We start from the raw sequence: 53,952 nt of genomic DNA, 5'->3' as shown, positions 1-53,952 counted from the left end.
ACTCCCTCGACCGGCTCGCCGTTTTGTCCGGCTCGCCCGGCTGAACCCATCCATAGGTCCACAATGGACCGTGACCGTTTCGTTTTCCGTCGCATGGAACAGGAACGGCACACCGCGAGGCGGATCGGATACTCTGCGCCCAGGAGTTGATGGTCCCATGCTGGTGCGGAAGGAAATTCTGCCGGGGCCTCGCCGAAACAGCACGGAACGGAACCGGCTCGCGATCGACTGCGTCGTCGACAGCCTGCTGCGATGTCTTCCTCTGGCCGAGCAATCCCGGCTGGGCATCGTCGTGCCGAGCCGGGGCCGCACGTGCGACCGGGAGGCCCTTCTGATGGAGATCTCGTTGCGTACCAGGCGTTCCCCGCACGCGGCGGGGTGCCTGGTCCGCGCGGTCTACTCGGCACTCGGGCAAACCTCGCCGGAACTCGCGTCCCGGGTGCGCGCGGGGGTGAGCCCGGACGTGCTGCTCCTGCTGGGCGGGACGCGGCAGCCGTGCACGTGGTCGAGGGAAACGCCGCCACGCCGCGACGGCGGGTGACCGGGTGGCGTCCGGCGAGGGGTTTTCCGTTTAAGACCAAGCGAACTGCCGGATTCCGGCTGCGCGGCCTACTCGGCACTCAGGCAAACCTCGCCTCCTGGGTGCCCGCTGGTCCTGAACGCGCCAGCCGCGCACACGGTCACGGGAAACGCCGCGACAGCGGGCGACCAGACGGCGCCCGGAGAGCATTCCCGTTCAAGCCCAAGCGAACTGCCGGATCCCGTCGGCATTGATCAGCCGTCCGAAGGCCAGTTCTGGGAAGTGCGCGGGGGCGAAAACGTCGCCGGACGCTTCGAGCTCGGCCGCGAGCCGCTGCCGCATCGCGGTCGCCGCGGGCCGGTCCACATCGAACATGCCCTCCCATTCCGGGTCAGTCAGCTCGCCCACCGTGTGCAGGACGTCGCCGAGCAGCAGGGCGCGTTCGCCGCCGTCGCTGACCACGAAGACCGTCGAGCCGGGAGTGTGGCCGGGCGCGGGGCGCGCGATCAGCCCGGGCGCCAGTTCGGTTTCCTCGTCGAAGGTTTCGATCTGGCCGGTGATCGGCGTGAACGTCTGCTGCACAGCGGGATCCGCGGTGCCGCCGGTCGCGAAGTGCGCCCAGTCGGCAGCGTGCATGCGGAATGTGGCCCGAGGGAAGACAGCTTCGTCGCGCACGGTCGACCAGCCGACGTGGTCGACGTGCAGATGGGTGAAGACCACGTCGGTGACGTCCTCGGGCGCGACCCCGGCGCGGCGCAGGTTGTCGAGCAGGCCGCCGGTGGCGAAGCCGTCGTGCTCGAAGCCCGGCCCGGTCCCGGCGTCGACCAGCACCGTCCGGTCGCCCAGCCGCATGAGGAAGGATCCGACGTCCATCCGGATCCGGCCGTCGGCGTCGAGGGGCTGATGGCGGCATTCCCATCGCGCGCCCCGGGCGTGGACCACCGTGCCGGCCAGCGGCAGCCGGGCGATGCCGTCGAGGATCGGGACGATGTCGATGGCGCCGATTTTCATGACAGCTCCTCGTTTTCCGGCCGTTCACGTCCGACAGTACCGGCGAAACGATCTTGCCCGGCACTGTCCAGCATGTGGGAGTTGCCGTTCCGGCAAGATCGCTCGCGCTCCCGGCCCGGCTCCGGCGACCCTGGACGCACACCGACCCGAGGAGCCGACCGATGACCACCGACGCGACCCTGTTCTGGGACGAAGTCCACGCCGCCCGGCCGCCCGCGGACCCGCGGCCGAACACCCGGCTCGTGGAAACCGTCTCCGCCTTCCCGCCCGGCGACGCACTCGACCTGGGCTGCGGCAACGGCGGCGACGCACGCTGGCTCGCCGCTCGCGGCTGGAACGTGACCGCCACCGACATCTCGGCCGTCGCGGTCAACCGTCTTGCCGGAACGCGGATCACCGCCGTCCGGCACGACCTGCGAGTCAGCTTCCCGCCCGGCGACTTCGACCTCGTGACGGCGCACTACCTGCAGACCCCCTTCGAACTCGACCGGGCCACCGTCCTGCGCACCGCCGCGCACGCCCTGCGCCCGGGCGGGCGGCTGCTGATCGTGGACCACGGTTCGAGCGCGCCGTGGTCGTGGAACCAGGACCCGGACGCGCGTTTCCCCGGCCCGGCGGAAATCGCCGCGGACCTCGCCCTCGACCCGGCCGGGTGGACCGTCGAACGCGCCGACTCCCCCACCCGCATCGCGACCGGACCGGACGGCCAGACCGCCGAGGTCGTCGACCACGTCCTGCTCATCCGCCGCGCCGCCTGAACCCGCAGGGAGAACACTGTGCCTCGCCGTCGCGACACCCCGCCGCCCCGAACCGGAAGCAGCGAAACCGAAGTCCTGCGCGGATTTCTCGACTATCTCCGCACCTCGGTCGCCGCCAAGGTCGACGGCGCGCCGGAACCCGAAGCCCACGCCGCCGCGGTGCCGTCCGGGACGAATCTGCTCGGTCTGCTGAACCATCTGACTTTCGTGGAGCGGTCACTGTTTCTCGGTGAGACAGTGACGAACTGGCCGTCGACCTTCCGCACCAAGGACAGTGTCGCGAATGTCGTCACTCGCTACCGGGAAACAGTGCAGCGCGCCAACGAACTTCTCGACGGCTGCCCGGATCTCGCCGCCCCGATGCCAGGCCGCGACGGCCCGACCGTCCGCTGGGCACTGACGCACATGATCGAGGAAACCGGACGACACGCCGGTCACGCCGACATCCTCCGCGAACTGATCGACGGCTCCACCGGCCGCTGACCCGCCCCCACTCCCCGCCGCCCCCTACCTCAAGCCCTACCTCCCCAACTTGCTCACCACGCGGGATCGCGCCGGCGTTTGGGGGCTGCCCGGCGTGACAGGCCGAAGGCCCCCTCACGCCGGGCAGCCCCCAAACGCCGGCCTAAAAGCGATCCCGCCGCGGCGGCGAAGCCGACGCCAAAAACACAGCTGGTGAGCTACCCAGCCAACTACACCACGGCAAAGGCGGCGACGCTCCCATACAAGACTTCATGAACCAGGCCACCGCACATTTCGCCTCCCTGCAGAAACCGCTCAGACTCGCAGTCTACGATTTCCTCCGCACCAGCACCGATCCCCGACACCTCGACGGCGTCCGACGGCTGTGGCAAGCCAGCGCCCGCAGCGGCGACTTCTACCTCCGCGACTACACCGGCCGCTACTGCCTCGGCTGCGAACAGTTCTACGCCGACGACGAACGCTGTCTGGAACACGAAACCCCACCAGAGGTAGTCACCGAGCAGAACTGGTTCTTCCGGCTTTCCCGCTACTCCGGCGAAATCCTGGAGCTACTGGAGTCCGGCCGGATCCGGATCGAACCAGCCGCCCGACGCCGTGAGGTGCTGGGATTCGTGCGCGCCGGACTGTCCGACATCAGCGTCTCCCGACCCGCCTCCCGCTCGGACGGCTGGGGCATCCCAGTACCCGGCTCTCCCGACCAGGTGATCTACGTCTGGTGGGACGCACTCGCCAACTACCTCACCGCCGACCCGGCGCGCTGGACCGGCGCAACCGAGCGAGTGCACGTGATCGGCAAAGGCATCCTGCGCTTCCACGCCGTCTACTGGCCAGCCCTGCTGCTCTCGGCGGGCGAACGGCTGCCGGACACCATCTTCGTGCACGACTATCTGGCCGTGGACGGCGCGAAGATCTCCAAGAGCGCGGGCAACACCGTCCGTCCGACAGACCTGATCGACCGGTACGGCGCGGATGCCGTCCGCTGGTGGCTGCTGCGCGAAGTCGCCCCGCTCGGCGACACCGACTTCACCGAAGCCCGGCTGATCGCCCGCGCCGACCAGGAACTCGCCAACGGACTCGGTAATCTCGTGCACCGCGTGCTCAGCCTCGCCCGGCGCACCGGCCGGATCACCTCCGCCAGTCCACTAAGGACAGTGCACCCGCTCGCCGACCGGATCGACGCGGCACTCGCGGATTTCGACTTCCGCGCGGCCACGGGCGCTGTGGTCGAGGTGATCGCCGACGCGAACCGATACGTCGAACAGACCCGGCCGTGGACGTTGGACGGCACCGACCTGGACGAGGTGCTCGGGACTGTCGTAAGCACTTGCCGAGAGCTGGCAACCGAACTCAGCCCGTTCCTCCCGGACGGAGCCGCCCGCCTGCACGCGCAACTCACCAGCGGAGCACCGGCCCGCCTCTATCCCCGGCTAGCGCAATAACCGAGGCACCAACCGCACGTAACACACCATGCCCACCACCTCCGCCAACGTCTGCGCCACCACCGCGACCGGCGCGACCGCGAACTCGTCCGGCAGCGCCAGCGCCAGCGGGAGCACCACCAGCGAGTTCCGCGTAGCCCCGGTGAAAACGATCGCCCGTCCGGCCGGAACGTCCAACCGGAACAGCCGCGCGACGCCGAGGCCCGCGAACGCCATCACCACCAGGAAAACCACGTAGAACGGCACCACTGACGCGACCGGGCCGAGTCCGCCGTGGAGCTTCGGGGTTTGCGACGCGACGACCGTCACCAGCGTCGCGGCCATCAGCGGCACCATGGCGGTCCCGGCCGCGTCGGCGAACCGGCGGCCAGCCTCGTGCCGGGCCGCCCAGGCTTGGGTGAGCCAGGCCAGCGCCAGCGGGAGGACGATCAGCACGAGAAACGCCTTCAGGAAAGGCCCGGCCCGCACGACTTGCGCCAGGTCCGCGCCCAGGAAGAGGAACAAGAACCCGGGCAGCAGGATCATCTGCGCGAGCAGCAGCAACGGCGTCGCGGCGAGCAGGCGGCGACTGCTGCCTCCGGCCAGGCCGCTGAAGACGATCACGTAGTCGACGCACGGGGCCAGCAGCACGAGCAGCATGCCCAGCCGCAGCGCCTGTCCGGCCGGGAAGAACGCGAACATCGCCGCGACCACCAGCGGCACGACGACGAAGTTCACCGCCAGCGCAGCGCCGAGGAACCGGCCGTCGCGCAGGGAGCGGCCCAGTTCGGCGGCGGGCACCTGCAGGAACGTGACGTACAGCAGTGCCGCCAGCACCGGGTTGATCGCCGGTTCCAGGCCGGGTCCGGCCGCCGGGGCCAGCCAGCCGAGCAGGGCGCCGACGGCGAGCGCGCCGAGGTAGATGACGACCTGGTGCCGTTCCATCCGCGACACCAGGCCGGATGATTGCGACAACGGGCGCGCTCCTTCACGAATGCCAGGTACCGGACCAGCCTAGCGATCGACCCGGCAGCCCGCGGAAAGCCATCGTCTTGACGAAATACTTACGTCCGCGAGTCCCGTTTTAATACACTCCTGACGCAAGAGAAGAACCCATTTCTTAACGCATTTCGGAATGGGGTTGATCTCGCCGTACAGCGCGTGCGAGCCGGGTCGCGCGTGCATGCTGAGCCCGTGACAGACACGGAAGAACCCCAGCGCCGCCTGGAACCGGGCGCGTTCGGGTACGCGGTGAAGCGGCTGTTTCTCGGCAAACCGCTCATCAACGCGCAATTAACGCACGAACGCCTTTCCAACACGACCGCATTGGGCGTGCTTTCCCCGGACGCGATCTCGTCGTCGGCGTATGGCACCGAGCAGATCCTGGTCGAACTGCTCCCCTACGCCGGGCTCGCCGCGTTCAGCCTGGTGCTGCCGATCACCGGCGTGATCCTGGTCATCCTGGTGCTGGTCGCCGCGTCGTACCGGCAGGTCGTGATGGCCTACACGCGTGCGGGCGGGTCGTACGTGGTCGCGCGGGAGAACTTCGGGCCGCGCGTCGCGCAGGTCGCCGCGGCGGCGTTGCTGATCGACTACATCGTGACCGTCGCCGTGCAGACCTCGGCGGGGACGGTCGCCGTGGTGTCCGCGATACCGGCGCTAGGGCCGTACAGCCTGGAAATCACCATCGCGATCGTCGTCCTGCTCTGTTACGCCAACCTGCGCGGCCTGCGCGAAGCGGGCCGTCCGTTCGCGATCCCGACCTATCTGTTCTCCGCGCTGATGCTCGTGATGATCGTGGTCGGCCTGGTCAAGGCGATGACGGTCGGGCTCCCGGCCTACGACGCCGCCCACCTGCCCGGCGCGGTCCCGGTCCAGCACGGGGACGGCCTCATCGCCGGCGCGACGGTTCTGGTGCTGCTGCGTGCTTTCGCCAACGGCGGTTCGTCGCTGACCGGCGTGGAAGCCATCTCCAACACGGTGTCCGCCTTCCGCAGTCCGCGCGGCCCCAACGCCCGCAAAGTCCTGGTCACGATGGCCGTCATCCTCGGCGTCCTGGTCGGCGGCGTGTCACTGCTCGCCTTCTTCACCCACGCGACGCCGTACGCGAGCGGCTACCCGTCGGTGGTCTCTCAGGAAGCCCGCGCGGTGTTCGGCGACGGCTGGTTCGGGCAGGCGATGTTCGTCGCGATCCAGACCGCGACCGCGCTCATCCTCTACACCGGTGCCAACACCAGCTTCAACGGCTTCCCGTTCCTCGCCAGTTTCGTTGCCAGCGACCGTTTCCTGCCCCGCCAGCTGACAACGCGCGGCCACCGGCTGGTGTTCTCCAACGGCATCCTCGTGCTGACCGTGCTCGCCGTCGCGCTGCTGTTCTTCTCCGGCGGCACGGTGACCGCGCTGGTGCCGTTCTACGCGATCGGCGTGTTCACCGGCTTCGCCATGGCCGGGTACGGCATGACCAAACACCATCTGCGCCTGCGCGAGCAGGGCTGGCGGTTCAAGCTCTCGGTCAACCTCGCCGCCGGGATTCTGTCCACTGTGGTCGTCGGCATCTTCGCCATCGCCAAGTTCACCGAGGGCGCTTGGCTGGTCGTCGTGGTGTTCCCGATCCTCGTGTTCGTCCTCATCAGACTCAACCGCGAGTACCGCGCCGAAGCCGCCGTGCTCGAACGCATCACCGCCAACCGCGCCAACCCGACGCGATACGCGCGCCACCAGGTTTTCGTGCTGGTCAACACGATCGACCTGGCCGTCCTCGAAGCACTGCGCTACGGCAAGAGCCTCCGGCCGGACAAGATCACCGCCGTGCACTTCGTGATCGACGCGCAAGCCGCCGAACGCCTGCGCGCCCGATGGGAAGAGCTCGGCATGAAGACCGGTCTGCGCTTGATCGACGTCCCCGACCGGCGAATCGCCCGCGCCGCTTACACGTTGGTACAGAAGGCGATCACCGAAGCGGAACGAACCAGCGTCACCGTGCTCCTGCCTCGCCGAAGCTACGCGCCATTGCTCGGACGGCTGCTGCACGACCGCACCGCCGACCGGATCGCCCGCATCGTCAGCCGCATCCCGCAGGCCGCCGCGACGATCGTGCCGTACGACGTGCAGACCCGGATCCGCACGCTCATGCCGCACCTGCCCGAGGAACGCGCCACCGCGGCCGTCGAACGGCTGCTCACCCGCATCGGCACCGCACAGAAGGAAGAACTGACCCCCAGCGCCATCGCCGAGTTGCGCCCGGGCACCGACGTCAGCATCGACGGCAGGCTTCAGGAACTGACAGTGTCCGAAGAGGACACTCGCGGACCGGTTCTCACCGCACAGCTCACCGACGACACCGCCACTGTCGCATTGGAATTCAGCCAAGCCCACCCCGACCTCGAACCCGGCCAGGTGCTGCGCGTGACCGGCCGAGTCGCCGAGGGAGCGCCGCTGGTCATCCGCGACCCGGTCTGCCACATCCTCGAAGCAGCCGGAGAAGAGGAGGAAGACCGGTCCCGCGCCGAGTGATCAGCCGGACAGTCCGCTGAGGATCGCATCGATCCCGAACCCGAACGCCTCGTCCGAGTCCCCGCTGTGCGCCGGATCCTCCTCGACGATCCCGGCCCGCACCAGCTCGGCGTGGTTCTGCTCCTCCGACACAAAGCCGAGTACATAATGGACAACCGTTCGCGCCGCCCACTCCGCCCGCCGCTCGTCGAACCTCCCGGTGAACAGCCGACGCAGCGCATGCGTGGGCACCAGCAGATCCGGCCGGTACGCCTGCACGAACGACACCACCTCCGCCCCGTCGCGGACTTGCAGCAGCGCTGAGCGGAAGCCTTCAGCCGCGTCGCGCGGGTCCTTCGCCACCCCTGGCAGGCTCTTCAGGATCCGCGCGGCGACGACGGCGAGCAGCTCCTGCTTGTTGGCGACGTGGTAGTACAGCGCGCCCGGCTGGACCCCCAGGTCGAGGGCCACCCGCCGCATCGACAAGCTGCTCAGCCCCGCCTCTCGCAGCAGCTCGTACGCCCGGTCGACGATCTGGTCTCGCGTCACCTTCACCCCTCTCATTCTGCCTGCCGCTTGCTTCCGGCCGAGCGGCCGCCTAGGATTTGATAGGTGTTCAAAACCTTCGACGACCTGGCCGACCGGCAGCTGGCCGGCGGCGTACTCGACCGAACTGACGCCCGCGCGGTGCTGGAATGCCCGGACGAGGACGTGCTCGGCCTGGTCGCGGCGGCCGGGCGGCTGCGGCGCGCGCACTTCGGCAACCGGGTCAAGGTCAACTACCTCGTCAACCTGAAATCGGGCCTGTGCCCCGAGGACTGCGGGTACTGCTCGCAGCGGCTCGGGTCGTCCGCGCAGATCCTCAAGTACTCGTGGCTGTCCGCCGAGGAAACGGCGCGCCAGGCGAGCGCGGGCGTCCAGGGCGGCGCGTCGCGGGTCTGCCTGGTCGCGAGCGGGCGCGGGCCGAGCGACCGCGACGTCGACCGCGTCGCGCAGGCCGTCGAGGCGGTGAAGTCCGCGCATTCCGACGTCGAGGTGTGCGCGTGCCTCGGGCTGCTCAAGGACGGCCAGGCCGAGAAGCTGCGCGAAGCCGGCGTCGACGCCTATAACCACAACCTCAACACCAGCGAGTCGCGGTACTCCGAGATCTGCACGACGCACGGCTACGACGACCGCGTCGACACGGTCGAAAAGGCCAAGTCCGCCGGGCTTTCCGCGTGCTCCGGCCTGATCGTCGGCATGGGCGAGACCGACGACGAGCTCATCGACGCGATCTTCGCGCTGCGCGACATCGACAGCGATTCGATCCCGGTCAACTTCCTGATGCCGTTCGAGGGCACGCCGCTCGCCGGGACCTGGGAGCTGAGCCCGCTGCGCGCGCTGCGCATCCTCGCGCTGGCGCGATTCGCTTGCCCGGCAAAGGAAGTCCGGATGGCCGGCGGCCGCGAGATGCACCTGCGGTCGCTGCAGCCGATCGCGCTGCACGTGGTGAACTCGCTGTTCCTCGGCGACTACCTCACCAGCGAGGGCCAGGCCGCGAAGGCCGACCTGGAGATGATCGCCGACGCCGGGTTCGAGGTCCTCGGCGCGGGCGAACAGCAGCAAGCCGAGCACTCCTCCCCGTCCCTGCGGGAACGCGGCGCGGGCACCGCCGCCGCACCCAACGCGTGACCGCCGTGGTGTCGATGCACGACTGGCTGACCTCCGCCGAGCGGGACCGGCACGTCGCCGGCCTCGTCCGGCGGACCGATGATCGACGGCATCCCCGAGCGTCCACATTGGACCTCGCGTCGAACGATTATCTGAGCCTCAGCACCGATCCGCGATTGCGCGCAGCCGCCGTCCGAGCCGTCGAAAAGTACGGTGCGGGCGCGGGCGCGTCGCGAGTCGTCACCGGCACCACGCCGTGTCACACGGAACTGGAACGCGAACTGGCCGACCTCACCAGGCAACCGGCCGCGCTCGGGTTTTCCAGCGGCTACACGGCGAACATCGGCGTCATCACCGCACTCGGCTCGCCGGACACGCTGCTGATCACCGACGCCCACATCCACGCGTCGCTGATCGACGGCGCGCGGCTGTCCCGCTCCCCCGTCGCGATCTGCCCGCACGGCGACCTGGAGGCGCTCGCGCGACTGCTGCGCGACCGGTCGCAGGAACGGGCGATCGTGGTGGTCGAGTCGATCTATTCCGTGCTCGGCGATGCGACGGATCTTGTTCGCACCGCGGCATTGTGCGCTGAATACGACGCGTTCCTGGTGGTGGACGAAGCGCACGGCATCGGCGTCGCAGGCGACGGCCGGGGTGCGGTGCACGCGGCCGGTCTCGCGGGCGCGCCACACGTCGCGGTGACCGCCACTTTGTCGAAGGCCTTGGGCGCACAGGGCGGCGCGGTGCTGGGATCGCCGTTGCTGCGCGAACATCTGGTCAACACCGCGCGGACATTCATCTTCGACACCGGCCTCGCCCCCGCCGCCGCGGCGAGTGCGGCGGAAGCGTGCCGGATCATCGCGGCCGAGCCTTCGCGCGTCGAGGACCTGCACCGCGCTGCCGTCGCGATCGCCGACGCCGCCGGGGTTTCGCGGGCGCCCGGGGCGGTGCAGTCGATTCCCGCCGACTCGCCGGAGCAGGCTGTGGCCGCCGCGAACCTGCTGTACGAACGGGACATCGTCGTCGGCTGCTTCCGCCCGCCCAGCGTCCCGGACGGCGTCTCCCGGCTCCGGCTGGTCGCACGCGCCGGGGTTGACCTGGACCGCGCTCGGGAGGCTGCCCGGCTGGCTGCCCAGTGGTCGCGCGCCGCGAGCATCGTCTGACCGGCGCACCCGCGCTCAGGGGAACGGATCTAGGACGAATCTAGGACAGCGGCTCTTAGCGTCGATCTCCCACGACGGCTTGAAACGAGCCGTCGCACACACGTCAGGGGAGACACATGAATCTTGCCCGGAAACTGGCAACCGGAGCCATCCTCGCCACCGTCGGCGTCCTCGCTGCGACAACCCCGGCCGACGCCAAGGTCGTGAACTCCTCGTGCAACCTCTCAAGCGTCGTCCGGGTCTATTACGGCGACCAGGACGACAGCCACTCCTACTGCTACGTCTGGGACGGTGACAGGAGCTCCGCTGAAGGCTGGATGAACCTTCCCGGAGTTTATAAAATTCACTCGGACAGCTATGAAGGGTACGTGCGGGACAACCAAGGAAACCCACACAAGTTCCACCCCGGCGCGACCAGCGACCACTTTGGCGTGGTGTGGGCGACCGGGATCTTTTTCAGCAACAACTGAGGTGAACAGGCCACGGCGTCCGCGACCGCGATGCTGAGTATCTGAGGCCCAGTGAGAGGACGTCACAAAGGCGCGCGTCCGGCGGATCGCAGTCCGCCGGACGCGCGCCTTTCGCACACGCCCTAGTCGCGCGCCCCAGGATTCGCCGGAACCGCGCCGTTCACCACGACACCCAGTGGTCGCGCGCCGCGAGCCTCCTCCGGTGCCTTCCGGAACACCGCATCAAGCGCCAGCGCACCCGGCCCCGTGAACACCAGCAACAGGAACGCCCAGCAGAACATCGCCGCCGACTCGCCGTGGTTCTGCAGCGGCAGCAACCCGTCCGGCTGGTGGACGACGAAGTACGCGTACGCCATCGAGCCCGACGCGAGCAACGCCGCGATCCGAGTGCCCACGCCGAAGGCCACCAAAAGGCCGCCCACAAGCTGGATCACCGCCGCGTACCAGGACGGCCATACGCCCACCGCGACCGTTCCGCCCTTCGGGCCGCCGCCGAAAATCCCGAACAGCGCCGCCGCGCCGTGGGCCGCGAAGAGCAGGCCTACGACGATGCGGAACAGGCCGAGCACGAACGGGACGACCCGGTCGAGCACACGCTCTGGCATGGGTCCTCCTCGGAGAGTGACTAAGGTAAGGCTTGCCATACCGTACGTGCCGGGGTTCCTCCCGTCCAGACGCTGTGACGCTCGCTAAATCGGGCTGAACCGTTCCGGCGCCGGCCGCGTGTCGAGGTAAGGGCACCACCCACGCACGGTTGGAGGCTGGGATGAAGGTCAAAATTCGGGCAACCCCAAGAACTTTCGGACTGGTGGCCGCACTGGCCGCGGCGGGCTTGTTCGCCGCGGCGTGCGGCGGCAACAACGGCACCAGCGGCAACAGCGGCGCCAACGGGAGCACGGCCGCACCGCCGACGCATTTGACCGACAGCAACAGCGACACGATCTACTTGTTCGCCGCGGACCACGACGGCCAGTCCGTCTGCACCGCCAGCTGCGCGAGCTACTGGCCCCCGGTCAAGGCGGGCACCCAGCTCACCGGACCCGCCCAGGGCGGCCTCGGCTCGATCACCCGGCAGGACGGGTCCAAGCAGGAAACGCTCGACGGGCATCCGCTGTACCGCTACCTCGGCGACCACTCCCCGGGCCAGACCAACGGCCAGGGCCTGAACCTCAGCGGCGGGCTGTGGTGGATGGTCTCGCCGGGCGGCGTCGCGATCACCGGCACGGCAGCGCCCAGCACCGCGCCATCGGGCACCGGCGGGTACAGCGGGGGCGGCTACACCGGCGGCGGGTACGGCTGAGCAGCGAGGTAACGCCTTTCCGGGTAGGCGCAGTCTCAATGGGGTACCTCTGATCAGGGCGCCTTGACCGCGCTCCCGAATAAGACCAAACTTCGCTAGTGATATAAGTACTCCCGTCGTCCCCGCATCGAAGGAGTTCGTCAGTGACCTCGTCGTTCGTCATCATCGGAGCCGGGCTGGCCGGAGCCAAAGCCGCGGAAGCGTTGCGCGACAAGGGTTTCGACGGGAAAATCACCATCGTCGGCGACGAGCGGCACCTCCCCTACGAGCGTCCGCCGCTGTCGAAGGACTACCTCGCGGGCAACACCGACGCCGAAAGCTTCCAGGTGCACGACGCCGCGTGGTACGCCGAAAAGAACGTCGAGCTGCGCCAGGGCGTCAAGGCGACCGCGATCGCGCGGGACGAGAAGCAGGTGAGGCTCGACGACGGCACCAGCCTCGGCTACGACAAGCTCCTGCTGGCCACCGGCGCGAGCCCGCGCGTGCTGCCGGACACCGCGGGGATCCACTACCTGCGCCGGATCGAGGACTCCGACCGGCTCCGCGAGCTGTTCGGCACCGCGGCCAAGCTGGTGGTCGTCGGCGGCGGCTGGATCGGCCTCGAAGCGACCGCCGCCGCGCGTCAGGCCGGGGTGGAGGTCACCGTCGTCGAGGCACTCGAGCTGCCGCTGATCACCGCGCTCGGCCGACAGGTCGCGCCGGTGTTCGCCGACCTGCACCGCGCGCACGGCGTCGACCTGCGGCTCGGCGTCCAGGTCGAGCACATCTCCAACGGCGGCCAGGGCAAGCGGATCCGCCTGGGCGACGGCAGCGTCCTCGAGGCGGACGCCGTGCTCGCCGGGATCGGCGCGAAGCCGAACGTCGAATTGGCCGAGGCGGCCGGCCTCCGCGTCGACAACGGCGTGGTGACCGACGCCAGCCTGCGCACGAGCGACCCGGACATCTTCGCCGCGGGCGACGTCGCGAACGCCTATCACCCGTTCCTGGGCAAGCACCTGCGCGTCGAGCACTGGGCGAACGCGCTCAACCAGCCCGCCGTGGCCGCGGGCGGGATGCTCGGCCAGGAAGAGTCCTACGACGAGCTGCCGTACTTCTTCACCGACCAGTACGACCTCGGCATGGAATACCTCGGCACCATCGAGGGCCACGACCGCGTCGTCTTCCGCGGCGACGTGGCCGGGCGCGAGTTCATCGCCTTCTGGCTCAAGGAAAACCGCGTGCTGGCCGGGATGAACGTCAACGTCTGGGACGTCACGGACCCGATCAAGGCGCTCATCCGGTCCGGCAAGGCGGTGGACCCGGAGCGGCTGGCCGACCCCGGGGTTCCGCTGGAGGACCTCGCCTGATTTCGGTGCCCGCGGGCCGCTCCGTCTCCGGGGCGGCCCGCTAGGCTTTTCGCCGTGGGGACTGAAATCCTTTCCGACGGCTGGGACTCTTCGTACTACGTCTTCCGAACCTCGGCGTTCGACGCGATGTTCCTCGTCGGCGGCGGGGAGGACCCCGACGAGGTGGACAACGTCGACGTCGAGGTCCGCTATCCCGACGGCTCCCGGTGGAGCGCGACGATGTTCACCCTCGACGAGGTCGACCGGATCATGCGCCGCTGGGAAAGCACCGGCGAGTGCGCCGGTGGCAGCTACTTCGGCTGTGTCGATCAGGTGATCGTCCGCGAACCCGGCGTGCGCAAGATGACCGCCGTGCTGATCGCGATGCACGACTACGGCGAACTCACGTCCCATCTGATGCGCTTGGACGACTAGTCCCGGGGCAGCAACCCCTCCAACGCCAGCTCCACAAACCGCCGCCAGTCCCCGCTCCCCGTGCGGACCACCGACGACAGGCAGCCGACCAGCAGGTACACGTCGCCGACCGTGCAATCCGCGCGGAGCACCCCCGCCGCCTGGTCCGCCGCGATCGCTTGCGCCACCACGGTTTCCAGCTCGACCAAGGCATCGCCGCGCGGTTCGCTCCCCGCCGACCCGCGCGCCGTCTCGATGGCGGACGACAGCGCCCGGTCCCCGGACAGCACCTCGCCGACGTGCCGCAGATAGCGGTTGACCCCGGATTTCCCGTCGCGGCACCGCTTCCGCGCGTACTCCGCGATCTCGGCGAACCGCTGCTCCGCCAACGCTTCCACGAGCGCCCGCCGGTCCGGGAAATTCCGGTACACCGTCCCGACGCCCACTCCGGCGACCCGCGCGATCTCCGGCAGCTGGACCTCGTCGTGCTCGGCGAGCAGCGTGCGGGCCGCCTCCAGCACGCGTGCCCGGTTGCGTTCCGCGTCCGCCCTCGGCTTGCGCTCCGTTGACAACCTACGCCCTCCTCTGGTTAATCTGGAAACGGACTCCGCTTCCACTACGTTCGAGAGGATACCCCATGACGAAGGACCGCTTCCTGCTGCTGCAGCCCGGCGAGGCGCGCCCGGGCCGGGTGCCGCTGCCGCCCGCGTTCGCGGTGAAGGCGATGACGGGCGACACCGAAACCCGGTTCTCCCTGATGGAGGTGACGCTGGCCCGCGACATCCCGCGCCACGTCCACCACGAGGCCGACGAATGCATTTACGTCTTGGAAGGCGAACTGGGCATCGACTTCGCCGACGAGACGCATGTCGCGACGAAGGGCATGTTCGTGCTGCTGCCGCACGGGGTCCCGCACGCGCTGCGGGCGGTGTCGGACCCCGCGCCGCGACTGCTGCAGATCTCCTCGCCCGGCGGGTGGGAGCACTATCTGGAGGATCTGTTCGAGGCCGGGCCCGCGGTGCTGACGGACGGCGCGGTGGACCCGGTGAAGATCAATCCGGTCGCGGCCCGGTACTCGATCACCTACGAGGAGAGCTGATTCCCCGTCGGTGCTGCAGCACCGGCCAGACCGCCGCCGGATGACAGTGCTCCGGGCACGCGAGCAAGTACAGTGCGTTGCCGAGAAACAGCACGTAGGCGTAGGAATAGGAGCTGTCCGGCTGTTCAGGCTGGCCGGGGCGGCTCTCGAACCCGACGTCCTCCGGCAGGCCGCACAAGAACAGCATCTCGGCGCCGCACGCGCAGCGGTGGCTTTCCGGATCCTGCTGCCAGCGCGGCAGCCCGCCGACCTTGAACTCGCCCCGGCCGACGCTCAGCTCGGTGTGCGTTTCGCCGGGGAGGTCGGTCCGCCACACGGTCTCCGTCTCGGGCTCCGGATGGAGCACCAGCCCGCGGCCGAGAAGATGCGGTTCCTCCGCGTCGGCCGGACCGGTCGCGTCCCGGTGCAGCATGATCCGCCAGAACGCCCCGGGGTGACCCCAAATCCGCGGTTCTTCCCAGTAGCGCTCCGGAAACTGCTGCGAGTCTTCCCGCAGACAGGCAGCGTCGTTGTGCACCGGGCACTGGAACACGAGCAGGTGGTCGCCGCCGAACCGCGGGATGTCCGGCGGGACGTCCAACTGGAAGAAGAGCACCATGCGCCGCAGTAGCACTCCGGCCAGCCCTCGCCCGCGGGCAGGATCGGCCTGTCGCCGAAGGTATTCCGGGAACCGGGTCCGGCCGGAGCGCGCGGGGCTTCCACCAGATACATCGGAACGTCAGAGCGGCGAATCTCGGACGACGGCTCGAAGACAGTCATCGAACCAGCCTAGGGCGGCGCGAGATTCCCGTCTGGCTTTCCGCGCTAAAACGGGCACCGGTCCGAAAACCGGTGCCCGCCCAACCGCTCACACCGTCCGCAACCGCCGCCACTCCCACGCGGCCAGCCCGGCGAACAACACCGTCGCCACGCAAGCGACAGCCGTCACGAACCACTCGGCTTCCCCGCCACCGCCGTCCGGAGAAGCGCCGGTCGTGCGCTCGATCCAGTCCGGAACCGTCAACGTCAGCACCAGCGCGACGGCGCTGAGCGCGGCAAGCCCGGCCTCGGCCGCGATGCGGAGCTTTTGTGCAGTGTTCATGAGAGCCTCCCTCAGTACTTCGCCGCGTTGAGGCGCGTCCGCCAGGTGTTGCCCGCGCCGGCGTATTCGCCGTAGCTCCACACGGTCCGGGAATCCGACGGGTCCCGGCCGATGCCGAAGTAGTCGCCCCATCTGCCGCCGGTGTAGGCGCTCTGCCCGGCGATCACCGAAGCACTGCCCTGCAACGTGCCCGGCGGGTCGGTGGCGAGGCGGCCGGTCTGGCGGAAGTGGCCGTACTCGTCGGCGGCGGACCGGCCGAACGCCACGTGGGCGTTGCGGGAGATGTCGGTCTGGATCGCCGGGAAGAAGTAGTGCCTGCCGGGTGCGCCGAACGCGCCCTGTTGCGCGATCGAGTGGCTGGGCACGTCGATTTCGTACCACTGCACCACGGACCGCGCCTCGGAGTCGCCCGGCCAGCTGTACGCGGAGGTGTGCGTGGTCCACAACCGCTGGGTCCGGCCCGCCGCTTGGAAGACCCCGTTGAGCAGCCGAGTGTCGTTCGTGGCGATTCTCGTTGTCCCGCCGTCCTTTTGCACCGCGCCGGGCGGCAGGTTGTAGCTGCGGCAGGTGACGGCGGCCGAGGAGAGCGACGGCGCGCCGCCGGACCACAGGCCGAGCGGGTTCGACAGCGTCCAGAGGGTCAGGCTCGACCCCGACGGGAACAGCGAGTTCACCAGGTAGGCGCGTGGATTCCCGCCCACGCCTTGGAAATGGCAGCACGGCTGCACCGAGAACGCGGCACTGCGGTCCGGGTTCTTCAGGCCCCAGAAGTCCCACCAGCGGATGGTGTGGCCCCCGCCCGCACCGCCGCCGTACAGCTCCGCCTTGTTGAAGATCCGCAGTTTCGCGTAGGCGAACCCGCCGCCGAAGGCGAATTGGTTGGTGGACACGTAAATCGCCTGGGAGTCGAAGCCCAGCATCGGGAAGTCCGACCAGTTGGCGGTGGCCGTGGAGCCGTTCGAGGTCGCGTCGGTGCTCCAGATCCAGTATCCGCCCGCCGGGTCGCCGGTCTGCGAGACGCCGAGCATGATCCAGGAGCCCTGCGGGTTCGCGCGCCGGGCGGCGATGCAGACGACCCACCGGCCGCTGTAGTGGTCGTACGCGAGTTTCGGGTCGAAAAGCTGTGCGCCGGCAGGCAGAACCGGGTTGAACATCGCGGTGAAGTTCGCCCAGCGGAACTGTTGCAGGCCGGTCTTGTCGTAGCCGACCAGGTCGACGTTGACCGCTGCCATCACCTGCTTCGGGCCGACCGCGACTGTGCAGTCCGGCGGGCGGAAGGCGGTTTGCGAAATCCCCTCGAAGCTCGCCGACGCCGCCGGGGCCAGCCCCTCGACGATCTCGTCCTCCGGCGGATTTTCCTCCGACAGCTCGACCGCCGCTTCCTCGTCGAGCTGCACGCCGAGCGCGTCCTCCGGTGCCAGCGCTTCCGGACTGTGCTCCCGCGCCCCGGTCTTCAGCTGGTCGTATTCCTCGACCGGCACCGGAAACCGCTGCGCGAACAACGGAGACCGGTCCGGCGACGGCGGTTCGGCGAGCAGTTCGCCGACCGTCAGGTCCGCCATCTCCCGCGACGCGCCGCCGGCCGTTTCGCCGGCTTGGCCCTCGAGCACCTGTGCTTCAGGCATCACGGTGATCACCCTCTTCCTCCGCGGCCTCGTCGCCGGCCCGTGCCGGGGCGTCGGCCTCCTCCTCCCGATCGCGGTGCCGCCGCGCGGCCGCCTTCAGCCGCTCCATCTCGGCGGCCGGAACCGGCATCCCGATCGGAATCTCGTACCCCGATTCCGGTCCGGCGGGCGCGTTTTCGCCCGCCGGACCGCTTTCCGCTCCCTCGCCGCGTCCCGCACCGGACCGTTCGCTCATCGCTCACCCCCGGGAAATCCGCCGGAAAGATCGATTCCGGCGGCGTCCACGAAAAAGGTCGCACAACGACCGGGAACAGATACCGGCGCGCCGCAACCTTCAACCGAACGGCGCAGCGGAAATCGATTGCACCATTTTTTCCCCGATTCCCCGGGAAGGCGCATAAAAACCGACCGGAAACGGTTTCGAAGAACCTTTCCAAGAGCCGGGAGCTTGCGGCCCACCCCTGCCCCGTACGCCCGAATGCTGGCGGATCAAGCTGTTTTAGGCCGTTCACCCGCGCTTGACCGGGTTGCGCCGCATTCGCTGATCATCTCGCGCGAAAGCCGCTTCGCAACCCCGGATTTACGTCCACCTTGTGCATTTTGTCGCCCGACAAGTTGAGCGCCCGGTTAATTCTTCACTCATTCCTTCGAAGGTAGGTACCGCGATAACCCGGTCTCGGCGGACGCTGGCGCGACCGTGCCCGAGGAGGAGATTTCCATGTCCCGACTTGCCCGTTTCGCCGCGCCTGCCGTCATTCTGGCCGGTTCGCTCGCTTTGGTCGCGCCGGCCGCGCACGCCGACGTCCAGCACTCGCTCGCCGCGAAGTGCTCGCAGTCCTATCTCCCGCTCCCCGACCCGGCCTGCACGCCCGGCGCGACCAACCCGGACGTCACCCAGGACACCATCGACGACACGATCTGCGTCTCCGGCTGGACGGCCACCATCCGCCCGCCGACGAGCTACACCAACAAGCTCAAGAAGCAGGGCATCATCGACTACGGCTACTCCGACACCTCGCTCAGCTCCTACGAGGAGGACCACTTCCTGCCGCTCGAACTGGGCGGCGCGCCGAAGGACCCGAAGAACCTCTGGCCCGAACCGCACGACGGCGACCAGAACTCCTACAGCAAGGATTCCGTCGAGAACGCGGTGAAGAAGGCGGTGTGCGCGGGGAAAGCCACGCTGGCCGACGCACAGCACGCCATGCTCACGAACTGGACCACCGCGGAATCGGTGCTGGGCATCGACTGATCTGGGGTTTCAGCTTTCCGTGAAGGGCTCCCTGAAGGAATCTGATTCCTTCAGGGAGCCCTTCACGGACCTTTGCCGCCCCGCGACGGGGCAGCTCTCAGCGTTCGGCGGGCCGCGTAAGCATCGCCAGCCGAGGACGTCGCGTCTCCCCCAGCCCCGGCCCCGGCCGATGCGCGCGGCACACCGTGCACACCACGGCGTGGCTGACCGGCGTCCCGTCCTCCTGGACCAGCCTGCCCACGTGCACCGCCTCGCGGCCGCACTGTCCACAGGGGACGGTCGCGCTCTCCGGGTCCACCAGCAGCCTGCTCATCTCGTGCTCCCTCCGTAGGTTCTCCGGCGATTGCGCTCGCCCGCCCGGTTACCCTTCGCCTTCCCGGGCAAACCGGACGCTTCCGCCTTTCCGGTTTGCCCTGGCCAGAAGCGGGTAAGCCGTCGGCCAGGGCGGAAGGGAGCGGGCGATGGCCGTGCACCGGCAGCCGGATCCCCATCGGACGCCGCGGTCGATGGAACGGGAGCTTTTCGCCACCGACGCGCTGTGGGTGCGCCGCGCGTGGCCGGTGGCGTGCTGGGCCCTCACCGCGATCGCCGCCGGGTTCGTGGCCTGCGGGATCGTCTTTCCGCCGGAGGCGCCGCTCGGCTTCGTGCTGGCCGCGGTCGCGGTGTGCGGGCACGTTGCCCGCCAGGAGTGTATGCGTCCGCCGACCCGCCGGGCTCCCGGTCCGGGGAAAGGATTCCCATGCCGCCGGGTCACCGAGGTGACCTATCTCGGTTTCGGCCACGGCGCAATGGCCGCCCTCGAACGCATGATCGTCCAGGTCGGTTCGGCGCTCGCGTATCGCGGAATCCCGTTGCAGAGCGCGTACTGCGGGGCCAAAAACACGATTCAAGGCTTCAATGAAGCGCTTCGCTGCGAACTGCCCCACGAGCGCAGCGGAACTCAACTGTTGTGCCGCACCGTGCAGTCCATAAAGGACATTCGATTCCGCCGGGCTGCGAAGAAGGTCTGGCAGTGAAACCGTTCCGGAACCGAGCCGACGCGGGCATCCAGCTTGCCGCCGTACTGGCCTGGCGGGATTGGACCGACCCGGTCGTCTTCGGGCTCGTCCGCGGCGGTCTGCCGGTCGCCGCACCGGTGGCCCGGGAGTTGGACGCACCGCTGGAACTCCTGGTCGCCCGCAAGATCGGCGCACCGGGACGGCCGGAACTCGGCCTCGGCGCCGTCGCGGCAGACGGGACGCCGTTCTTCGACCGCGCCGGGCTGCGCGCACTCGGGCTGACGACCGACGACGTCGCCCATCTCGTCGATCGCGCCCGCACCGAAGCCCGCGACCAGGTCCGCCGTTACCTGGGCGGTCGCGTCCCGCGCTCACCGGCCGGACGCGACGTGGTGGTGGTCGACGACGGCGTGGCCACCGGCGGGACCGCGATCGCCGGGCTGCGGGCCCTTCGCTCGTACGCACCGCTGCGGCGGGTCTTCGCCGCTCCGGTCGGCGCGCCCTCCGCACTGGACAAGCTGGCTCGCGAGGCCGACGAGCTGGTGTGTCTGCAGGAGCCGGAGGAATTCCGCGCGGTCGGCGAGTTCTATGCGGACTTCAGCCCGACCAGCGACGACGAGGTCCTCGCCCTCGTGCCCAAGTGATCAGCCGAACGCCGACAAGACCCAGAAGGCCAGCGCCGCGACCCCCGCCGCGGCCGGGAACGTGAGCACCCACCCCAGCACGATGTCGCGCGCGATCCCCCACCGCACCGCCGAAAGCCGCCGCGTCGCGCCGACTCCCATTACCGCCGCGGTGATCACGTGCGCGGTCGAAATCGGTGCCTTCACCGCAAAAGCGGTCAGGTACAGCACCGAAGCCCCCACCGATTCCGCGACAAACCCGTGCGGCGGATCGAGCGGGAACACCCGGCGGCCGAGGGTCCGCATGATCCGCAGGCCGCCCGAGCAAGTCCCGAGCGACAGCGCCCCGGCGCACACCAGCGTCACCCACAGGGGCACCGAAAACGTGTTCTGCTTCCCCGCCGCGATCAGCGCCAGGACGAGCACGCCCATCCCCTTCTGCGCGTCCTGCAACCCGTGCCCGAGCGCCAGCGCCGAGGCCGACACGATCTGCAGCCGCCGGAACACCCGGCCGCTGCGGTGCGGATTCGCCCGCCGCAGCAACCACAGCACCGCCACCATCGCCGCGTAGCCGAGCACGAGCCCGAGCAGCGGCGAAGCGACCATCGGCAGCAGCACCTTCTCCACGATGCCGGTCCAGTGCACCGTGCTCGCCGCGGCCAGCGCGGCCCCGACCATGCCGCCGATCAGCGAATGCGACGACGAGGACGGCAGCCCGAAATACCAGGTCACCAGGTTCCACGCGATCGCGCCGACCAGCGCGGCGAGCACCACGGTCAGCGCGCCAGGACCGGCCGGGACGTCGATGATTCCTTTCGCGACCGTCGCGGCGATCCCGGTCGACAGCAGCGCTCCGGCCAGGTTCATCACCGCGGCCAGCACCAGCGCGGTGCGCAGCGGGAGCGCCCGCGTCGACACCGCGCTGGCGATGGCGTTGGCCGCGTCGTGGAAACCGTTGGTGTAGTCGAAGAAAATCGTCAGCGCCACGACCGCGACCAGCGCGGCGGTGCCGTCCACTCAGGACTCCTTGACCGCGATCGTCTGCACCACGTCCGCGACGTGCTCGAATCCGTCGGCCGCCAGTTCGAACTGTTCGACGACTTCCTTCGCCTTGAGCACTTCGAGCGCGTCGGCCCCGGGCTGGAAGAGGTCGGCGAGCATCCGCCGGTAGGTGTGGTCCGCCTCGTTCTCGAGCGCGTTGATCTCGATCCAGTACGGCGAGAGCTCGCCGACCTTCGCCAGCCCCGGCATCGCTTCCGCGGTCAGCTCCGCGGCGCGGCACAGCACCCGCAGCATCCCCTTGGTGCCCGGCGGAAACTCCTCGAGCCGGTACAGCACCGCGAGGTCGGCGGCAGTGTCCACAAAGTCCAGGACGTCGTCGATCCGCGCGGCCAGCGCCTGGATGTCCTCGCGGTCGAACGGGGTGACGAACGTGCTGTTCAGCTCGACCATGATGGTGTGCGTCAGGTCGTCGCCGGCGTGTTCGACCTCGTGCAGCCGGGCCGCGATCGCCTCCCGCTCTCCAGGCGGCGCCTCGGTGAGGTCGCGCAGCAGCGCGGTGGCGGTGACGAGGTTCGCCGCCGCGTCCGCGAGCAGCTGGAAGAACTGGCTTCCGCGAGGTTTTATGCGCATCGGAAGATCAGTTACCCCGAATGCCCCGCGGTTACACCGGCGCGGTGTGCCGGATGCCCGCATCGGGTACCCAGCGGGCAACCAGGGAGGAAGGAGGGGCAGATGCGTCCGGTCTGGCAGGGTTCGCTGTCGTTCGGCCTGGTGAACGTCCCGGTGCGGATGTACAAGGCGGTCGAGGACCACGCGGTGCACTTCACGCAGTTCCAGCGCGGGACCCGGGACCGCATCCGCTACCGGCGGGTCAACGAGCGGACCGGCGACGAGGTGCCCTACGACGACATCGTGCGCGGCCGGGAGGTCGGCGACGACGAGTACGTGCTGGTCGAGCAGGAGGAACTGGACGAGATCGCACCGGGCCGGTCGCGCTCGCTCGAGGTGGAGAGCTTCGTGGACCTCGCCGAGGTCGACCCGGTGTACTTCGACCGCGCCTACTGGCTCGCGCCCGCCAAGGAAGAGGCACAGCGCCCGTACGTGCTGCTGCTCGACGCGCTCGCCCGCCGGGACAAGGCCGCCGTCGCGAAGTTCGTCTTCCACGGCCGCGAACACCTCGCGCTCGCCCGCGCGGGCGACGGCGTGATCGTGCTCAACACGCTGCATTACGCCGCCGAGGTGCGCAGCGCGGACGACGTGCCGCAGCTGCCCGCCAAGGCCAAGACCAATCAGAAGGAGCTGGACCTCGCGGTCAAGCTGATCGACGCGATGTCCGGGCCGTGGCAGCACGAGGAGTTCCACGACACCTACCGCGAGCGGGTGGAGGAGCTGATCGAGGCGAAGCAGGCCGGGAACACCGTGACGCCCGCCGCCGAGCCGGAGCAGCCGACGAAGGTGGTCGACCTGATGGAGGCGCTGGCCAAGAGCGTACGCGGCAGCCGTCGGCCGCGTACTCCGGATCTGTCGGAGCTGTCCAAGACGGAGCTGCAGAAGCTGGCTAAGGAGCGCGACGTCAAGGGGCGTTCGAAGATGTCGCGCGCTGTTTTGGAGGCTGCGCTGAAGGCCTCCTGACCAGGTAGGAAGTACGTGAGGGGAACCCTGAGGGAATCTGATTCCCTCAGGGTTCCCCTCACGTACGCCTGGCCTCGCCCAGGTCCTTCGACCTGGGCAAAACTGCACCCGCAGCGCCGCCTTAAGCCACGGGCATCGGGGCAGTAGTCCGTGAGGGGCCCCTTGAGGGAATCCGATTCCCTCAAGGGGCCCCTCACGGACTTCAAGACTCGGTCACATGGCGATAAATAGAGCATTTCGACACCAGGTAAGTCCTTTGTGGATGGTCAGCAGGCCGAGGTCTCGGCACCTAAGTTCCCGGCATCGACTCTGAATCGCTCATCAAGGTTCCCCTCAAGTACTTCTGCCGAAGCGGCCTCAGTGCAGCGCCCGCGCCAGCTGCGGAATTCGCCCGCCAGCCAGCAGCACGTCGACCTGGCGCGGCGACAGCTGATGCCTCGCCTGGTACTCCTCGCCCCGCGTCTGATTCCGCACGGTGAACTCCGCCGTCTCCGCCAGCCGATGCAGCCCGGACACGCACAGCACGTCGTCGCGCTGGATCTTCTCGCCGTCCTCCGGCTCGGCGAATTCGAGCGGCAGCACCCCGAAGTTGACCAGGTTCTGCCAGTGAATCCGCGCGAACGACCGAGCCAAAACCACCCGCAGGCCCAGGTAGCGAGCGGTGATCGCGGCGTGCTCCCGCGACGAGCCCTGTCCGTAGTTCTCCCCCGCCACCACGAAATGCTCCGGGCTGTCGGCCGCGCGCTTCGGGTAGTCCTCGTCAATCCGGGTGAACGTGAACTCGGACAGCTTGGGGATGTTCGAGCGGTACGGCAGCGCGCGTGCGCCGGCGGGCGAGATTTCGTCGGTCGACACGTCGTCTCCGGCCTTCAGCAGGACCGGGCCCTCGATCTCGTCCGGCAGCGGCTCAAAGTCCGGCAGCCCGGCGACGTTCGGGCCCTTCACCAGTTCCTCCCGCAACGCCTCGTCCTCGGGCAGCGGGGCGGTGAAGACGCGCGGGTCGGCCGCCGAACGAGCCGGTCCGGAAACCCGCGGGTGGGCGAGGTGGTGGACGGCGGCGTAGTCGCGCGGATCGGTCAGCACGCCGGTCAGCGCCGACACCGCGGCGGTTTCCGGCGAGCACAGCCAGACCGAATCGTCCGAGGCGCCGGACCGGCCGGGGAAGTTCCGCGGGAACGTGCGCAGCGAGTTCGTGCCGGGCGCGGGCGCCTGGCCCATCCCGATGCAGCCGAGGCAGCCCGCCTGGTGTACCCGGGCCCCGGCCGCGACGAGGTCGGTGAGGTGCCCGCTGCGGGCCAGTTCGACGAGGATCTGCCGCGAGGTCGGGTTGACGTCGAAGCTGACCGAATCGGCCGTCTGCCTGCCCCGGACGGTGGCCGCGGCGACGGCGAAGTCCCGGAACCCGGGGTTGGCCGACGAACCGATCACCACCTGCCCCACCGGAGTCCCCGACACCTCCCGCACCGGAACCACGTTGCCGGGCGAAGACGGCTTGGCAACCAGCGGCTCCACAGTGGACAGATCGATCTCGTCTTCGATGTCGTAGGAAGCGTCACGTCCGGCGCGCAGGTCCTGGAAGTCGTGTTCGCGACCCTCCGCCCGCAGGAACGCGCGGATCGCCTCGTCGGCCGGGAACACCGTCGCGGTCGCGCCCAGCTCGGCGCCCATGTTCGCGATCACGTGCCGGTCCATCGCGCTCAGGCAGGCCAGCCCCGGCCCGTGGTACTCGATGATCCGGTGCCGCCCGCCGCTCACGCCGTGCCGCCGCAGCATCTCCAGCACTATGTCCTTAGCGGACACCCACGGCGGCAGCTCGTTGTCCAGCCGGACGCCCCAGATCTCCGGCATCCGCAGGTAGAGCGGCTCCCCGGCGATGGCCAGCGCCACCTCGAGGCCGCCGACCCCCACCGCGAGCATGCCCAGCGCACCGGCCGCGCAGGTGTGCGAATCGGACCCGGCGAGGCTCTTGCCCGGGACGCCGAACCGCTCCATGTGCGTCGGATGCGAAACCCCGTTGCCCGCTTTGGAGAACCACAGCCCGAACCGGCGGCAGGCCGAGCGCAGGTAAGCGTGGTCCTCGGCGTTCTTCTCGTCCGCCTGCAGCAGGTTGTGATCGACGTACTGGACGCTCAGCCCGGTCCGCGCGCGGTCGAGCCCGAGCGCCTCCAGCTCCTGCATCACGAGCGTGCCCGTGGCGTCCTGAGTCAGCGTTTGATCGACCCGCAGGCCGATCTCGGTCCCGGGTTCGAGCCGGCCGGCGACCAGGTGCTCGGCCAGCAGCCGCCCGGCGAGAGTCTGTTCGCGTCCCACCCTCGGGCGAGTACCCGTTTCCGGCGCGGCGAACCGCGATGTTTCCGCCCCGCGGGCGCGGGCAATCCGGGGATCAAGAACGGCGGAAGGAGACTGGGATGCCGCAGCAGGCTTGGAGTTCGAAACGCGAACGGCAGTACCAGCACATCGAGGAGTCGCAAGAGGAGCGCGGCGCGAGCGAGAAGCGCGCCAAGGAGATCGCCGCCCGCACGGTGAACAAGAACCGGGCGCAGTCGGGCGAATCGGACCGCGCGAGCAAGACCTCGGTGCGCGACAAATCGCCGCAGCAGCGCGGCGGGCACCGCTCCGGCAAGCGGCTCGGGCCCGGCGGCCCGACGCGCGACCAGCTCTACAACGAGGCGAAGCAGCGCAATATCCACGGCCGGTCCACGATGACGAAGAAGGAACTGGCGAAGGCGCTGGGCCGGGGCTGACTCCACCGCGATGAACCAGCGCCCGATCCTCGGCGACCTGCACACCTCGGCGTTGGTGTCGCGGGAAGGGGTGATCGAGTGGCTTGTGCCTGCCGCGGTTCGACTCCCCCGCGTGCTTCGCCGCGCTGCTGCACGACGAGCGCGCGGGTGTGGGAGCTCGCGGACGGCGGACCGGCGACCCGCCGCGGTCACGTCGGCGATTCCCTCGTCCTGGCCAGCGAATGGGAGTCGGCCGAGGGTGCCGTCCGCGTGCTCGACTTCACGCCGCCGCGCGACGGGGCGGCGGATGTCATCCGGATCGTGGAAGGCTCCGCGGCCGGGTCTGGACTTGTCTGCGGCGGCCTCGACCTCAGCGGCGGCCGGGTCGCCCCGTCGATGTCCACTGCCGGACTCGGGCTGCGCCTGCACGCCGACGCCGCCGCCGAGTACGCGGTCGAGGAGGGCCGATGAGCACCGCCGAACCGCTCGCCACCGGATTCCCTCAAGGAGCCCTTCACGGACCGGACCGCAGCTATCCGCCCGGGACCGTCTCGCCGCCCAGAGCGGCCAGCACCTCACCGCTGTAGTACGACGACAGCCGATTCGACGCGAGGAACACGTACGACGGCGCGAGATCGTCCGGATGCGCCGCCCGCTGGAACGGTGCCTGCAGACCGAATTTCTCCACCTTCTCCGGCGGGAACGTCGACGGGATCAGCGGCGTCCACACCGGACCCGGCGCGACGCAGTTCACCCTGATCCCCCGGTCGGCCAGCGCCTGCGCCATCGCGTACGTCCAGGAGTGGATCGCGCCCTTCGTCGCCGAGTAGTCGATGAGGGTTTTGTTGCCGCGCAAGCCGTTCACCGAACCGGTGTTGATGATGACGTCGCCGTCGCCGAGATGCGGCAACGCGGCGGCGGTCACCCGGAAGTAGCTGTGCAGGTTCACGTCGAACGTGTGCATCCATTGCTCTTCGGTCAGGTCCTCGGGACTGTCGACCGGCCATTGCGTCGCCGCGTTGTTGACCAGGATGTCCAGACCGTCCAATTCGGACAGCGTGTGCCCGACGATGTCCCGGCACTGGCTCGCCTCGGCGAGATCACCGGGCAGCAGCAAGCATTCCCGCCCCTCGGCGCGCACCCGATCGGCCGTGTACTCGGCGTCTTCGTGCTCGTTGAGGTACGAGATCGCGACGTCCGCGCCTTCTTTCGCGAAGGCGATCGCGACCGCGCGACCGATGCCGGAGTCGCCGCCGGTGATCAGCGCGCGTTGTCCGGCGAGCAGGCCGCGGCCCTCGTAGTCGGTCATCGAATCGCGCGGCTGCGGGTCCATTTCCGCGGTGGTGCCCGGCGGGTCCTGCTGCTGCGGCGGTCGGATGCGGTCTGCCATGCGGGAGTCCTCCCCGGAAGGTCGGTGCCGTCGCCGTCCGGCTACCCGCTCCGGAGCACTTCAATCACACGAACGGCCGCGCAACCGTTCCCCTGCGACGGTTGCGCGGCCCCTCGCCCCCTGGCCCGCTCTGCGGATGCGCGGCGGTTACCCCGCTCCGCGACCAGCAAACCCGGGGACGATCAGTAATCGTGCGACATCGCCTCGGCCAGCACGCCGGTCTCCGGATCGGGCATGGCGCGGGCGGCGTCCGCCTGCCCTGAACCGTACGCTCCGCAAGGCGTACGCCGAGCTGGAATCGGCCCGTTTCGCCGTCCCCAGGCCGGGTACGCCTCGAGCAGGAAGGAGGAAGAACCGTGCTGGAGGAAATGAACCGGACTCCCCCGCGGGAGAAGTCCACCGCGGACCTCGCGGCCGATCTGACCACTTCCCTCAAACGCCTGCTCCAAGACGAATTCCGCCTGCCGCTGGCCGAACTGCAGACGAAGGGCAAGCGCTTCGGCATCGGGGCCGGTCTCGTCGGGTTCGCCGGGATCCTGGCGCTCTTCGGCGGCGCGACGCTGATCGCCGCGGCGGTGCTCGGCCTCGCGCTCGTGCTGCCCGGCTGGCTCGCCGCGGTGCTCGTCGGGGCCGCGCTGCTGCTGGTCGCGGGGCTCGCCGCGCTGGTCGGCGGCAAGGAGGCGAGCCGCGCCGGCGGGCCGGCGCCGGAGGAGTCCGTGGACAGGGTGCGCGAGGACGTCGAGACGATGAAGCAGGTGCGGTCATGACGGAACGCAAGGTGGAAGAGGCCCGCGCGGACCGGGACGTCACCCGCGAGGAACTGGCCGAAACGCTGGACGCGCTGGGGCACAAGCTGGACGTCCGGACGCGCGCCGGCGAAAAGGTCGACGAGACGATCGACCGGGCGGCCGAACAGGTGGAGAAGACCGTCTCGGCCCCGGCCGCGGAGAAGGTCCGCGCCGGTGCGGAGGCCGTCCGGAGCAACCCGCTCCCGCTGTTCGCGGCGGTTTTCGGCGGCGTGTTCGTGCTGCGGTTCCTGATCCGCCGCCGGCACGCGCACCGGAAGCAGGGCGGCGCATGCTGACCGACCGGGAACAGCGTGCCCTGAACGAAATCGAGCGCGATTTGCGCGCGACGGATCCGCGGCTCGGCGCGAAGCTGGACCGCGGATCCGGCCGTCTCCACCCGCACCGCCGCCGCTCCGCGCTGGAGATCCTGGCGACGATCACCAGCGTCGTGCTGATCGCGACCGGCGCGTTCGACTCGCGGCCGGGCATGATCGTGGCGGGGGTCGTCGGCCTCGCGGTGCTCCTGGGCGGGCCGTTCGCGGTGCGGCACTGGAAAGCCGGCTCTCGCGCCGACCCGCCGGGCGTTCGCTAGATCACTGTCAGGAAACCGTCAACGACCGCCCCGCGAGCGCGTCCCGGGGGCCAGCCTGACCGGGTGACCGCAACTCTGTCCCGCCCGGAAACGCCGCGAACCGCCGACCGGCACCGGCTTTCCGTCGTCGGCGGCCTCGCCGCGCTGTCCCTCGACGCGATGGCGTCGGTCGCCTACGGGCCCGAGGCGATCGTGCTCGTCTTGGCCGTCGCCGGCGGAACGGGGCTCGGCTTCACGCTGCCCGTCACGCTCGCGATCGCCATCCTGCTCGCCGTGCTGACCCTCTCGTATCGGCAGGTCATCGCCGCGTTCCCGGACGGCGGCGGGGCCTACGGCGTCAGCCGCACCCACCTCGGCCGCCGCGCTTCGCTGGTCGCGGCCGCGTCGCTGATCGTCGACTACGTGCTGAACGTCGCGGTGTCCGTCGCCGCCGGAGTCGCCGCGCTGACGTCGGCGTTTCCCGAGTTGCTGCCGTACAAGCTGTGGCTCTGTCTCGGCGTGCTCGTGCTGATCACCGGCATCAACCTCCGCGGCATCGCCGAGAGCGCGCGGGCGTTCATCGTGCCGACCGCGGTGTTCGTCGGCTCGATCCTCACCGTCGTCGTAGTCGGTCTCTTCCGCAGCACTCCGGCCGCGAGCGTCGCCAGCGGGTACCTCCCCAGCCTTCAGACCGTCGGAATCCTGTTGCTGCTCAAGGCTTTCGCCAACGGCTGTGCCGCGCTGACCGGCGTCGAGGCGATCGCCAACGCGGTCCCGTCCTTCCGCAAACCGCGCGTGCGCCGGGCGCAGCGAGCGGAGGTCGCACTCGGCGGCCTGCTCGCGGTGATGCTGCTCGGGATCGCCGTGCTGATCGGGAAGTTCTCAATCCACCCGGTCGACGGCGTGACCGTGCTGTCGCAGGTGACCGCCGCGTCGCTCGGGAACGGTTTCGGTTACTACGTAGTGCAATTCTCCACCGTGGTCCTGCTGGCACTGGCCGCGAACACTTCCTTCGGCGGGCTTCCGGTGCTGGCGCAACTGCTCGCGAAACACAACAACCTGCCGCACGTTTTCGCCTTGCGCGCCGAGCGCCAGGTATACCGCTACGGCGTCGGTTTCCTCGCCATCGCTTCGGCTTTGCTGCTGATTCTCGCGAATGGCGACATGAACACCCTGGTGCCGCTGTTCGCGATCGGCGTGTTCGTAGGTTTCACGCTTTCGCAGATCGGAATGGTGCGGCATTGGTTCGGCGCCCGCCCGCGCGGCTGGCGAGGAAAGGCCGCGCTCAACGGTTTCGGCGCGCTGCTCACCGGACTCGCCGCGATCGTCGTCACCGCGACGAAGTTCGGCGAAGGCGGCTGGCTGATCGTGGTCGCGCTGCCGGTGCTCGTGCTGCTGATGGAATGGGTCCACCGCAATTACCGCCGCATCGGCGACCGTCTCGAACTCGGGCGCGTCCCTCCCCCGCCGCGACCCAACCGGTCGCTGGTGGTCGTCCCGGTCCACACGGTGTCCCGGCTGACCCGCGACGCGCTCGCCGCCGCGCTGTCGCTCGGCGAGCACGTCGAGGCCGTGTACGTGACACATCCCGAGGAGGAGGAGTCCGCGCGCGAGTTCGTCGAAGCGTGGGACCGCTGGCATCCGGACGTCACGCTGGTCCAGCTGCACGACGAACGCCGCCGCCTCGGCGAGCCGATCGCGGAACACCTCCGCCGGCACGCCGGATGCCACGTTTTCGTCCTGGTCGCCGAGGTCGAGCCGGAGCACTGCTGGCAGCGAGTCCTGCAGAACCGCCGCGGCGCGGTGCTGGCCCGGGTGCTGCGCCGCCGCTCGGAGGCGGTCGTCTGCCGGATGCGGTTCCGGGTCAAGGCTTAGCCCATTCCGTCCCGTTTTCCGGAATGCCCGTTTTCCCGGACCCGGCGGCGCGTTGCCCGATAGTACTTTCGGCCGATGTCCGCAGGGCGAAAACCCGCCGAAAGGCGTGGGCCATCCCGGGGGACTTTCCCTTGCCCCGGTTCCGGCGCCCAAGATCGTCTTAGGGTTGGGCGTATTCGTGATCTTGGAACCGGAATGAGGGGCCCATGCGGAAACGGACCAGAATTCTCGGCAGAACGCTCGCGGCGGCAGGCACCCTCGCGGCGCTGACGGTCGCCACGGCCGTGCCGGCGATCGCGGCGCCGCAGGCGAAAGCGGCCGAGCCGACCTCGGTCGAGCAGGACATCGCGCAGCTGTACCAGGACGTCGAAGACCTCTACAACGGGCTGCCCGCGAACGCGCTGCGCGGCGTCGACCCGCTGTTCGACTCGCCGGTGAAGCGGCCGGGCCAGCAGGCGCACGCCGCGCAGGGCCCGATCCCGGGCTGCACCGAGGGATCGCTGCTGACGTATGCGAACAAGCTCGCTTCCACGCTGACCCCGACCGAGGGCCAGGCGCTCAGCGCGCTGAGCGCGATCAGCCAGCTCTACACGCAGGCCGTCGCCAGCGACAAGACCCCGCAGGTCTTCGGCACCGACGGCCAGTACACGCCGCGCGCGGGCTCGACGATCGACAAGCTGCGCGGGTTCTGGGACATCGAGAGCTGGAACATCCAGCTGGTCGCCTGGAAGGGCACCGACCTGGGCAGCCAGGACCGCACGACGCAGACGTTCAAGCTCGGCCTCGACCCGAAGCGGGCCGCCGCGGCGGGCGCGCTCGCGACCAAGGTGCTCTACGAGGTCCCGGCCCTGCAGGGCGGCCGCAACCCGCTGCTGACCCTGAACGCGTTCTCCGCCCCGGCCGACAGCCTCGGCGGCAAGCGCGTCATGCTCGGCGACGGCCTGCTCGACGTGGTCAACCACCTCGGCTTCGACGACGTGTCGGTCGAAGCGGTCGTCGGCCACGAGTACGGCCACCAGGTCGACTTCGCGCACAACAACTACCCGCGCAACGAATCCTCCGAAATGGGCCCGGACGCGTACGGCGGCTACTTCGTCGCGCACGCCAAGGGCGAGGCGTGGAACGCCCGCGCCCAGCAGGAGGTCAGCTACCTCGACGCCTCCATCGGCGACTGCTTCCACAGCCACGGCACCCCCGACCAGCGCAAGGCCGCCGGCGCGTGGGGCGAGAAGCAGGCCGTGAGCCAGAACAACCCGAACCGGATCATCCCGTCCGCGACGATGATCGAAAAGTTCCAGAAGGAATACCCGAAGCTGATGCCGCCCGCCACGGCGGCACTGGCCTCGGCGCACTGATTCTCTTGAGGTGAAAGGCCCCGTCTCCGCTTCTGGGAGACGGGGCCTTTCACGTGCTCAGGTGGCGATGGTGGCCAACGGGTCCAGGCCATAGGTGCGGGCGTAGCCGTTCTCGGTGCCGACGAGCAGGTCGACGACCTCGAAATACCGGTCCCAGAACGGAGTTTCCCGCAACGCGTCGATCAACAGCTGGTAGGCGTCGTGGTCGTCGGCCTCCCAGACCCAGACGTCGGTGACGCGCGCGGAGTAGAACTCGGTGTCGTAGAAGCGCGACCGGACGCCCGTGGTTTTCGCCTCGATCGCCGGGACGACTTGGGCGGCGAAGGCGTCGGCCCGTTCCTGCGGGGTCAGGGCAAGCCATTCCGGCGTGGTCTTGACGAGCAGGAAGGCGGTGACCGGTGTTTCCATTGCTGTTCCTTGGAGGTCAGGCTTCGAAGGCAGGCTTGAGGATTTCGGCGCACCACTGTTCGAAAGTGGTCGGAGACGCGGTTTCCGCAGTGCGCGTGACACCGGCGTCGAGACCGTTGTCCTTGGCGTGCTTCATGTCCGCGATGCCGTGGACGAAGGTTTCGTTCAGCCCGTAGCCGATGAGCGTGCCGCGCAGGTCGTCCAGCGACTCGCGCTCGTAGCGGACCGGACGGCCCAGCTGCTCGGTCATGATCCGGGCGACATCGTTGGGGGACAGGTCTTCCGGCCCCAGAACCGGGACGTCGGCGAACCCGGTCCAGGACCGGTCCCGCAACAGCCGAGCGGCGACCGCGGCGATGTCCGCGACGGCGACGAGCGGAGCCTTGCGATCCGGGTCCAGTACGTCGGCGTAGACGCCCTTCTCCCAGATCGAGTCGACCTCCTCCAGCAGATTCTCGAAGAAGGACGGGTTGGCGAGCGCCCGATACGCGACCCCGGTCCCCGCGATGAGCTCGTCCGTCGCGAGCGACGCGGTGACGAGCCCCGCCTGATCGGCGACCGCCGTGCCGCGCCCGAGCGCCGAAACCCCGACGACATGCCCGACCCCGTGCGCGGCGAACGCCTTCGCCGCCGGGCCGGTAAAGCCGCTCCACCCGTCCGCCGGAGTCCGCGACGAATCCGGCGGGACGACCCAGAAGACGGCGTCCGCACCCGCGAAAGCCCGGTCGACCACGTCAGCGTCGCCGTGCGAACCGACGACCACCTCGACCCGTTCGCGCACCGGATCCGGCAGCCGCGCGGGATCGCGGACGATCACCCGCAGGTCCTCGCCCGCGTCGAACAGCAGGCTCAGCACGCGGCTGCCGATGTTTCCGGTAGGGGCAGTGATGACGATCATGAAAACCTCGTGAATTAGGACCGATGAGTACGCCCTCGATCTTGCTGAGCACGGCCGTGATGCCACAATGGGAACTTCGGCACGCAATCCTTGCCTGAACTGGAATGACCCTGGTGAACAGCCTGAACCCGGCGATCGACGCCAACCTCGCCGTCGCTTTGGACGCCCTGCTGACCGAGCAGAGCGTCACCCGCGCCGCCGCGCGCCTGCACACCTCGCCGGCCGCGATGAGCCGCACGCTCGCCCGGTTGCGACGCATCCTGCAGGACCCGCTGCTGGTCCGGGCCGGGCAAACCATGGTCCCCACTCCGCGCGCCCAGTCCCTGCGCGAGGAGGCCGCCGCCGTGGTGCACAGCCTGGGCGCGCTGCTCAGCCCCGGCACCGTCGTCGACCCCGCGACCCTGCGCTCCACCTTCACGATCCAAGCCGCCGACCTCGTCGGCGCGGCTCTGGCTGTCGGCCTCCTTCAGCTCACGCGAGAGGAAGCCCCCGGCATCTCCCTGCGAGTCCGAGCCGAGGAATGGGAAGCCGGTTCGGCCCTCCGAGACGGACGACTCGACCTCGAAGTCGGCTCCATCGACCACGTCGACCCCGAAACGCAAGTCGAAGAACTGCTCACCCTGCGCATGGTCGCCGCCGTCCGCCCCGGCCACCCCCTCGCTTCGGCCCCCTTGACCCCGACCCGGCTCGCTGCCGCCGACCACGTCGCGGTCAGCCGCCGCGGCCGGTTCACCGGCCCCCTCGACGCCGCACTGGCCGAACACGACCTCCGCCGCCGCGTCGTGATCGTCCTGCCGAGCCACCTGGCCGCGATGACGCTCGCCGCACGCAGCGACGTCGTCTGCCTGATCCCCGCGTCGCTCCCCGGCGAACCCCCGTCGCCGCTCACCGCCGACGCCACCGCACTCGGCCTGCGGCTTCTCGACATCCCGGTTCCGTTGCCCCCCTTGACGATCGGCATGGCGTGGCACCCGCGCCAATCCGTCGACGGGGCACACCGCTGGCTCCGCGACGCGGTGCGGCGGACGCTTCGCGCGCCCTGCTAGCCCAAGTCCGTGAGGGGAACCCTGAGGGACTCTGATTCCCTCAGGGTTCCCCTCACGGCTGTTGTCTCGGCTCGCGTTACCGCGGCGGGACGTCCACGCGGTTTCGACCGACCTGAGGGACGTCTTCCTTCAGACCTGACGCTTGCCCCGGTGTGCGGACCTGCCGTTGCCCGGCAGTTCGTCCACTGTGCTCATCCGCTCAGTCCCCGCCGCACCGATGCGGCGGTTAATGCCCTTCACTTTTTCTATTGACCTTCACCGAAACTGAGCTATAGGGTTTCACCACAGTTAATGGCATTAACACCACTCGGCAAGAGGAGCAGACCCATGCGCAGCACCGACCCGACCACCTCGCGAACCCTTCGCCGCCGCAGCCTGCGGACTGCCTTGCTCACAATCCCGCTGACCGCCGCCGTCCTCGGAGCCGCACCCGCTCAAGCCGCCGCCCCTGGCCCCGCTTCGCTGACCTGCCAAGGCAAAGGCGTCGACCAAGGTGCGAAAGCCCGTCACCGGGCCGAAATCCTCATCCACGCGCCGCTGCACACGATCTGGGACCTGCAGACCGACGTGGAAGCCTGGACGTCCTGGCAGAAACCCGCCGCCCCGATGACCGTGCGGCGGCTGGATCCTGGCCCGCTGCGCAAGCATTCGCGGTTCCAGGCGACCGTCGACGTGCCCACGGCTCCCCCGAGCACAGTGGTCATCAGCTCCACCGTCCAGCAACTCCAGCGCGGCAAGTGCCTCCGCTGGACCGGCCCCGCCGACAGCGCCGGGTACCACATCGACGGCGTCCACGTCTGGACCTTCGCCCCCGTCCGCGGCGGCATCCTCGTCCGCACCGAGGAAAGCCACTCCGGAGCCCAAGCCGACCCGTCCTCCGACATGGGCCTCGAAACCTGGCTCGCCGACCTCAAAACCGCCGCCGAAACCAGCACCTGCGACGGGCCACGCCAGCACTGAGCCGCCGTGGGCGCACGGCTCGAGACCGCGGCCCGGCGTCCGACCGGCCTGGCGGCGGGCTGGGCAGACACCACCGCCCTGGCCCGCCCGCAGCGCCGCCACCGGTCGGCACAGTCCCGAGCAGAACGCCCTCCGCCCGCACCGCACCCAGACGACGACCAAGTCGCCCCAGCAGCTCACACCGCACCCAGGCAACGGCCAACTCATCCCAGCGGATCACTCCGCACCCAGACGACGGCCAAGTCGCCCAGCGGATCACACCGCCCCCAGTCAACGGTCTAACAACCCCAGCAGCCCACACCGCAGCCAGACGACAACCAAGCCACCCAGCAGATCACTCCGCGTCCAGCACCGACCGCAACGTCCGCAGCAGCGGCGCGGCCTCGGCGCCGAACATCTCCGCGTCCACCCGCTCCACCGCGGTCACCGCCTGGCCTGCCAGGTCGCGGCCCTTTTCGGTCAGCCGCACCAGTTTCGCGCGCGTGTCGCCGGAGTCGACCGTCCGCGTCACCAGTCCGGCCGTCTCCAGCCGGGCGATCACCTGGGACGTCATCTTGATGTCGGTGCCCGCCCGCGCGGCGAGTTCCTGCTGCCGCGGCGGTGCGCCGTGCGTTTCCATCCACCAGCAGCACGCGAGCAACACGAACTGCACGTGCGTGAGGCCCAGCGGTTCGAGCGTCTGCCGGATTCGCCGCTGCCACGCCAAAGTCACGTGCCACAGCAGGAAACCCGGGCTGTCCCCCGGGCCCGCGAACCGCGTCATCGCGCGGACCGCTCCGCGCTCGCCAGCAAATCGCTCATGGCGACCGGGAAGTCCTCGCTGATCTGCGGCCCGAGTTCCGGCCCCGCCTCCCCCTCGATCTCCAGACGATGCGTGACGCGCGTGCCGCCGTCCGCGAGCGGGGCCAGCGTGTGCCGGAACCGCAGCACCACCTCGCCGAAGCGCGTTTCGTCCTCGTAGACCTCGTTTTCGGTCAACTCCGTGATGCGCGAACGGAACGTGTCCTGCCCTTGCGGGGTGACCGACAGCTCGGTCCCTTTCTCGAACGGTCCGTGCAGTTCGAACCGGTCGCTGCGCTCGCTCAGCGGCGTTCCGCTGTGCAGGGCCCGCAACGCCGCCCACACCGCGTCCGGGCTCGCCGAGGTTTCCGCGCTGTAGTCAGTGGTCCACATGATCCGTCCTCCCAGTTAGTCTGCGCAGAGATTATCTGCGCGCAGACTAACTGGCAAGCCCGAGCCGCGCGGCCCCTCACTCCGGCCAAGCACTCCCCTTGATCATCTCCACGAAGTCCGTCCGCTCGAACCCTGGATCGAAATAGGCGAGCACGTCGTCGTTCATGGTGCCGAACGTCGTCTCCGGACGGTCGGCCATCCCGTCCCGGAACGCGCGCAGGATGCGGTTCTTGAAGTCCGGCCGCGGATGCGCCGCGACGACCTCCGTGCGCTGGTCGCCGTCGATCTCGGCCAGGCCGAGGCCGAGCACGTCGGTTTCCACGCCCAGCGTCACCACCGCCACCTCCGGGGCCAGCCGCAGCGGGATGTCCGGCGTCGTGTGCAGGGCGATCGCGAGCCAGACGTTCCGGGCGTCCTCCTCCGAACGGCCGTGGTCGAGGAGGAACGTCCGGGCGGCCTCGGCGCCGTCGAGTTCGAAGCGGCGGTCGGAGGTCGCGTACCCGTCGGTGAGCCCCAGGTCGTGGAACAGCCCGCCGACGTACGCGAGTTCCGGATCCACCGTCAGCCCGCGCGCCGCGGCTTTCAGCGAACCCCACAGGAACACGCGCCGCGAATGGTGGAACAACGTCTCGTCGGCGACGTCGCGCACCAGCGCCGTCGCCTCGCGCACCAGCGCGGTATCCGGAATCTCGATCCCGGCGATCACTTCGGGCACCACAGACCTCCTCGGGAAATGGGGCTTAGCCCGAGTCTCGCCCGGCGAAGTCCGCGTTCCCACTGCGAAAACCGACCACGTGCCCACAGATCCGGACAGGGGTCAGGAGACCGTGGTCTCGAAGCGGGCACGGTACTGGCTCGGCGAAATCCCCAGGCGCGCCACGAAGACGCGCCGCATCGTCTCGGAGCTGCCGAATCCGGAGGCACGGGCGGTTTCCGCGACGCCGTGCCCCGCGCCGAGGAGGGATTTCGCGTGATCCAGCCGCACCTGCTCGACATACTTCGCCGGCGTCGTGTCCAGTTCGCTCGCGAACAGCCGCGCGAGATGCCGGGCGCTGACACCCGCCCGCGATGCCATCGCGGACGCGCTGTGGTCGAGCGCGGGCTGCGCCGAAACCAGGTCGGTCACCTCACGCAGCGTCGGCGTGCTCGGCCGCGGCATCCGCAACGGCGCGGAGAACTGCGACTGGCCGCCCGGCCGTTGCATGAACATCACGAGACCGCGCGCGACGGTGCGCGCGAGATCGGGGCCGTGGTCCTGTTCGACCAGAGCGAGCGCCAGGTCGATGCCCGCGGACACTCCCGCCGAGGTGAAAATGTCGCCGTCCCGCACGAAAAGCGCGTCGGGAAGCACTTCGACGTCCGGGTGCGCACGAGCGAGCCGGGCCGCGTGCCGCCAATGCGTGGTGGCGCGCCGTCCGGACAGCACGCCCGCCGCGGCCAGCGCGAAGGAACCGGTGCAGATCGACACCAGCCGACCAGCACGCGGCGCGATCTCCCGGATCGCGGCGACCAGACCGGCCGGCACGCCGTGCTCCACCAGCCCGTCCCCGCCGGCCACCACGACGACATCCGGATCCGGCGTCTCGGCGACCGGCCCGTCCACCGGCAGCCGGACGCCCACCGACGTCGCCACCGGCGCTCCCGACGGCGACCGATAGCTGATCGAGTACCCGGCCCCGGCCAGATTCGCCTCGGCGAACACCTCGGCGGGCCCGGTCACGTCGAGCATCTTCACGCCGTCGAACACGACGAAAACCACGCTCGCGCCCATGATCCGACCTCCGCGGCCCAGCATGGCAGACCGTCAGGCGGACGCGAACCGGAGCACCGCCGCGTCGTACTGGGCGCGAGCGAACCGGAACGGCCCGAACCCGCGGTAATCCCGCTCCGGACGACGCGGCTGCCCGAAAGAATCCCAGACGACATCGTCCTCGGTCACGGTAATGCGCGCCAGCAGCGGCCAGCAGCCCTCGCTCCCGCACGAACAAGCGAGGAGCAGGCTTTTGCCCTCCTCCGCGGCGAGGCCGTGGAAGTGATCGGTCTTCGTGCCGCGGAAGCAGTCCTGGGGCAGACCGCCGTAAGCATCCCCGGCCGGGGACATGCCTTCCGCGAGTTCGAACCGGTCGATCAGTTCGGTCAGCGCGACGTCGTCGACGTACGGCACCAAGACCGGGCCGCCTGTCAGGGAGGGCGGATGAAACTCGAAGCGAAGCGTGGCCACCGCCCGGATTATCCCCGCACCTCACGCCGGGGTTTCGTCCGCCTCCCTCCGCTCAGCCAAGATCTCCGTCACCCGCTCGCTGGGCAGCGCGCTCCGCAGCGCCAGCGCCATCACGATCGCGGTCAGCACCAGCGACGCCACCGCGCCCAGCGAAAAGTCCAGGACGCCGAGGTTCCCGGCATGGCTGGACGCCTCCGGATACGTGCCGAGGTAGCTGATCACCGCGAGCCCGGCGAACCACACCAGCACCCACCAGCCGTGCCGGAAGTCCATGCGCGGGGTGCGCTTCGAGAAAGTCTGGTTCGCCGCCAGCAAGAGGTACCCGAAGACGATCACCACGAACAGCTTCCAGTTCGTGTCCCAGCCGGTCCAGTAGATGATCAGGTTGGTGGAGAACAGCGCCAGGAACGCGACGGCCCCGGTCGTGCCGCGGCCGAGCCGGAACGGGCGGTCGTGGCCGGGCAGTTGCTTGCGCATCGCGAGCAGCACCAGCGGCCCGGAACCGAACGAGAGCACCGTGCTGTTCGTGACGAACGAAACCAGCTGGCTCCACCCGGGGAACGGCAGGAAGAAGAAGCAGCCGACGGCGAACGCCAGGATCAGGCTGACCCACGGCACGCCCGCGGAGTTCACCTTCGACAGCCCGGACGGCGCGTTCCCGTTGCGCCCCATGGCATACGAGATGCGCGCGGTGACGCCGGTGTAGATCAACCCGGTGTCGCCGGGCGAGATGATCGCGTCGGCGTACAGCAGCGCGGCGAGCCAGCCGATGCCGAGCACGGTCGAGATCGCGGCGAGCGGGCCGAACGTGGCCAGCACGTCGCCGCCCGCGGTGAAGTTCGCGCCGACGTGTTCCCAGCCCTGTTTGGCGATCGCGTCCGACGGGACCGCGCCGATGAACGCGATCTGCAGCAGCACGTACAGGATCCCGGTGAGCACCACCGAACCGATGAGCGTCAGCGGCACGGTGCGTTTCGGGTTGGCCGTTTCCCCCGCCAGCTCGACGCCTTGCCGGAACCCGAAGAACGAGAACGCGATCCCGGCGCTCGCGACCGCGGAGAAGATCCCGTGCGTCCCGTACGGGGCGAACCCGCCGAAGCCCGCGAAATGATCAGTGTGGAAAGCTGTCACCAAGAATACCACGATCACCAGCGCGATGACCGCGAGTTTCCACCACACGAGCACGTTGTTGATCCGGGAGAACCAGCGCACGCCGAAGAAATTCACCAGCACGAAGAACGCCAGCAACGCGACCGAGATCCCGGTGCCCGCCGGGGTGAGCACGGCGTTGCGGTCCGCGTCGAGCCTTTCCAGCCAGGGCACGTAGTTCGTGGCGTACTGGACGACCGCGAGCACCTCGATCGGCGAGACCGCGGCCGCCGCGATCCAGGTGACCCAGCCCATCGAGAAGCTCGCGAACGATCCGTACGAATAGTGCGGGTACCGCGCGACGCCGCCCGAATGCGGGAACATCGTGCCCAATTCCGCGTAGGTCATCCCGATCAGGACGAACATGACCGCGCCGATCACCCACGACACGATCGCCGCGGGCCCGGCGAGCTGCGCCGCCTTGAGCGCGCCGAAGAGCCATCCGGACCCGATGATCGACCCCACCGCCGTGAACAGCAGCCCGATCGGGCCGAAATGCTTCTTGAGCCGTTTGTCGTCCCCCGCCACGGCCGCCGGGGCCTGCTGTTCGGTCGTTCCGGCTTTGTCCACGGCGCGGCCTCCTGCCGGGTCGGCTGGTCCGCTTCCACTGTCCTCCCGCGGCGGCGCGCGCAGAATAAGCGGACATAAGATCGTTACCTAGTGCACCGGTTCGGCGCAGGGCCGCGATCCTGCTCGGTTTGCCGTTGCGGCACAACGGTATTCGCGAGCTATGTCCGACATTGCCGGTTTCGTGCGCCGGGCTACCAGCTCGCGCGGAGAATGCCGGTCACGTCCGCCGCCGAGACCTCGCGCGGGGTGTTGGCCAGTACGCCGTCCGCCAGGGTGTCGGCCACCAGGTCCGGCAGATCTCCTTCGCTGATGCCGAATTCGCGCAACCGGCCGGCCAGTCGCACGTCCGCGACCAGCCGTTCGACCGCCGCGATCGCCGCGTCCGCGTTGTGCGCGAACGATTTCCGCGCATCGGCGACGCCCAGCGGTTCCGCCAATCGCGCCAGGCGTTCTTCCCGCACCGCGCGGTTGAACCGCAGGCATTCGCCCAGCACCAAAGCCAACGCCTGGCCGTGCGGCAGGTCGAACCGGCCGCCCAGCGAGTGCCCGACGCCGTGCACCACGCCGAGTCCGGTCGTCCGCATCGCCAAGCCAGCCGTGTGCGCGGCCAGCATCAGATTCGCCCGCGCCGCCAGATCTCCGCCGTCGGAAACCGCGCGACGCAGGTTTTCCGCGACCAGCCGGACGGCTTGCAGGTCCAGACCATCCGCCCACGGATTCGGCCGGGCGGAGAGAAATGACTCCACCGCATGGGTCAGGCAGTCGATTCCGGCGGCGGCGGTCGCGCGAGGCGGCAGGCTCAGCGTGAGCGCCGGGTCGAGAAGTGCATACCGGGCAAGGCAAGTCGGGCCGCCCAAGTAGCACTTGCGCTGCCGCACGGGGTCCGTGATGACGCCGAGGTCGTTGCATTCCGAACCGGTGCCGGACGTGGTCGGGATCGCCACGATCGGCAACGCGGGCGCCAAATCCGGTGAATCCTCGGTGCTCCAGCCCAGTTCGGTCGCCGGACGGTCGTTGACCGCGGCGAGCGCGATCGCCTTCGCAGCGTCCAAAGCGGACCCGCCGCCCAGCGAGATCACCGCTTGCGCACCTGCGGCACGCACGAAGGCGCCGCCCGCGTCGACGTCGTCGGTGGTCGGATTCGGATGCACTTCGGAGAAAACCTCGACCGCCAAACCGTCTTGCCGCAATAACTCTGACGTCTGCTCTGGCAGCGGAGTCGCGACCAGTCCGCGGTCACTGACCAGCACGACTTTCCGCACACCGATAGTCCGGACCAATCGCGGCAACTGCTCGACAGCACCGGCGGCGAAGGTGGCAGCCGGATAAGGCCCGATTTCGATGGCCGGGATCTCGGTCATGACTTCCTCCCGAACCGTTCCTCGTCGACAGCGACGCCCAGCCCCGGCGCGGACGGCACGTGCAGCAGGCCGTCGGCGTCGATGTCCAGCGGGGCGGCGAGCAGGAAGTCGCGCCGCTGCGGCGTCCACACCGGTGGGTCGTAAGGGAATTCCAGATACGGTCCCCCGCCGACGCCCGCGGTCACGTGCAGGTTCGCGAGCAGGCCGAGGCCGTTCGACCAGGTATGCGGCGTGAAAAGCCGGTTGCGCGCCAGCACCAGTTCGGCGAGCGTGCGGGCGCGGAGCATTCCGGCGGCGAGCGCGACGTCCGGCTGGTAGACGTCGAGCGCGTCGGATTCCACCAGGTCCAGCAGCTCTCGGAAGGTCCGGACCATTTCTCCCCCGGCGACGCGAATCCCGGTGTCCCGCACCGCGCGCAGGCCGGGCCGGTCGTCCAGCGGCAGCGGTTCTTCGAGCCAGAACACGTCCAGCTCGCGCAGCGCCTCCGCGAACCGCCGGACCGCTGCCGGGTCGAGCGAGGGCCGCACGTCGCCCGGCATCCGCCACGCCTGGTTCAGGTCGGCCATCAGGGTCATCTCCGGCCCGACTGCCTCGCGGACCGCTCGCATGGTGCGGATTCCACCGGCGAAATCGTCCGCGGCCAGCCGGATCTTCGCCGCCCGGAACCCTTCGTCGCGGATCCCGGCCATCACCTCGGCCCGCTGTTCGGCGGGCAGGATCCGGCCGGTCGACGCGTACGCCGGGATCGCGTCCGCCGCGCCGCCGAACAGCGTCGCGACCGGGACGCCGAGCACCTTCCCGATGACGTCCCACAGCGCGATCTCCAGCGGCCAGTAGCGCCCGGCGTGGAACGCGATGGTCTCGAGCGCCCGCACGTGCCTGCTGATCGCCATCGGATCGTGGCCGAGGAACAGCTCCGCGTACGGCTCGAAGCCGGCCATCGTGTCGCCGGAGCCGTAGCCGGCCACGCCCTCGTCGGTCACGACCTTGACCACCGTCGCGTCGAACCGCGTGCGCGGCACCGGATCCCAGGCGGCGTCGAACGGCGGATCGAGCGGCAGCGTCCCGGGCAGCAGCTGGATGTCGGCGATCTTCACTCTCCGGACGGTAACCCCGGATTGACGCTCGCCCAATCGTTGTTGCACAGTCCTCAACATGGCGAACCAGCGCACCTACGGTTCGGGTCTGGTCCGCGACGTCGACCTGCTCGAAGTCCTCGCACTGCCGGAAGCGCGCGACGGGCTCGGCGTGTCCCGCGTCGCCGAACTGTCCGGCCGGGACAAGGCACAGGTCTCGCGAGCCCTCGCGACGCTCGCCGACGCCGGTCTGGTGTCGCGCGACGAACACACCCGCGCGTACCGGCCGGGCTGGCGGCTGTTCGCGTTGGCCACCCACGCCACCGAAACGCACCTCGCGCACCTGGCCGCGCCCTTTCTGCGCGCGATCGTGGCGCGGCTGAACGAAACGACGCATTTGTGCGTTCTGCGCGCCAGCCAGGTGTTCACCCTCCGGAGCGAACTCGCGTCCCACGCTTTTCGCGGACTCGGCTGGGAAGGCGTCGGCGTCGACCCGTTCACGACCTCACCCGGACGGGTGTTATTGAGCGAATGGGACGAGGAAACCGTCGGCCAATGGTGGCGGACCTTCGCCGGCGCCGCCGCGCACCCGCTCCCCGATCTCCCCGGCGTCGCCGAGGAACTGCCGCCGCTCACGCTCGAGGCGCTGACCGCGAAGCTGGCCGGGATCCGGAAACGCGGCTACGAAACGGTGGACGAGGAGTTCGAGCCAGGATTGGTCGGCGTGTCCGCGCCCGTGTACGGCTTCCGCGGCGACATTGTCGCGGCAGTCAACGTGTCCGCCCCGAAATCGCGCCTCGGCGGCCGACTGCCCGCGGCGGGCCGCTTCACCCGCACTGTCGCCGACCGGATTTCCGCCGCACTCGGCGCCCCTCGCTGAACCGCGATCTGCAGGGCCCCAGACCGTTCATTTATGCTTCGCCAAATCGTCGTTTTCCCGGCAGGTGGTCGCCATGTACGAAATCCCGCCCACTGCGGCCATGCAACGCTGGTCGGTCTCGGTAGACGGGTCCAGTGCGATCTTCGCCTGCGCGCCGTGGCTCGAAGACCACACTGCCGACCGGGTGCTGCCGCGCGTGTGGCCGGGCCGCGGACTGGGCGTCAGCGACACCGACGCCGCCGGTTTCGCCGCCGCGATCGCCGAGACGATGAAGGCCCCGAACTACTGGATCGCCAGCCACGCCGCGGCGCGCGCCTGGCAGGACCAGCCGTGGTCCCCCGCCCGCCGCGACCAGGACGACGGGTTTGTGTACTTCGCGGGACCGTGCGGGGACGGGGGTGTCGCGGTGGGGTATCGCCCGGCTTATCACTTGCCGCTCGCGCTGCGGGATCTGCGGGGGCTGCGGATCCGGCTGGCGTCCTACCTGCGCGGGGCGCGCGTTCTGAGCTGAGGCTCCCTCAAGCCGACAGCCCGAACTCCTGCCGCGCGATCAACCCCCGCATCACCTCCGTCGTGCCGCCGCCGATCGTCTCCAGGATCGACTGCCGCCACAAAAACTCCGTATCCGTCCCGGCGACCACCGCCTCCGCCCCGCCGAACTCCACCCCAGCGCGGGCGATGTCCTGCGCCAGCACCGTGCCCGCCAGCTTGTGATACGCCGCCGGAACAGCGGCCGGTTCACCCCGGATCACCTCGCCCAGCAGGGCCAGCGCCAGCGCGTCCACCTCCGCGAGCCGCACCGCCAGCTCACCGACGCTCCGCCGCACCACCGGATCGTCGGCGACCCCGGCCGAGTCGAGCGCAGCCATCAGGTCGTGCAGATCCCGTCGCAACCGCTTCGGCGGGAACTGCACATGCCGCTCCACCGCGAGCGCCGAAGCGACGACCTGCCAGCCCTCGTTCTCCGCACCCACCCGATCGGCGACCGGGACCCGCACCCCGTCGAACCGGACCTCGTTCAGCCGTCCGCCGTCCAGGGTCGGGATCGGCGACACGGTGATCCCGGGGCTGTCCAGCGGGACGATCAGCACGCTCAGTCCGCGAGAGCGACTGTCCGGCGCCCCGGTCCGGCACAGCAGCCAAATGCAGTCCGACCAGTGCGCGTTGGACGTCCAGCACTTCGCCCCGTCGACCACGTAATGGTCGCCCTCGCGACGAGCCTTCGTGCGCACCGCGGCGAGGTCGGAGCCCGCGTCGGGTTCGGAGTAGCCGAGGCAGAAGTTGAGCCGACCGCGTCGCAGGTCGGCGAGGTACCGCTCGCGCTGTGCGTCGGTGCCGTGCGTCATCAGGGCTTTGGCCACCAGGCCCGGCCCCATCGGCGGGCGCGCCACCCGTGCGTAGGCCATCTCGTCCCAAAGGATGAACTCATACGCGGGCGAACGGCCACCGCCGCCGAACTCGGTCGGCCAGGACAGCGACAGCCAGCCCCGGTCGCCCAGCGCGCGGTAGACCCGGCGGACGCCGTCCGCGGTGTTCTTGCCGCGGTGGAAGTACCCGTCGGTGTCCCGGTATTCCCACAGGAACTCGAGGACCTCCGCGCGGAACGCCTCTTCTTCAGCGGTGAAGCCGAAATCCATCTCACTGCTCCCCGGTTGTCCAGTTGGGCTCGCGGCCCTCGGCGAACGCGCGCGGGCCTTCCTTCGCGTCCGGGTGCGCCCAGTGCATGCGCAGCAGCGACCAGCCGTACTCGCACGCCTGCCCGTAGCCCATCTCCAGCGAATTCCAGACCGCCTGCTTCGACAGCGACACCGCCTCCGGCGAGTTCCGCGCGATCGCCTGCGCCATTTCCTCGGCGTCGGCCATCAGGTCCTCCGAAGCGGACAGTTCGTCGACGAGTCCGAGCTGGTACGCGCGCTGGGCGGGCATCCGGTAGCTCTTGCCCATCAGCGTCATGCGCAGCGCCGAACCGAGCGGAAGCCGTTTCGCCAGGCCGATGTTCTCCATCGCGCCGACGAGACCGACGTTGACGTGGGTGTCCATGAAGGCCGCGTGGTCGGCCGCCAGCACGATGTCCGCGTCGACGACGAAGTGCAGCCCGGCCCCGGCGACCAGCCCGTTCACCGCGCTGATCACCGGTTTCCACACCCGGTTCTGCCGCGGCGACCAGAACACCTCGTCGGTCAGCGGCCCGTTGCCGGTGCTCATCCCGCCGCGCCCGGCGACCGCGTGCACGTCGGCCCCGGTGCAGAAATGCCGCTCCCCCGCGCCGATCACGATCGCCGCGCGGATCCACGGGTCGTCGCGGACCTCGGCCCACATCTCGCGGATCACCGGCATCATCGACCCGGTCAGCGAGTTGCCCCGGTGCGGGCGGTTGAGCGTGATGCAGGCGACGTGGTCGCGCTTTTCGAACAGCACCTCGGGCGCGTCGCTCATCGTTCCTGGCCTTTCCGGCGGTACTTCGCCGCTACCTTGTCCGCGCACCCCGGCCGCAGTGCCTGGTGCCTGATCCGCTGCGAAAGCGGCCCGATCGGTCCCTCCACCGAGTACCCGATCGCGCCGAACGTCTGGTGCGCGACTTCCGCCGCCTCGACCGCCGCACGTCCGCCCGAACACCGCGCCGCGGCCGCCAGCGCGGTCCCGTCGGGATGTTCGTCGTCGAGCGCCAGTGCCGCCATCGTGGTGAGTTTTTCCGCCGAGGTAAGCGAAAGCCCGGCATTCACGAGAGGATGCGCGACCGCCTGGAAGGTCCCGATCGGACGTCCGAATTGGACTCTCGTGCGCGCGTGTTCGACAGCGAGGTCAAGCAACCGCCGTCCCGCACCGCTCAAGTACGCGGCCGCCGCGATGTCCGAGAGCGCCGTCGCCGTCTCGACGCGTTCCAACGGCTGACCTCGCGTCAGCGCAACCCGACCCCACTGCTCTCCGCCCAGCACTTCAACCGGCTCGACCGAACCAGCCTCGGCGAGCCAGGCACCAGCGCCGTCCGTCTCAACGAAAACGCCCGCCACGGGAGCCCACGGCAGCAAGGGCGGCGCGCCGACCGAGGCCACGCAACTCCCGTCCGCGACCTGGGCCGACAGCTCCGGCGGCAGCGCGTGCGCAGCGAACACCGTGGCGGCCAACGGCCCAGGCGCGGCAGCCCGGCCCAGCTCCGCGCAGGCGGCCGCGATGTCACCCGCTCCGCCGCCTTCGCCCGGCACAGCCAGCGAAAGCACTCCGAGCGAGGCCAGCCCGCGCCAGAACTCCGCCGGAAACGCACCGGAGCGCCAGACCTCGTCCGGACAGTGCGTCCGGCAGAAACTCCGGACCACCTCGGCGAGCGCCCGCTGCTCCTCGGTGGGCGTCAACGCGACGCTCATGCCGTCGCCCACCGTGCTTCGGCGGCGGCCCGGCTCGGCGTCCGCCAGCTGCCCAGTTCCGCGCGCAATGCCTGCAACCGCAGCGTCCACAGGTGCAGGTCGTGTTCGGCGGTCAGCCCGATCGCGCCCATGATCTGGTGGGTTTCCCTGGTCACGCGGCCGAGCGCGGACATCGTGTGCGTCGCGGCGACCGCGGCGGCTTCGGCGGGAGCCCCGGCGAACGCGGCCTCGTAAACCAGCCAGCGCGCGCCCTCGACCAGCACGTTCACCTCGGCCAGCCGGTGCTGCAGCGCCTGGAACGAACCGAGCGAGCGGCGGAACACCTTGCGGTCCTTGGCGTAGGCGACCGCGATGGCGGCGCCCCGGCGCATCATGCCGACAGCCTCCGCGGAGACGCCGACCCGCCACCAGTTCACCATCGTCGCGGAGCTCCCGGGCGACAGCTCTTCGCGACCCGCGAAAACCGCCCGGGCGAGCGGATAGCCGTAAGCTGACGGAACCCGTTCAGCCGCACCGGAATCGAGGTCGGCGGCGAAACACCGGTCGCCGTCAGCGAGGAGCATCCGTGTCGCCTCGCCGCCGTAACGCACCGGACCCGGGTCGCCCGCCGCGAGCACCACGGGCCCGGCCGGACGGTCGAGCCCGAGCGCGGGCAACACCAGCAGGTGCGGCACCGCACTGACCGCGCCGAGCTCGGCGGCGATCGCCTCCACCGCCAGGGTCGCGTCGAGCGGGCCGGCGTCCTCCGCGGCGAACAGGTCGAGAAAACCGTCGCGCCGCAACGCTTCTTCGAGGTTCCAGTCGTATTCGCCGCGAGCGGCCAGCGCACGGCTGCGTTCCGGTCCGGCGTGCCGGGCCAGCAGGGCGCCCAGCGCGTCGAGCACCGCGCGCTGGGTCGAAGTCGGTTCGAAATCCACGGCTAGTCCTTCGGCAGTTCGAGGATGAGACGGCTGATCAGGTTGAGCTGCACCTCGTAGCTGCCCGCGGCGATGCCCGCGCCGAGCGAGTTGCGGAACTGCGCGTCGCCCAGCGCTCCTTCGACGAGCGCTTCGCTGCCCAGCACGTCGAGCGCGAGGTCGCCCACCGCGCGTTCGGCCTGCACCATCGCGGCACGGGCCTGATACGCCATCGGCGAGGGCTCCTTCGCCTTCGCCCGCTCGTCGATCACCCGGTACACCAGCACGCGCGCCGCCTCGCACGCTGCCCGCGCGCGGCCGAACTGCTCCTGGATCCCCGGGTCGGCGAGCCGCCCGGACGCGCCGACCTCGGCGGCCAGCCGGTCCAGCACCAGCGCCGCCCGCGCGTACCGGGGCGCGCCGACGCGTTCGTAGGCGAGGGTGCGCCGGACGATCTCCCACCCCTTGTTCTCCTCCCCCAGCAGGCAGTCCGCCGGAATCCGGGCGTCGGTCAGGAAGAGCTCGTTGAAGGAATGATCGCCCACGAACCCGGGGATGCGCCGGACCTCGGCCCCCGGGGTGTTCAGCGGGAGCAGGAAGACCGAGATGCCGTCCCGCCCGTCGGCGGCCGATCCGGTGCGTGCGAGCAGGAAGCAGTAGTCGGCGACGTTGGCGTAGGACGTCCAGATCTTCTGTCCGTTGAGGACGTAGCTGTCGCCGTCGCGCACCGCCTTCGTCCGCAGCGCGGCCAGGTCGGTGCCCGCCTCGGGTTCGGAGAAGCCCTGGCACCAGAAGACCTCGCCGCGCGCGATCGGCGGCAGCAGCAAGCGCTGCTGGTCCTCGGTGCCGTACTTGATGATCGCCGGCCCGACCCAGTTGACGTTCATGTACTGCGGCCCGCGCGGCTCCCCGCGCCGCCACATCTCCTCGCCGAGCACGAAATGCTGCCACGCGCCCTGCCCGCCGCCGCCGTACTCGCGCGGCCAGTGCGGCGTCAGCCAGCCCTTTTCGGCCAGCCTGCCGACGAATCCGCGTGAAAAATCGCTGTAGACGGCGCTGCCGAGGCCGGTCTCGGACCGGTCCCATCCCGCCAGCTCGCGGTCGAGGAAGTCCCCCAGCTCGCGCCGGAACGCGACGTCGGCCTGATCCCACGCGAACTCCATCAGCGTCCCTCCGGCCCGCGGCGGCCCAGGCTTTCGTCCAGTCGGTGCACGTCGCCGACTCCTTCCACCTCGTTCGATGAATAAAGGATACTCAATTAGCTCTACTCCGCAACCATGCGCGAACCCCGAAGCTCTCTCGCCGCACTAAAATCGCCGGTCATAGCGGCGGTAACGGAATCGCATCCGGATCGCGCACCCCTTGCACTCCGGCCGCCTATCAGTATCCTCAACTCGGTCGCCCACCGCCCCCATTCCCGGAGGTCCCGATGGTCTCGCCAGAACCCCAGCCGCCCGCCCCCGGCAGCGGCGCCGCGTCCCCCGAACTGCGCAAGGTGACGATGTCCAGCCTGCTGGGCACCGTGATCGAGTACTACGACTTCCTGATCTACAGCTCGATCGCCGCCCTCGTGTTCGGGCCGCTGTTCTTCCCGTCGCTGAACTCCTCGACGTCCACCATCGCCGCGTTCGGCACGCTCGCCGCCGGGTATGTCGCGCGTCCGCTCGGCGGGCTCGTGTTCGGCCACTTCGGCGACAAGCTCGGCCGCAAGTCGATGCTGATGGTGACCATGACCCTGATGGGCGCGGCCAGCTTCCTCATCGGCGTGCTGCCGACCTACAGCTCGATCGGCATCGCCGCGCCGCTGCTGCTCGTGTTCCTCCGCGTGGTGCAAGGGATCGCTGTCGGCGGCGAATGGGGCGGCGCGGCGCTGATGGTCGTCGAGCACGCGAGCGCGCGCCGGCGCGGCCTGTGGGCGGGCATCATGCAGCTCGGGTCGCCGCTGGGGTCGTTCCTGGCGACGCTCGTGTTCGCGCTGGTGAGCCTGCTGCCGAAACCCGCGCTGTTCTCGTGGGGCTGGCGGCTGCCGTTCCTGCTGAGCGCGCTGCTGCTGATGATCGGCCTGTACGTGCGGCTGCGGGTGTCGGAGAGCCCGGTCTTCCGCGAGCAGGCGGCCAAGTCAGGCGACAAGAAGCCCGCCGTGCCGGTGCTGCAGGTGCTGCGCCGCCCGCGTGCGCTCATCCTCGCTTGCGCGGCCGGGATCGGGCCGTTCGCGCTCACCGCGCTGGTCAGCTCGCACAGCATCGCCTACGCCAAAACCCTCGGCTACGACGTGTCCGACGTCGCCCGCGCACTCCTGTTCGTCGCGGGCGTCGGGATCATCTGCATTCCGACATTCTCGGCGTGGTCGGACCGCGTAGGACGGCGGACAGTGAGCCTGATCGGCGCGGTCGGCACGATCCTCTACGCGCTTCCGTTGTACGCCATGGTCACCAGCGGCTCGGTGCTGTGGCTGACGCTCGGTCTGATGGGCGCGCAGGTGCTGCAGAACCTCATGTACGCGCCGCTCGCGCCGATGCTGTCGGAGATGTTCGGCACCGAGGTGCGCTACACCGGGGTCTCGCTGGGATACCAGCTGGCGAGCCTGCTCGGCGCCGGGTTCACGCCGCTGATCGCGAGCAGCCTCGTCGCCGCGTTCGGTGGGTCGAGCCTGCCGCTGAGCGCCATCGCGGGCGTCGGGGCGGTCGTCACCATCGTGGCGATCTGGCGGATCTCGGAGACCCGCGGCAGCGACCTCACCGCGTCGTCCGAGGCGGACTCCCCTGCCGCCGAACCGGCCGCTCGATGGTCCTGAGCATCGCCGAAGCCGCGGTGGCTCTCCGGACCGGGAGGACCACCGCGGTGGCGTTGGCCGAATCCTCGTTTGCCGCCGCCAACGAGCATGACGCCACGCTGGGCATCTACCTCTCGCGATTCGACGGACCCGCTCGGGCCGCCGCGGAACGGGCGGACGCTGAGCTGGCGGCTGGCCTCGATCGCGGTCCATTGCACGGGATTCCGTTGGCAGTAAAGGATCTCCTCGCCACCGACGAGGGCGAGACGACCGCGCAGAGCCAGGTGCTCGATCGCGCGTGGGGTCGCCGCGGCGACGGACCGGCGGTCGCGCGGCTGCGCGCTGCCGGTGCGGTGCTCACCGGGAAGACGACCACCATGGAGTTCGGGATCGGCGCGCCGGACCGGACGAAGCCGTTCCCGCTCCCGCGCAACCCGTGGCGTCCCACGCACTACACCGGCGGCTCCAGCTCCGGCAGCGCGAGCGCGGTCGCCGCGGGCCTGGTGTTCGGCAGTCTCGGCACCGACACCGCGGGCAGCATCCGGTACCCCGCCGCGCTGTGCGGGGTCACCGGGCTGAAGCCGACGTACGGCCGGGTGCCGAAGAACGGCTGCGTCCCGCTCGCGCCCGGCTTCGACCACGTCGGCCCGCTCGCCCGCAGCGCCGAGGACTGCGCGATCCTGCTGACCGCGCTCGCCGGTGCCGATCGCGGCGATCCGTCTTCGGTCGACCGGCCTTTCGAGGACTTCCGCGGCGGGCTGACCGATTCGCTGGCCGGTGTGCGGATCGGAGTGGTTGCGGCCCGAGGCTCTGCTTTCGAGCAGGCGGTAGCTGTCCTTCGCGACGCGGGCGCGCGCACGAGGCCGGTCGAACTGCCGTACTACGCGGAACTGAAGACGGTGACCAAGTTCGGTCTCGCGGCGGAGGCTTTCGCTTGGCACCGAACGAATCTCCAGCGCCGGTGGTCCGATTACGGTGCTTCCACGCGGATGGCGATCGCGAAGGGCGCGCTGGTCTCCGCCGCTGATTACGTGCGACTGCAGCGGATCCGACGGGCTGGGCAACGGAAGCTCGCACAGCTGTTCACCGAAGTCGATCTGGTGGTGATGCCGACCGCCACCGGCGGTGCCCCCGAGATCGCTGCGCTGAGCACGTCCGGGATGGCCGAAACCGCGCTCACCTCCTACTGGAACGCCGTCGGCAATCCGGCGCTGTCGGTCCCAATGGGCTTCACCGACGACGGCCTGCCGCTCGGCCTGCAGATCGCCGGACGGCCGTTCGACGAGGCCACCCTGCTCGCCGCCGGGCACGCCTACCAGCAGCGAACCAGCTGGCACCACCAGACACCGGCGGAGCGCGTCCGATGACCGTCGCGGCCCTGCTCGCCGCGGCCGGGCTCTCCCCGGCTCCCGCCGAGATCGCCCAGCTCGAGGCCGATTACCCCGGCTGGGCTGCCGAGCTGTCCGCGTTGGACGAGGCACTATACGAGGAGCCCGCCCCGATCTTCCGGGCGGAGCCCGAGAAGGAGGAACGACCGTGGGCAACGACCTGACGCTGCCGAGCTGGCTGCGGACGATCGGCGGCCAACCGCACGGCGCGCACCGGCGCGCCCTGGCCGACGAGCACGGCGAACTCACCTTCGCCGAACTGGTCGCCGCGATGGACGCGACCGCCGCCGGGCTGCGCGAGTCCGGGGCCAAGCCGGGCGACCGGATCGTCACCGCGATGGAGCCGTCGATCCCGCACACCGTCGCGATCCTCGGCGCGCTCGCCGCAGGAATGGTGGCCGCGCCGCTGAACATCCGGCTGACCGCGCCGGAAGCCCGCGCGTACCTCAGCGCGCTCGAACCGACCGCGCTGGTCGCCGACCCGACGTACGCGCCGCTCGCCCGGGAAACCGGGTACCGCGTCATCGAACTTCCCTCGGCGAACCAGCCCGTACCGACCGCCGAACGGCTGGCCCCGCTGCACAATCCCGGCGACAACGAGGCCGCCCCGGACGAGGACGACTTCGCGATCATCTTCGGCACCGGCGGTACTACCGGCAGCCCGAAGGGCGCGGTCCACACTCACCGCAGCCTGTGGTTGTGGCTGAACACCTGCGCCCACGGCAATCCGCGGATCCCGTCGGACGTCGAGCTGTTCTTCTCGCCGTTCTTCCACATCACGCTCGGCACGAACCTGCTGACGCCGCTGTTCGCCGGTGGCGAGGTCTGGATCCACCGGCGGTTCGATCCCGCGGCCGCGCTCGCCGCGATCGACCAGGGCGCCAGCAGGCTGATGGGCGCGCCGACGATGTTCGCCGCCCTGCGCGCCCGGCCCGAGTACGCGTCGACGCGGCGGGAGAACGTCACCGCGATCCGGTTCGGCTCCGCCCCATCTACCGGCGATTTCGTGCAAGACCTGCTGCGCGACTTCCCGAACGCCCGCATCCGAGCCGGTTTCGGCGCGACCGAATTCGGCTCGGTGATGGGCTTCGACCACGACGACCTGCTGGCCGGACGGTTCGCCGGAGTCGGCAGGCCGCTGCCGGGCGCGACCGTGCGCATCCTCGACGCCGACGGCCGCGAAGCCGCGCCGGGCGTCGTCGGCGATCTGGTGGTTTCGTGTCCGTGGCAGACGCACGGTTACTACGGCCTCGCTTCCGAAACCGCCGCGACGTTCCAGGCCGACGGTGTCCACATTGGAGACCTCGCGTCGCGGAGCGAGGACGGCTGGGTGACCATCGCGGGCCGCCGCAAGGAAATGATCATCAGCGGCGGGGAGAACGTCTACCCGCGCGAGGTGGAGGAGGTCGTGCTCCGGCACCCGGATGTCGCCGACGCGATCGTGTACGGGGTGCCGGACGAGCACTGGGGAGAACGGGTGGAGGCGAGCGTCGTCGCGGCTGCGGGCCGGACTGTGGAACCGGCCGCGCTGCGGGAGTACTGCCGCGCGGAACTGGCGGGGTACAAGATCCCGAAGACTGTCCGGTTGATCGCCGCGGTGCCGCTCACCGCGAACAACAAACCGGACCGCCGACGGGCCCGCGCCGACGCTCTCGCCGCCCGGCGGGGTTGAAGCTCGGCACCTTCCGTGAGGGGAACCCTGAGGGACTCAGAGTCAATGCCAGGAACTTAGGCTGCTCTGGGTTGTGCTGTCGTGGTGGGTGCGGTGGCTGG

The 53,952-nt window shown here is 69.8% G+C and carries 60 protein-coding genes and 1 pseudogene (1 of these 61 only partly in view); 32 read left to right on the top strand and 29 right to left on the bottom strand.

The features are described 5' to 3' along the window. Positions 1 to 44, top strand: the final stretch of a protein-coding gene (locus ACFORO_RS39085; protein WP_377871537.1) for a hypothetical protein. Its footprint begins 256 nt before the window's first position; 44 of the gene's 300 nt are visible here — the last part of the coding sequence; its start codon lies beyond the left edge, outside the window; the stop codon is at positions 42 to 44. A 113-nt stretch (positions 45 to 157) separates the two neighbouring features. Further along, positions 158 to 541 (top strand): DUF2267 domain-containing protein, encoded by a 384-nt coding sequence (locus tag ACFORO_RS39080; RefSeq protein WP_354750908.1) that lies wholly within the window; start codon positions 158 to 160, stop codon positions 539 to 541. Between the two features lie 195 nt (positions 542 to 736). On the opposite strand, the gene ACFORO_RS39075 is transcribed toward ACFORO_RS39080, so the two are convergent. Continuing rightward, positions 737 to 1,531 carry an MBL fold metallo-hydrolase gene (locus ACFORO_RS39075; protein ID WP_377871538.1) on the bottom strand — a complete coding sequence of 265 codons (795 nt, stop codon included), beginning with the start codon at positions 1,529 to 1,531 and terminating at the stop codon, positions 737 to 739. A 161-nt stretch (positions 1,532 to 1,692) separates the two neighbouring features. On the opposite strand from ACFORO_RS39075, the gene ACFORO_RS39070 reads away from it, so the two are divergent. From ACFORO_RS39070 to ACFORO_RS39060, 3 genes are all read left to right on the top strand, one after another. Continuing rightward, positions 1,693 to 2,289 (top strand): class I SAM-dependent methyltransferase, encoded by a 597-nt coding sequence (locus ACFORO_RS39070; protein WP_377871539.1) that lies wholly within the window; start codon positions 1,693 to 1,695, stop codon positions 2,287 to 2,289. An 18-nt stretch (positions 2,290 to 2,307) separates the two neighbouring features. Continuing rightward, positions 2,308 to 2,772 (top strand): DinB family protein, encoded by a 465-nt coding sequence (locus ACFORO_RS39065; protein ID WP_377871540.1) that lies wholly within the window; start codon positions 2,308 to 2,310, stop codon positions 2,770 to 2,772. Positions 2,773 to 3,023: 251 nt separating this feature from the next. Next, positions 3,024 to 4,211 carry a methionine--tRNA ligase gene (locus ACFORO_RS39060; protein WP_377871541.1) on the top strand — a complete coding sequence of 396 codons (1,188 nt, stop codon included), beginning with the start codon at positions 3,024 to 3,026 and terminating at the stop codon, positions 4,209 to 4,211. Here the strand turns inward: ACFORO_RS39060 and ACFORO_RS39055 are convergent. Next, positions 4,200 to 5,135, bottom strand: coding sequence for a bile acid:sodium symporter (locus ACFORO_RS39055; protein ID WP_377871600.1), 936 nt, complete (start codon positions 5,133 to 5,135; stop codon positions 4,200 to 4,202). The two genes, ACFORO_RS39060 and ACFORO_RS39055, sit on opposite strands and share 12 nt — an antisense overlap. 249 nt (positions 5,136 to 5,384) lie before the next feature. On the opposite strand from ACFORO_RS39055, the gene ACFORO_RS39050 reads away from it, so the two are divergent. Continuing rightward, on the top strand, positions 5,385 to 7,703 hold the full coding sequence (locus ACFORO_RS39050) for an APC family permease (protein ID WP_377871542.1): 2,319 nt from the start codon (positions 5,385 to 5,387) through the stop codon (positions 7,701 to 7,703). Here ACFORO_RS39050 and ACFORO_RS39045 read toward each other — a convergent pair whose 3' ends face one another. After that, positions 7,704 to 8,246, bottom strand: coding sequence for a TetR family transcriptional regulator (locus tag ACFORO_RS39045; RefSeq protein ID WP_377871543.1), 543 nt, complete (start codon positions 8,244 to 8,246; stop codon positions 7,704 to 7,706). A 48-nt stretch (positions 8,247 to 8,294) separates the two neighbouring features. Between ACFORO_RS39045 and bioB the strand changes: the two genes are divergently transcribed. The 3 genes from bioB to ACFORO_RS39030 all read left to right on the top strand — a co-directional run bounded on the left by bioB (position 8,295) and on the right by ACFORO_RS39030 (position 10,965). Continuing rightward, on the top strand, positions 8,295 to 9,353 hold the full coding sequence (bioB, locus tag ACFORO_RS39040; protein WP_377871544.1) for a biotin synthase BioB: 1,059 nt from the start codon (positions 8,295 to 8,297) through the stop codon (positions 9,351 to 9,353). Then, positions 9,350 to 10,495: an 8-amino-7-oxononanoate synthase gene (locus ACFORO_RS39035; RefSeq protein ID WP_377871545.1), complete on the top strand. Its 1,146-nt coding sequence runs from the start codon at positions 9,350 to 9,352 to the stop codon at positions 10,493 to 10,495. Before bioB ends, ACFORO_RS39035 begins: the two co-directional genes overlap by 4 nt. 116 nt (positions 10,496 to 10,611) lie before the next feature. Beyond that, positions 10,612 to 10,965: a hypothetical protein gene (locus tag ACFORO_RS39030; RefSeq protein WP_377871546.1), complete on the top strand. Its 354-nt coding sequence runs from the start codon at positions 10,612 to 10,614 to the stop codon at positions 10,963 to 10,965. A gap of 122 nt (positions 10,966 to 11,087) precedes the next feature. Here the strand turns inward: ACFORO_RS39030 and ACFORO_RS39025 are convergent, their stop codons facing one another. After that, positions 11,088 to 11,570 (bottom strand): DoxX family protein, encoded by a 483-nt coding sequence (locus tag ACFORO_RS39025; protein ID WP_377871547.1) that lies wholly within the window; start codon positions 11,568 to 11,570, stop codon positions 11,088 to 11,090. 203 nt (positions 11,571 to 11,773) lie between these two features. Between ACFORO_RS39025 and ACFORO_RS39020 the strand changes: the two genes are divergently transcribed. The 3 genes from ACFORO_RS39020 to ACFORO_RS39010 all read left to right on the top strand — a co-directional run bounded on the left by ACFORO_RS39020 (position 11,774) and on the right by ACFORO_RS39010 (position 14,025). Beyond that, positions 11,774 to 12,265, top strand: a complete 492-nt coding sequence (locus ACFORO_RS39020) for a COG4315 family predicted lipoprotein (RefSeq protein WP_377871549.1) — start codon at positions 11,774 to 11,776, stop codon at positions 12,263 to 12,265. A 143-nt stretch (positions 12,266 to 12,408) separates the two neighbouring features. Further along, positions 12,409 to 13,611: an NAD(P)/FAD-dependent oxidoreductase gene (locus ACFORO_RS39015; protein WP_377871550.1), complete on the top strand. Its 1,203-nt coding sequence runs from the start codon at positions 12,409 to 12,411 to the stop codon at positions 13,609 to 13,611. Between the two features lie 54 nt (positions 13,612 to 13,665). Next, positions 13,666 to 14,025 carry a hypothetical protein gene (locus tag ACFORO_RS39010; protein ID WP_377871551.1) on the top strand — a complete coding sequence of 120 codons (360 nt, stop codon included), beginning with the start codon at positions 13,666 to 13,668 and terminating at the stop codon, positions 14,023 to 14,025. On the opposite strand, the gene ACFORO_RS39005 is transcribed toward ACFORO_RS39010, so the two are convergent. Continuing rightward, positions 14,022 to 14,576, bottom strand: a complete 555-nt coding sequence (locus ACFORO_RS39005; RefSeq protein ID WP_377871552.1) for a TetR/AcrR family transcriptional regulator — start codon at positions 14,574 to 14,576, stop codon at positions 14,022 to 14,024. The two genes, ACFORO_RS39010 and ACFORO_RS39005, sit on opposite strands and share 4 nt — an antisense overlap. A 65-nt stretch (positions 14,577 to 14,641) precedes the next feature. Between ACFORO_RS39005 and ACFORO_RS39000 the strand changes: the two genes are divergently transcribed. Beyond that, positions 14,642 to 15,103, top strand: a complete 462-nt coding sequence (locus ACFORO_RS39000) for a cupin domain-containing protein (RefSeq protein ID WP_354745615.1) — start codon at positions 14,642 to 14,644, stop codon at positions 15,101 to 15,103. On the opposite strand, the gene ACFORO_RS38995 is transcribed toward ACFORO_RS39000, so the two are convergent. The 4 genes from ACFORO_RS38995 to ACFORO_RS38980 form a co-directional block, all read right to left on the bottom strand. Further along, on the bottom strand, positions 15,084 to 15,701 hold the full coding sequence (locus ACFORO_RS38995; protein WP_377871553.1) for a hypothetical protein: 618 nt from the start codon (positions 15,699 to 15,701) through the stop codon (positions 15,084 to 15,086). The two genes, ACFORO_RS39000 and ACFORO_RS38995, sit on opposite strands and share 20 nt — an antisense overlap. Before the next feature lie 249 nt (positions 15,702 to 15,950). Then, complete coding sequence (locus ACFORO_RS38990) at positions 15,951 to 16,184, bottom strand: hypothetical protein (RefSeq protein ID WP_377871554.1); 234 nt, start codon at positions 16,182 to 16,184, stop codon at positions 15,951 to 15,953. A gap of 11 nt (positions 16,185 to 16,195) precedes the next feature. Continuing rightward, on the bottom strand, positions 16,196 to 17,809 hold the full coding sequence (locus ACFORO_RS38985; RefSeq protein WP_377871555.1) for a hypothetical protein: 1,614 nt from the start codon (positions 17,807 to 17,809) through the stop codon (positions 16,196 to 16,198). After that, the gene (locus ACFORO_RS38980; RefSeq protein ID WP_377871557.1) at positions 17,802 to 18,044 is read right to left on the bottom strand and encodes a hypothetical protein; all 243 of its coding nucleotides are present in this window, start codon (positions 18,042 to 18,044) and stop codon (positions 17,802 to 17,804) included. The genes ACFORO_RS38985 and ACFORO_RS38980 overlap by 8 nt, the downstream gene beginning before the upstream one ends. Before the next feature lie 483 nt (positions 18,045 to 18,527). Between ACFORO_RS38980 and ACFORO_RS38975 the strand changes: the two genes are divergently transcribed. Next, positions 18,528 to 19,061, top strand: a complete 534-nt coding sequence (locus ACFORO_RS38975; protein ID WP_354745624.1) for a hypothetical protein — start codon at positions 18,528 to 18,530, stop codon at positions 19,059 to 19,061. Between the two features lie 97 nt (positions 19,062 to 19,158). On the opposite strand, the gene ACFORO_RS38970 is transcribed toward ACFORO_RS38975, so the two are convergent. Continuing rightward, positions 19,159 to 19,374, bottom strand: a complete 216-nt coding sequence (locus ACFORO_RS38970) for a hypothetical protein (RefSeq protein ID WP_377871559.1) — start codon at positions 19,372 to 19,374, stop codon at positions 19,159 to 19,161. Positions 19,375 to 19,804: 430 nt separating this feature from the next. Here ACFORO_RS38970 and ACFORO_RS38965 point away from each other — a divergent pair. Beyond that, positions 19,805 to 19,996: pseudogene (locus ACFORO_RS38965) on the top strand (SDR family oxidoreductase); the annotation flags it as partial. Between the two features lie 77 nt (positions 19,997 to 20,073). Continuing rightward, positions 20,074 to 20,703: a phosphoribosyltransferase gene (locus ACFORO_RS38960; RefSeq protein WP_377871560.1), complete on the top strand. Its 630-nt coding sequence runs from the start codon at positions 20,074 to 20,076 to the stop codon at positions 20,701 to 20,703. Here the strand turns inward: ACFORO_RS38960 and ACFORO_RS38955 are convergent, their stop codons facing one another. Further along, a complete protein-coding gene (locus tag ACFORO_RS38955) occupies positions 20,704 to 21,699 on the bottom strand; it encodes an inorganic phosphate transporter (RefSeq protein ID WP_377871561.1) in 996 nt (331 codons plus the stop codon). It abuts the gene before it with no gap. Then, positions 21,700 to 22,314 carry a DUF47 domain-containing protein gene (locus ACFORO_RS38950; RefSeq protein ID WP_377871562.1) on the bottom strand — a complete coding sequence of 205 codons (615 nt, stop codon included), beginning with the start codon at positions 22,312 to 22,314 and terminating at the stop codon, positions 21,700 to 21,702. Positions 22,315 to 22,416: 102 nt separating this feature from the next. Between ACFORO_RS38950 and ku the strand changes: the two genes are divergently transcribed. After that, a complete protein-coding gene (gene ku, locus ACFORO_RS38945; RefSeq protein ID WP_377871563.1) occupies positions 22,417 to 23,316 on the top strand; it encodes a non-homologous end joining protein Ku in 900 nt (299 codons plus the stop codon). 357 nt (positions 23,317 to 23,673) lie between these two features. Here the strand turns inward: ku and ACFORO_RS38940 are convergent, their stop codons facing one another. After that, the gene (locus ACFORO_RS38940) at positions 23,674 to 25,626 is read right to left on the bottom strand and encodes an aconitate hydratase (RefSeq protein ID WP_377871564.1); all 1,953 of its coding nucleotides are present in this window, start codon (positions 25,624 to 25,626) and stop codon (positions 23,674 to 23,676) included. A gap of 98 nt (positions 25,627 to 25,724) precedes the next feature. Between ACFORO_RS38940 and ACFORO_RS38935 the strand changes: the two genes are divergently transcribed. Continuing rightward, complete coding sequence (locus ACFORO_RS38935) at positions 25,725 to 26,060, top strand: plasmid stabilization protein (protein WP_354745640.1); 336 nt, start codon at positions 25,725 to 25,727, stop codon at positions 26,058 to 26,060. A 147-nt stretch (positions 26,061 to 26,207) separates the two neighbouring features. Further along, complete coding sequence (locus ACFORO_RS38930; protein WP_377871565.1) at positions 26,208 to 26,510, top strand: hypothetical protein; 303 nt, start codon at positions 26,208 to 26,210, stop codon at positions 26,508 to 26,510. 61 nt (positions 26,511 to 26,571) lie between these two features. On the opposite strand, the gene ACFORO_RS38925 is transcribed toward ACFORO_RS38930, so the two are convergent. Further along, positions 26,572 to 27,429, bottom strand: a complete 858-nt coding sequence (locus ACFORO_RS38925) for an SDR family oxidoreductase (protein WP_377871566.1) — start codon at positions 27,427 to 27,429, stop codon at positions 26,572 to 26,574. A gap of 356 nt (positions 27,430 to 27,785) precedes the next feature. Between ACFORO_RS38925 and ACFORO_RS38920 the strand changes: the two genes are divergently transcribed. The 5 genes from ACFORO_RS38920 to ACFORO_RS38900 all read left to right on the top strand — a co-directional run bounded on the left by ACFORO_RS38920 (position 27,786) and on the right by ACFORO_RS38900 (position 32,018). Continuing rightward, a complete protein-coding gene (locus ACFORO_RS38920; protein WP_377871567.1) occupies positions 27,786 to 28,196 on the top strand; it encodes a phage holin family protein in 411 nt (136 codons plus the stop codon). Beyond that, on the top strand, positions 28,193 to 28,513 hold the full coding sequence (locus tag ACFORO_RS38915) for a DUF3618 domain-containing protein (RefSeq protein WP_377871569.1): 321 nt from the start codon (positions 28,193 to 28,195) through the stop codon (positions 28,511 to 28,513). Before ACFORO_RS38920 ends, ACFORO_RS38915 begins: the two co-directional genes overlap by 4 nt. Beyond that, positions 28,507 to 28,809, top strand: a complete 303-nt coding sequence (locus tag ACFORO_RS38910) for a DUF3040 domain-containing protein (RefSeq protein WP_377871570.1) — start codon at positions 28,507 to 28,509, stop codon at positions 28,807 to 28,809. Before ACFORO_RS38915 ends, ACFORO_RS38910 begins: the two co-directional genes overlap by 7 nt. A gap of 63 nt (positions 28,810 to 28,872) precedes the next feature. Continuing rightward, the gene (locus tag ACFORO_RS38905; protein WP_377871571.1) at positions 28,873 to 30,663 is read left to right on the top strand and encodes an APC family permease; all 1,791 of its coding nucleotides are present in this window, start codon (positions 28,873 to 28,875) and stop codon (positions 30,661 to 30,663) included. 206 nt (positions 30,664 to 30,869) lie between these two features. After that, positions 30,870 to 32,018 (top strand): hypothetical protein, encoded by a 1,149-nt coding sequence (locus ACFORO_RS38900; RefSeq protein ID WP_354745654.1) that lies wholly within the window; start codon positions 30,870 to 30,872, stop codon positions 32,016 to 32,018. Between the two features lie 57 nt (positions 32,019 to 32,075). Here the strand turns inward: ACFORO_RS38900 and ACFORO_RS38895 are convergent, their stop codons facing one another. Both ACFORO_RS38895 and ACFORO_RS38890 read right to left on the bottom strand, forming a co-directional pair. Then, positions 32,076 to 32,426, bottom strand: coding sequence for a darcynin family protein (locus tag ACFORO_RS38895; RefSeq protein ID WP_377871572.1), 351 nt, complete (start codon positions 32,424 to 32,426; stop codon positions 32,076 to 32,078). Between the two features lie 16 nt (positions 32,427 to 32,442). Beyond that, positions 32,443 to 33,324, bottom strand: coding sequence for an NAD(P)H-binding protein (locus tag ACFORO_RS38890; protein ID WP_377871574.1), 882 nt, complete (start codon positions 33,322 to 33,324; stop codon positions 32,443 to 32,445). Between the two features lie 104 nt (positions 33,325 to 33,428). On the opposite strand from ACFORO_RS38890, the gene ACFORO_RS38885 reads away from it, so the two are divergent. Beyond that, complete coding sequence (locus ACFORO_RS38885; RefSeq protein ID WP_377871576.1) at positions 33,429 to 34,370, top strand: LysR family transcriptional regulator; 942 nt, start codon at positions 33,429 to 33,431, stop codon at positions 34,368 to 34,370. Positions 34,371 to 34,697: 327 nt separating this feature from the next. Continuing rightward, positions 34,698 to 35,330, top strand: a complete 633-nt coding sequence (locus ACFORO_RS38880) for an SRPBCC family protein (protein ID WP_377871577.1) — start codon at positions 34,698 to 34,700, stop codon at positions 35,328 to 35,330. Positions 35,331 to 35,664: 334 nt separating this feature from the next. On the opposite strand, the gene ACFORO_RS38875 is transcribed toward ACFORO_RS38880, so the two are convergent. The 8 genes from ACFORO_RS38875 to ACFORO_RS38840 all read right to left on the bottom strand — a co-directional run bounded on the left by ACFORO_RS38875 (position 35,665) and on the right by ACFORO_RS38840 (position 42,901). Further along, on the bottom strand, positions 35,665 to 36,093 hold the full coding sequence (locus tag ACFORO_RS38875; protein ID WP_354745664.1) for a MarR family winged helix-turn-helix transcriptional regulator: 429 nt from the start codon (positions 36,091 to 36,093) through the stop codon (positions 35,665 to 35,667). Beyond that, the gene (locus ACFORO_RS38870) at positions 36,090 to 36,503 is read right to left on the bottom strand and encodes an SRPBCC family protein (protein WP_377871578.1); all 414 of its coding nucleotides are present in this window, start codon (positions 36,501 to 36,503) and stop codon (positions 36,090 to 36,092) included. The genes ACFORO_RS38875 and ACFORO_RS38870 overlap by 4 nt, the downstream gene beginning before the upstream one ends. 76 nt (positions 36,504 to 36,579) lie before the next feature. Beyond that, entirely contained in the window at positions 36,580 to 37,218 is a 639-nt protein-coding gene (locus ACFORO_RS38865; RefSeq protein WP_377871579.1) for an HD domain-containing protein, read from the bottom strand. Between the two features lie 102 nt (positions 37,219 to 37,320). Next, positions 37,321 to 38,274, bottom strand: coding sequence for a GlxA family transcriptional regulator (locus tag ACFORO_RS38860; protein ID WP_377871580.1), 954 nt, complete (start codon positions 38,272 to 38,274; stop codon positions 37,321 to 37,323). Positions 38,275 to 38,307: 33 nt separating this feature from the next. Further along, the gene (locus ACFORO_RS38855; protein ID WP_377871581.1) at positions 38,308 to 38,724 is read right to left on the bottom strand and encodes a hypothetical protein; all 417 of its coding nucleotides are present in this window, start codon (positions 38,722 to 38,724) and stop codon (positions 38,308 to 38,310) included. A gap of 21 nt (positions 38,725 to 38,745) precedes the next feature. Continuing rightward, positions 38,746 to 40,443, bottom strand: a complete 1,698-nt coding sequence (locus ACFORO_RS38850; protein ID WP_377871582.1) for an APC family permease — start codon at positions 40,441 to 40,443, stop codon at positions 38,746 to 38,748. A gap of 191 nt (positions 40,444 to 40,634) precedes the next feature. Beyond that, positions 40,635 to 41,804 carry an iron-containing alcohol dehydrogenase family protein gene (locus tag ACFORO_RS38845; RefSeq protein WP_377871583.1) on the bottom strand — a complete coding sequence of 390 codons (1,170 nt, stop codon included), beginning with the start codon at positions 41,802 to 41,804 and terminating at the stop codon, positions 40,635 to 40,637. Beyond that, complete coding sequence (locus ACFORO_RS38840) at positions 41,801 to 42,901, bottom strand: mandelate racemase/muconate lactonizing enzyme family protein (protein ID WP_377871584.1); 1,101 nt, start codon at positions 42,899 to 42,901, stop codon at positions 41,801 to 41,803. Before ACFORO_RS38840 ends, ACFORO_RS38845 begins: the two co-directional genes overlap by 4 nt. A gap of 58 nt (positions 42,902 to 42,959) precedes the next feature. On the opposite strand from ACFORO_RS38840, the gene ACFORO_RS38835 reads away from it, so the two are divergent. After that, complete coding sequence (locus ACFORO_RS38835; protein ID WP_377871586.1) at positions 42,960 to 43,760, top strand: IclR family transcriptional regulator; 801 nt, start codon at positions 42,960 to 42,962, stop codon at positions 43,758 to 43,760. A 73-nt stretch (positions 43,761 to 43,833) separates the two neighbouring features. Then, positions 43,834 to 44,271 carry a hypothetical protein gene (locus ACFORO_RS38830; protein WP_377871587.1) on the top strand — a complete coding sequence of 146 codons (438 nt, stop codon included), beginning with the start codon at positions 43,834 to 43,836 and terminating at the stop codon, positions 44,269 to 44,271. Between the two features lie 7 nt (positions 44,272 to 44,278). On the opposite strand, the gene ACFORO_RS38825 is transcribed toward ACFORO_RS38830, so the two are convergent. From ACFORO_RS38825 to ACFORO_RS38805, 5 genes are read right to left on the bottom strand one after another with little or no spacing between them, the layout of a single operon-like run. After that, entirely contained in the window at positions 44,279 to 45,397 is a 1,119-nt protein-coding gene (locus ACFORO_RS38825; RefSeq protein WP_377871588.1) for an acyl-CoA dehydrogenase family protein, read from the bottom strand. A gap of 1 nt (position 45,398) precedes the next feature. Next, on the bottom strand, positions 45,399 to 46,196 hold the full coding sequence (locus ACFORO_RS38820) for an enoyl-CoA hydratase/isomerase family protein (RefSeq protein ID WP_377871589.1): 798 nt from the start codon (positions 46,194 to 46,196) through the stop codon (positions 45,399 to 45,401). Further along, a complete protein-coding gene (locus ACFORO_RS38815; RefSeq protein WP_377871590.1) occupies positions 46,193 to 47,122 on the bottom strand; it encodes an acyl-CoA dehydrogenase family protein in 930 nt (309 codons plus the stop codon). The genes ACFORO_RS38820 and ACFORO_RS38815 overlap by 4 nt, the downstream gene beginning before the upstream one ends. Then, the gene (locus ACFORO_RS38810; RefSeq protein ID WP_377871591.1) at positions 47,119 to 48,039 is read right to left on the bottom strand and encodes an acyl-CoA dehydrogenase family protein; all 921 of its coding nucleotides are present in this window, start codon (positions 48,037 to 48,039) and stop codon (positions 47,119 to 47,121) included. Before ACFORO_RS38810 ends, ACFORO_RS38815 begins: the two co-directional genes overlap by 4 nt. A 2-nt stretch (positions 48,040 to 48,041) precedes the next feature. Next, the gene (locus ACFORO_RS38805) at positions 48,042 to 49,181 is read right to left on the bottom strand and encodes an acyl-CoA dehydrogenase family protein (protein WP_377871592.1); all 1,140 of its coding nucleotides are present in this window, start codon (positions 49,179 to 49,181) and stop codon (positions 48,042 to 48,044) included. 266 nt (positions 49,182 to 49,447) lie between these two features. Here ACFORO_RS38805 and ACFORO_RS38800 point away from each other — a divergent pair, with 266 nt between their 5' ends. Genes ACFORO_RS38800 through ACFORO_RS38785 form a run of 4 tightly spaced genes read left to right on the top strand, consistent with a single transcriptional unit; the run spans position 49,448 to position 53,851 of the window. Then, positions 49,448 to 50,812: an MFS transporter gene (locus ACFORO_RS38800; RefSeq protein WP_377871594.1), complete on the top strand. Its 1,365-nt coding sequence runs from the start codon at positions 49,448 to 49,450 to the stop codon at positions 50,810 to 50,812. Further along, positions 50,803 to 52,158 (top strand): amidase, encoded by a 1,356-nt coding sequence (locus ACFORO_RS38795; RefSeq protein WP_377871595.1) that lies wholly within the window; start codon positions 50,803 to 50,805, stop codon positions 52,156 to 52,158. The genes ACFORO_RS38800 and ACFORO_RS38795 overlap by 10 nt, the downstream gene beginning before the upstream one ends. Continuing rightward, complete coding sequence (locus ACFORO_RS38790) at positions 52,155 to 52,343, top strand: hypothetical protein (RefSeq protein WP_377871596.1); 189 nt, start codon at positions 52,155 to 52,157, stop codon at positions 52,341 to 52,343. The genes ACFORO_RS38795 and ACFORO_RS38790 overlap by 4 nt, the downstream gene beginning before the upstream one ends. Continuing rightward, positions 52,328 to 53,851 carry a class I adenylate-forming enzyme family protein gene (locus ACFORO_RS38785; protein ID WP_377871597.1) on the top strand — a complete coding sequence of 508 codons (1,524 nt, stop codon included), beginning with the start codon at positions 52,328 to 52,330 and terminating at the stop codon, positions 53,849 to 53,851. The genes ACFORO_RS38790 and ACFORO_RS38785 overlap by 16 nt, the downstream gene beginning before the upstream one ends. The last annotated feature ends 101 nt before the right edge of the window (positions 53,852 to 53,952 follow it).

It is taken from the genome of Amycolatopsis halotolerans, from assembly GCF_042647905.1.
Taxonomy (GTDB): domain Bacteria; phylum Actinomycetota; class Actinomycetes; order Mycobacteriales; family Pseudonocardiaceae; genus Amycolatopsis; species Amycolatopsis halotolerans.
Note: the sequence above shows the minus strand (reverse complement) of the source record. Positions and strands in the feature narration are given on the sequence as shown.

What these genes read in the sequence shown, in the direction of transcription:
- ACFORO_RS39080 (WP_354750908.1), top strand. Translation starts at nt 158, where the DNA reads ATGCTGGTGCGGAAGGAAATTCTGCCGGGGCCTCGCCGAAACAGCACG.
- ACFORO_RS39075 (WP_377871538.1), bottom strand. Translation starts at nt 1,531, where the DNA reads ATGAAAATCGGCGCCATCGACATCGTCCCGATCCTCGACGGCATCGCC.
- ACFORO_RS39070 (WP_377871539.1), top strand. Translation starts at nt 1,693, where the DNA reads ATGACCACCGACGCGACCCTGTTCTGGGACGAAGTCCACGCCGCCCGG.
- ACFORO_RS39060 (WP_377871541.1), top strand. Translation starts at nt 3,024, where the DNA reads ATGAACCAGGCCACCGCACATTTCGCCTCCCTGCAGAAACCGCTCAGA.
- ACFORO_RS39055 (WP_377871600.1), bottom strand. Translation starts at nt 5,135, where the DNA reads ATGGAACGGCACCAGGTCGTCATCTACCTCGGCGCGCTCGCCGTCGGC.
- ACFORO_RS39045 (WP_377871543.1), bottom strand. Translation starts at nt 8,246, where the DNA reads ATGAGAGGGGTGAAGGTGACGCGAGACCAGATCGTCGACCGGGCGTAC.
- ACFORO_RS39030 (WP_377871546.1), top strand. Translation starts at nt 10,612, where the DNA reads ATGAATCTTGCCCGGAAACTGGCAACCGGAGCCATCCTCGCCACCGTC.
- ACFORO_RS39025 (WP_377871547.1), bottom strand. Translation starts at nt 11,570, where the DNA reads ATGCCAGAGCGTGTGCTCGACCGGGTCGTCCCGTTCGTGCTCGGCCTG.
- ACFORO_RS39000 (WP_354745615.1), top strand. Translation starts at nt 14,642, where the DNA reads ATGACGAAGGACCGCTTCCTGCTGCTGCAGCCCGGCGAGGCGCGCCCG.
- ACFORO_RS38995 (WP_377871553.1), bottom strand. Translation starts at nt 15,701, where the DNA reads ATGGTGCTCTTCTTCCAGTTGGACGTCCCGCCGGACATCCCGCGGTTC.
- ACFORO_RS38990 (WP_377871554.1), bottom strand. Translation starts at nt 16,184, where the DNA reads ATGAACACTGCACAAAAGCTCCGCATCGCGGCCGAGGCCGGGCTTGCC.
- ACFORO_RS38985 (WP_377871555.1), bottom strand. Translation starts at nt 17,809, where the DNA reads ATGCCTGAAGCACAGGTGCTCGAGGGCCAAGCCGGCGAAACGGCCGGC.
- ACFORO_RS38980 (WP_377871557.1), bottom strand. Translation starts at nt 18,044, where the DNA reads ATGAGCGAACGGTCCGGTGCGGGACGCGGCGAGGGAGCGGAAAGCGGT.
- ACFORO_RS38975 (WP_354745624.1), top strand. Translation starts at nt 18,528, where the DNA reads ATGTCCCGACTTGCCCGTTTCGCCGCGCCTGCCGTCATTCTGGCCGGT.
- ACFORO_RS38970 (WP_377871559.1), bottom strand. Translation starts at nt 19,374, where the DNA reads ATGAGCAGGCTGCTGGTGGACCCGGAGAGCGCGACCGTCCCCTGTGGA.
- ACFORO_RS38950 (WP_377871562.1), bottom strand. Translation starts at nt 22,314, where the DNA reads ATGCGCATAAAACCTCGCGGAAGCCAGTTCTTCCAGCTGCTCGCGGAC.
- ku (WP_377871563.1), top strand. Translation starts at nt 22,417, where the DNA reads ATGCGTCCGGTCTGGCAGGGTTCGCTGTCGTTCGGCCTGGTGAACGTC.
- ACFORO_RS38935 (WP_354745640.1), top strand. Translation starts at nt 25,725, where the DNA reads ATGCCGCAGCAGGCTTGGAGTTCGAAACGCGAACGGCAGTACCAGCAC.
- ACFORO_RS38925 (WP_377871566.1), bottom strand. Translation starts at nt 27,429, where the DNA reads ATGGCAGACCGCATCCGACCGCCGCAGCAGCAGGACCCGCCGGGCACC.
- ACFORO_RS38915 (WP_377871569.1), top strand. Translation starts at nt 28,193, where the DNA reads ATGACGGAACGCAAGGTGGAAGAGGCCCGCGCGGACCGGGACGTCACC.
- ACFORO_RS38910 (WP_377871570.1), top strand. Translation starts at nt 28,507, where the DNA reads ATGCTGACCGACCGGGAACAGCGTGCCCTGAACGAAATCGAGCGCGAT.
- ACFORO_RS38900 (WP_354745654.1), top strand. Translation starts at nt 30,870, where the DNA reads ATGCGGAAACGGACCAGAATTCTCGGCAGAACGCTCGCGGCGGCAGGC.
- ACFORO_RS38895 (WP_377871572.1), bottom strand. Translation starts at nt 32,426, where the DNA reads ATGGAAACACCGGTCACCGCCTTCCTGCTCGTCAAGACCACGCCGGAA.
- ACFORO_RS38890 (WP_377871574.1), bottom strand. Translation starts at nt 33,324, where the DNA reads ATGATCGTCATCACTGCCCCTACCGGAAACATCGGCAGCCGCGTGCTG.
- ACFORO_RS38885 (WP_377871576.1), top strand. Translation starts at nt 33,429, where the DNA reads ATGACCCTGGTGAACAGCCTGAACCCGGCGATCGACGCCAACCTCGCC.
- ACFORO_RS38880 (WP_377871577.1), top strand. Translation starts at nt 34,698, where the DNA reads ATGCGCAGCACCGACCCGACCACCTCGCGAACCCTTCGCCGCCGCAGC.
- ACFORO_RS38875 (WP_354745664.1), bottom strand. Translation starts at nt 36,093, where the DNA reads ATGACGCGGTTCGCGGGCCCGGGGGACAGCCCGGGTTTCCTGCTGTGG.
- ACFORO_RS38870 (WP_377871578.1), bottom strand. Translation starts at nt 36,503, where the DNA reads ATGTGGACCACTGACTACAGCGCGGAAACCTCGGCGAGCCCGGACGCG.
- ACFORO_RS38860 (WP_377871580.1), bottom strand. Translation starts at nt 38,274, where the DNA reads ATGGGCGCGAGCGTGGTTTTCGTCGTGTTCGACGGCGTGAAGATGCTC.
- ACFORO_RS38845 (WP_377871583.1), bottom strand. Translation starts at nt 41,804, where the DNA reads ATGACCGAGATCCCGGCCATCGAAATCGGGCCTTATCCGGCTGCCACC.
- ACFORO_RS38835 (WP_377871586.1), top strand. Translation starts at nt 42,960, where the DNA reads ATGGCGAACCAGCGCACCTACGGTTCGGGTCTGGTCCGCGACGTCGAC.
- ACFORO_RS38830 (WP_377871587.1), top strand. Translation starts at nt 43,834, where the DNA reads ATGTACGAAATCCCGCCCACTGCGGCCATGCAACGCTGGTCGGTCTCG.
- ACFORO_RS38825 (WP_377871588.1), bottom strand. Translation starts at nt 45,397, where the DNA reads ATGGATTTCGGCTTCACCGCTGAAGAAGAGGCGTTCCGCGCGGAGGTC.
- ACFORO_RS38820 (WP_377871589.1), bottom strand. Translation starts at nt 46,196, where the DNA reads ATGAGCGACGCGCCCGAGGTGCTGTTCGAAAAGCGCGACCACGTCGCC.
- ACFORO_RS38815 (WP_377871590.1), bottom strand. Translation starts at nt 47,122, where the DNA reads ATGAGCGTCGCGTTGACGCCCACCGAGGAGCAGCGGGCGCTCGCCGAG.
- ACFORO_RS38805 (WP_377871592.1), bottom strand. Translation starts at nt 49,181, where the DNA reads ATGGAGTTCGCGTGGGATCAGGCCGACGTCGCGTTCCGGCGCGAGCTG.
- ACFORO_RS38800 (WP_377871594.1), top strand. Translation starts at nt 49,448, where the DNA reads ATGGTCTCGCCAGAACCCCAGCCGCCCGCCCCCGGCAGCGGCGCCGCG.
- ACFORO_RS38795 (WP_377871595.1), top strand. Translation starts at nt 50,803, where the DNA reads ATGGTCCTGAGCATCGCCGAAGCCGCGGTGGCTCTCCGGACCGGGAGG.
- ACFORO_RS38790 (WP_377871596.1), top strand. Translation starts at nt 52,155, where the DNA reads ATGACCGTCGCGGCCCTGCTCGCCGCGGCCGGGCTCTCCCCGGCTCCC.